60 protein-coding genes (1 of these 60 only partly in view) are annotated in these 54,409 nt (G+C 68.0%); 26 read left to right on the forward strand and 34 right to left on the reverse strand.

Annotated features, from left to right (window positions below; translation table 11 throughout):
• The 8 genes from gyrB to mutM all read right to left on the reverse strand — a co-directional run.
• Positions 1-620, reverse strand: partial view of a DNA topoisomerase (ATP-hydrolyzing) subunit B gene (gene gyrB / locus ACE3UA_RS10885; protein WP_374644978.1) — the 5' portion only. Its footprint begins 1,831 nt before the window's first position; 620 of the gene's 2,451 nt are visible here — the first part of the coding sequence; it begins with the start codon at positions 618-620; its stop codon lies off the left edge, out of view.
• Positions 621-701: 81 nt separating this feature from the next.
• Positions 702-1,322, reverse strand: coding sequence for a LysE family translocator (locus ACE3UA_RS10890; RefSeq protein ID WP_374644980.1), 621 nt, complete (start codon positions 1,320-1,322; stop codon positions 702-704).
• Between the two features lie 3 nt (positions 1,323-1,325).
• Positions 1,326-2,408 (reverse strand): DNA replication/repair protein RecF, encoded by a 1,083-nt coding sequence (gene recF / locus ACE3UA_RS10895; RefSeq protein WP_374644982.1) that lies wholly within the window; start codon positions 2,406-2,408, stop codon positions 1,326-1,328.
• Between the two features lie 35 nt (positions 2,409-2,443).
• Positions 2,444-3,562, reverse strand: coding sequence for a DNA polymerase III subunit beta (gene dnaN, locus ACE3UA_RS10900; RefSeq protein WP_287868909.1), 1,119 nt, complete (start codon positions 3,560-3,562; stop codon positions 2,444-2,446).
• 116 nt (positions 3,563-3,678) lie between these two features.
• Complete coding sequence (dnaA, locus tag ACE3UA_RS10905) at positions 3,679-5,040, reverse strand: chromosomal replication initiator protein DnaA (protein WP_374644985.1); 1,362 nt, start codon at positions 5,038-5,040, stop codon at positions 3,679-3,681.
• A gap of 537 nt (positions 5,041-5,577) precedes the next feature.
• The gene (gene rpsT, locus ACE3UA_RS10910) at positions 5,578-5,847 is read right to left on the reverse strand and encodes a 30S ribosomal protein S20 (RefSeq protein ID WP_374644987.1); all 270 of its coding nucleotides are present in this window, start codon (positions 5,845-5,847) and stop codon (positions 5,578-5,580) included.
• Positions 5,848-6,055: 208 nt separating this feature from the next.
• Positions 6,056-6,832, reverse strand: coding sequence for an enoyl-CoA hydratase (locus tag ACE3UA_RS10915; protein ID WP_374644989.1), 777 nt, complete (start codon positions 6,830-6,832; stop codon positions 6,056-6,058).
• Positions 6,833-6,891: 59 nt separating this feature from the next.
• Complete coding sequence (gene mutM, locus ACE3UA_RS10920; protein ID WP_374644991.1) at positions 6,892-7,737, reverse strand: bifunctional DNA-formamidopyrimidine glycosylase/DNA-(apurinic or apyrimidinic site) lyase; 846 nt, start codon at positions 7,735-7,737, stop codon at positions 6,892-6,894.
• A gap of 83 nt (positions 7,738-7,820) precedes the next feature.
• Here mutM and ubiE point away from each other — a divergent pair, with 83 nt between their 5' ends.
• Together ubiE and ubiB are read left to right on the forward strand one after the other, a co-directional pair.
• The gene (gene ubiE, locus ACE3UA_RS10925; RefSeq protein ID WP_374644993.1) at positions 7,821-8,567 is read left to right on the forward strand and encodes a bifunctional demethylmenaquinone methyltransferase/2-methoxy-6-polyprenyl-1,4-benzoquinol methylase UbiE; all 747 of its coding nucleotides are present in this window, start codon (positions 7,821-7,823) and stop codon (positions 8,565-8,567) included.
• Entirely contained in the window at positions 8,564-10,090 is a 1,527-nt protein-coding gene (ubiB, locus tag ACE3UA_RS10930) for a 2-polyprenylphenol 6-hydroxylase (protein WP_374644995.1), read from the forward strand. Before ubiE ends, ubiB begins: the two co-directional genes overlap by 4 nt.
• Here ubiB and ACE3UA_RS10935 read toward each other — a convergent pair whose 3' ends face one another.
• Positions 10,091-10,750, reverse strand: coding sequence for a flagellar hook capping FlgD N-terminal domain-containing protein (locus ACE3UA_RS10935; RefSeq protein ID WP_374644997.1), 660 nt, complete (start codon positions 10,748-10,750; stop codon positions 10,091-10,093).
• 8 nt (positions 10,751-10,758) lie between these two features.
• Complete coding sequence (locus ACE3UA_RS10940; protein ID WP_374644999.1) at positions 10,759-11,286, reverse strand: flagellar hook-length control protein FliK; 528 nt, start codon at positions 11,284-11,286, stop codon at positions 10,759-10,761.
• Positions 11,287-12,553: 1,267 nt separating this feature from the next.
• Here ACE3UA_RS10940 and ACE3UA_RS10945 point away from each other — a divergent pair.
• The 6 genes from ACE3UA_RS10945 to ACE3UA_RS10970 all read left to right on the forward strand — a co-directional run bounded on the left by ACE3UA_RS10945 (position 12,554) and on the right by ACE3UA_RS10970 (position 16,168).
• Positions 12,554-12,841: a rod-binding protein gene (locus ACE3UA_RS10945; protein ID WP_374645001.1), complete on the forward strand. Its 288-nt coding sequence runs from the start codon at positions 12,554-12,556 to the stop codon at positions 12,839-12,841.
• Complete coding sequence (locus ACE3UA_RS10950; RefSeq protein ID WP_374645003.1) at positions 12,828-13,139, forward strand: hypothetical protein; 312 nt, start codon at positions 12,828-12,830, stop codon at positions 13,137-13,139. The genes ACE3UA_RS10945 and ACE3UA_RS10950 overlap by 14 nt, the downstream gene beginning before the upstream one ends.
• Positions 13,140-13,333: 194 nt before the next feature.
• Positions 13,334-14,539 carry a flagellin gene (locus ACE3UA_RS10955; RefSeq protein ID WP_374645005.1) on the forward strand — a complete coding sequence of 402 codons (1,206 nt, stop codon included), beginning with the start codon at positions 13,334-13,336 and terminating at the stop codon, positions 14,537-14,539.
• A 68-nt stretch (positions 14,540-14,607) separates the two neighbouring features.
• A complete protein-coding gene (gene flaF, locus ACE3UA_RS10960) occupies positions 14,608-14,979 on the forward strand; it encodes a flagellar biosynthesis regulator FlaF (RefSeq protein WP_374645008.1) in 372 nt (123 codons plus the stop codon).
• Positions 14,976-15,380, forward strand: a complete 405-nt coding sequence (gene flbT, locus ACE3UA_RS10965; RefSeq protein WP_374645010.1) for a flagellar biosynthesis repressor FlbT — start codon at positions 14,976-14,978, stop codon at positions 15,378-15,380. The genes flaF and flbT overlap by 4 nt, the downstream gene beginning before the upstream one ends.
• A complete protein-coding gene (locus ACE3UA_RS10970; RefSeq protein ID WP_374645012.1) occupies positions 15,377-16,168 on the forward strand; it encodes a DUF1217 domain-containing protein in 792 nt (263 codons plus the stop codon). Before flbT ends, ACE3UA_RS10970 begins: the two co-directional genes overlap by 4 nt.
• 53 nt (positions 16,169-16,221) lie before the next feature.
• On the opposite strand, the gene ACE3UA_RS10975 is transcribed toward ACE3UA_RS10970, so the two are convergent.
• The gene (locus ACE3UA_RS10975; protein ID WP_374645014.1) at positions 16,222-17,532 is read right to left on the reverse strand and encodes a FliI/YscN family ATPase; all 1,311 of its coding nucleotides are present in this window, start codon (positions 17,530-17,532) and stop codon (positions 16,222-16,224) included.
• 84 nt (positions 17,533-17,616) lie between these two features.
• Between ACE3UA_RS10975 and ACE3UA_RS10980 the strand changes: the two genes are divergently transcribed.
• From ACE3UA_RS10980 to ACE3UA_RS11020, 9 genes are read left to right on the forward strand one after another with little or no spacing between them, the layout of a single operon-like run.
• The gene (locus ACE3UA_RS10980; protein WP_374645016.1) at positions 17,617-17,997 is read left to right on the forward strand and encodes a FlgB family protein; all 381 of its coding nucleotides are present in this window, start codon (positions 17,617-17,619) and stop codon (positions 17,995-17,997) included.
• An 11-nt stretch (positions 17,998-18,008) separates the two neighbouring features.
• The gene (gene flgC, locus ACE3UA_RS10985) at positions 18,009-18,392 is read left to right on the forward strand and encodes a flagellar basal body rod protein FlgC (RefSeq protein WP_374645018.1); all 384 of its coding nucleotides are present in this window, start codon (positions 18,009-18,011) and stop codon (positions 18,390-18,392) included.
• 11 nt (positions 18,393-18,403) lie between these two features.
• A complete protein-coding gene (gene fliE / locus ACE3UA_RS10990) occupies positions 18,404-18,694 on the forward strand; it encodes a flagellar hook-basal body complex protein FliE (RefSeq protein WP_374645020.1) in 291 nt (96 codons plus the stop codon).
• Positions 18,691-18,957: a flagellar biosynthetic protein FliQ gene (locus ACE3UA_RS10995; protein WP_197643130.1), complete on the forward strand. Its 267-nt coding sequence runs from the start codon at positions 18,691-18,693 to the stop codon at positions 18,955-18,957. Before fliE ends, ACE3UA_RS10995 begins: the two co-directional genes overlap by 4 nt.
• A 1-nt stretch (position 18,958) precedes the next feature.
• The gene (locus tag ACE3UA_RS11000) at positions 18,959-19,666 is read left to right on the forward strand and encodes a flagellar hook-basal body complex protein (RefSeq protein ID WP_374645022.1); all 708 of its coding nucleotides are present in this window, start codon (positions 18,959-18,961) and stop codon (positions 19,664-19,666) included.
• A gap of 9 nt (positions 19,667-19,675) precedes the next feature.
• The gene (flgG, locus tag ACE3UA_RS11005; protein ID WP_374645024.1) at positions 19,676-20,461 is read left to right on the forward strand and encodes a flagellar basal-body rod protein FlgG; all 786 of its coding nucleotides are present in this window, start codon (positions 19,676-19,678) and stop codon (positions 20,459-20,461) included.
• Positions 20,461-20,880, forward strand: a complete 420-nt coding sequence (flgA, locus tag ACE3UA_RS11010) for a flagellar basal body P-ring formation chaperone FlgA (RefSeq protein WP_374645026.1) — start codon at positions 20,461-20,463, stop codon at positions 20,878-20,880. Before flgG ends, flgA begins: the two co-directional genes overlap by 1 nt.
• Entirely contained in the window at positions 20,880-21,602 is a 723-nt protein-coding gene (gene flgH, locus ACE3UA_RS11015) for a flagellar basal body L-ring protein FlgH (protein WP_374645028.1), read from the forward strand. The genes flgA and flgH overlap by 1 nt, the downstream gene beginning before the upstream one ends.
• Positions 21,602-22,090 (forward strand): flagellar basal body-associated FliL family protein, encoded by a 489-nt coding sequence (locus ACE3UA_RS11020; RefSeq protein WP_374645100.1) that lies wholly within the window; start codon positions 21,602-21,604, stop codon positions 22,088-22,090. Before flgH ends, ACE3UA_RS11020 begins: the two co-directional genes overlap by 1 nt.
• Here ACE3UA_RS11020 and ACE3UA_RS11025 read toward each other — a convergent pair.
• From ACE3UA_RS11025 to ACE3UA_RS11040, 4 genes are all read right to left on the reverse strand, one after another.
• The gene (locus tag ACE3UA_RS11025; protein ID WP_374645030.1) at positions 22,087-22,275 is read right to left on the reverse strand and encodes a DUF3008 family protein; all 189 of its coding nucleotides are present in this window, start codon (positions 22,273-22,275) and stop codon (positions 22,087-22,089) included. The genes ACE3UA_RS11020 and ACE3UA_RS11025 overlap by 4 nt on opposite strands.
• A gap of 27 nt (positions 22,276-22,302) precedes the next feature.
• A complete protein-coding gene (locus ACE3UA_RS11030) occupies positions 22,303-23,277 on the reverse strand; it encodes a TIGR03885 family FMN-dependent LLM class oxidoreductase (protein WP_374645032.1) in 975 nt (324 codons plus the stop codon).
• On the reverse strand, positions 23,274-23,432 hold the full coding sequence (locus ACE3UA_RS11035; protein WP_374645034.1) for a hypothetical protein: 159 nt from the start codon (positions 23,430-23,432) through the stop codon (positions 23,274-23,276). The genes ACE3UA_RS11030 and ACE3UA_RS11035 overlap by 4 nt, the downstream gene beginning before the upstream one ends.
• 164 nt (positions 23,433-23,596) lie before the next feature.
• On the reverse strand, positions 23,597-24,166 hold the full coding sequence (locus ACE3UA_RS11040; protein WP_374645036.1) for a DNA-3-methyladenine glycosylase: 570 nt from the start codon (positions 24,164-24,166) through the stop codon (positions 23,597-23,599).
• Positions 24,167-24,232: 66 nt separating this feature from the next.
• On the opposite strand from ACE3UA_RS11040, the gene ACE3UA_RS11045 reads away from it, so the two are divergent.
• Positions 24,233-24,496: a hypothetical protein gene (locus tag ACE3UA_RS11045; RefSeq protein WP_374645038.1), complete on the forward strand. Its 264-nt coding sequence runs from the start codon at positions 24,233-24,235 to the stop codon at positions 24,494-24,496.
• Here ACE3UA_RS11045 and ACE3UA_RS11050 read toward each other — a convergent pair.
• Entirely contained in the window at positions 24,489-25,055 is a 567-nt protein-coding gene (locus tag ACE3UA_RS11050; RefSeq protein ID WP_374645040.1) for a hypothetical protein, read from the reverse strand. The two genes, ACE3UA_RS11045 and ACE3UA_RS11050, sit on opposite strands and share 8 nt — an antisense overlap.
• A gap of 232 nt (positions 25,056-25,287) precedes the next feature.
• Between ACE3UA_RS11050 and ACE3UA_RS11055 the strand changes: the two genes are divergently transcribed.
• Genes ACE3UA_RS11055 through ACE3UA_RS11065 form a run of 3 tightly spaced genes read left to right on the forward strand, consistent with a single transcriptional unit; the run spans position 25,288 to position 29,234 of the window.
• A complete protein-coding gene (locus ACE3UA_RS11055) occupies positions 25,288-27,408 on the forward strand; it encodes a catalase (protein WP_374645042.1) in 2,121 nt (706 codons plus the stop codon).
• 2 nt (positions 27,409-27,410) lie between these two features.
• Positions 27,411-27,674, forward strand: a complete 264-nt coding sequence (locus ACE3UA_RS11060; RefSeq protein WP_374645044.1) for a hypothetical protein — start codon at positions 27,411-27,413, stop codon at positions 27,672-27,674.
• Between the two features lie 54 nt (positions 27,675-27,728).
• Positions 27,729-29,234: an alpha-amylase family glycosyl hydrolase gene (locus tag ACE3UA_RS11065; protein WP_374645046.1), complete on the forward strand. Its 1,506-nt coding sequence runs from the start codon at positions 27,729-27,731 to the stop codon at positions 29,232-29,234.
• Here the strand turns inward: ACE3UA_RS11065 and ACE3UA_RS11070 are convergent.
• Positions 29,194-30,528 carry a sensor histidine kinase gene (locus tag ACE3UA_RS11070; RefSeq protein WP_374645048.1) on the reverse strand — a complete coding sequence of 445 codons (1,335 nt, stop codon included), beginning with the start codon at positions 30,526-30,528 and terminating at the stop codon, positions 29,194-29,196. The genes ACE3UA_RS11065 and ACE3UA_RS11070 overlap by 41 nt on opposite strands.
• A 107-nt stretch (positions 30,529-30,635) precedes the next feature.
• A complete protein-coding gene (locus tag ACE3UA_RS11075; RefSeq protein WP_374645050.1) occupies positions 30,636-31,004 on the reverse strand; it encodes a hypothetical protein in 369 nt (122 codons plus the stop codon).
• A 118-nt stretch (positions 31,005-31,122) separates the two neighbouring features.
• Between ACE3UA_RS11075 and ACE3UA_RS11080 the strand changes: the two genes are divergently transcribed.
• The gene (locus ACE3UA_RS11080; RefSeq protein WP_374645052.1) at positions 31,123-31,845 is read left to right on the forward strand and encodes a heparan-alpha-glucosaminide N-acetyltransferase; all 723 of its coding nucleotides are present in this window, start codon (positions 31,123-31,125) and stop codon (positions 31,843-31,845) included.
• A gap of 58 nt (positions 31,846-31,903) precedes the next feature.
• Entirely contained in the window at positions 31,904-34,321 is a 2,418-nt protein-coding gene (gene pheT / locus ACE3UA_RS11085; protein ID WP_374645054.1) for a phenylalanine--tRNA ligase subunit beta, read from the forward strand.
• A 34-nt stretch (positions 34,322-34,355) separates the two neighbouring features.
• Here the strand turns inward: pheT and ACE3UA_RS11090 are convergent, their stop codons facing one another.
• The 16 genes from ACE3UA_RS11090 to ACE3UA_RS11165 form a co-directional block, all read right to left on the reverse strand.
• Positions 34,356-35,993 (reverse strand): ABC transporter ATP-binding protein, encoded by a 1,638-nt coding sequence (locus tag ACE3UA_RS11090; protein WP_374645056.1) that lies wholly within the window; start codon positions 35,991-35,993, stop codon positions 34,356-34,358.
• Entirely contained in the window at positions 35,986-36,801 is an 816-nt protein-coding gene (locus ACE3UA_RS11095; RefSeq protein ID WP_374645058.1) for an ABC transporter permease, read from the reverse strand. Before ACE3UA_RS11095 ends, ACE3UA_RS11090 begins: the two co-directional genes overlap by 8 nt.
• Entirely contained in the window at positions 36,798-37,754 is a 957-nt protein-coding gene (locus ACE3UA_RS11100; RefSeq protein ID WP_374645060.1) for an ABC transporter permease, read from the reverse strand. Before ACE3UA_RS11100 ends, ACE3UA_RS11095 begins: the two co-directional genes overlap by 4 nt.
• 10 nt (positions 37,755-37,764) lie before the next feature.
• The gene (locus ACE3UA_RS11105; RefSeq protein ID WP_374645062.1) at positions 37,765-39,357 is read right to left on the reverse strand and encodes an ABC transporter substrate-binding protein; all 1,593 of its coding nucleotides are present in this window, start codon (positions 39,355-39,357) and stop codon (positions 37,765-37,767) included.
• A gap of 202 nt (positions 39,358-39,559) precedes the next feature.
• A complete protein-coding gene (locus ACE3UA_RS11110) occupies positions 39,560-41,350 on the reverse strand; it encodes a dipeptide ABC transporter ATP-binding protein (protein WP_374645064.1) in 1,791 nt (596 codons plus the stop codon).
• The gene (locus tag ACE3UA_RS11115) at positions 41,347-42,306 is read right to left on the reverse strand and encodes an acetamidase/formamidase family protein (protein ID WP_374645066.1); all 960 of its coding nucleotides are present in this window, start codon (positions 42,304-42,306) and stop codon (positions 41,347-41,349) included. Before ACE3UA_RS11115 ends, ACE3UA_RS11110 begins: the two co-directional genes overlap by 4 nt.
• Positions 42,306-43,919, reverse strand: a complete 1,614-nt coding sequence (locus tag ACE3UA_RS11120; RefSeq protein ID WP_374645068.1) for an ABC transporter substrate-binding protein — start codon at positions 43,917-43,919, stop codon at positions 42,306-42,308. Before ACE3UA_RS11120 ends, ACE3UA_RS11115 begins: the two co-directional genes overlap by 1 nt.
• Before the next feature lie 18 nt (positions 43,920-43,937).
• Positions 43,938-44,858: an ABC transporter permease gene (locus tag ACE3UA_RS11125; RefSeq protein ID WP_374645070.1), complete on the reverse strand. Its 921-nt coding sequence runs from the start codon at positions 44,856-44,858 to the stop codon at positions 43,938-43,940.
• Entirely contained in the window at positions 44,858-45,736 is an 879-nt protein-coding gene (locus tag ACE3UA_RS11130) for an ABC transporter permease (RefSeq protein ID WP_374645071.1), read from the reverse strand. Before ACE3UA_RS11130 ends, ACE3UA_RS11125 begins: the two co-directional genes overlap by 1 nt.
• On the reverse strand, positions 45,723-46,331 hold the full coding sequence (locus tag ACE3UA_RS11135; RefSeq protein WP_374645072.1) for an ANTAR domain-containing response regulator: 609 nt from the start codon (positions 46,329-46,331) through the stop codon (positions 45,723-45,725). Before ACE3UA_RS11135 ends, ACE3UA_RS11130 begins: the two co-directional genes overlap by 14 nt.
• Positions 46,328-47,410 carry a transporter substrate-binding protein gene (locus tag ACE3UA_RS11140; RefSeq protein ID WP_374645074.1) on the reverse strand — a complete coding sequence of 361 codons (1,083 nt, stop codon included), beginning with the start codon at positions 47,408-47,410 and terminating at the stop codon, positions 46,328-46,330. Before ACE3UA_RS11140 ends, ACE3UA_RS11135 begins: the two co-directional genes overlap by 4 nt.
• A 135-nt stretch (positions 47,411-47,545) precedes the next feature.
• A complete protein-coding gene (locus ACE3UA_RS11145) occupies positions 47,546-47,887 on the reverse strand; it encodes a hypothetical protein (RefSeq protein WP_374645076.1) in 342 nt (113 codons plus the stop codon).
• Positions 47,884-48,522, reverse strand: a complete 639-nt coding sequence (locus ACE3UA_RS11150) for a hypothetical protein (RefSeq protein ID WP_374645078.1) — start codon at positions 48,520-48,522, stop codon at positions 47,884-47,886. The genes ACE3UA_RS11145 and ACE3UA_RS11150 overlap by 4 nt, the downstream gene beginning before the upstream one ends.
• Positions 48,523-48,538: 16 nt before the next feature.
• Positions 48,539-49,885, reverse strand: coding sequence for a hybrid sensor histidine kinase/response regulator (locus ACE3UA_RS11155; RefSeq protein WP_374645080.1), 1,347 nt, complete (start codon positions 49,883-49,885; stop codon positions 48,539-48,541).
• A complete protein-coding gene (locus ACE3UA_RS11160) occupies positions 49,886-51,031 on the reverse strand; it encodes an FIST N-terminal domain-containing protein (protein ID WP_374645082.1) in 1,146 nt (381 codons plus the stop codon). It abuts the gene before it with no gap.
• A gap of 19 nt (positions 51,032-51,050) precedes the next feature.
• The gene (locus ACE3UA_RS11165; protein ID WP_374645084.1) at positions 51,051-51,764 is read right to left on the reverse strand and encodes a response regulator; all 714 of its coding nucleotides are present in this window, start codon (positions 51,762-51,764) and stop codon (positions 51,051-51,053) included.
• 208 nt (positions 51,765-51,972) lie between these two features.
• Here ACE3UA_RS11165 and ACE3UA_RS11170 point away from each other — a divergent pair, with 208 nt between their 5' ends.
• The 3 genes from ACE3UA_RS11170 to ACE3UA_RS11180 are packed head-to-tail and all read left to right on the forward strand — an operon-like array spanning position 51,973 to position 54,287.
• Complete coding sequence (locus ACE3UA_RS11170) at positions 51,973-52,941, forward strand: ABC transporter substrate-binding protein (RefSeq protein WP_374645086.1); 969 nt, start codon at positions 51,973-51,975, stop codon at positions 52,939-52,941.
• Between the two features lie 37 nt (positions 52,942-52,978).
• Positions 52,979-53,713, forward strand: coding sequence for an ABC transporter permease (locus ACE3UA_RS11175; protein WP_374645088.1), 735 nt, complete (start codon positions 52,979-52,981; stop codon positions 53,711-53,713).
• Positions 53,703-54,287 (forward strand): ABC transporter ATP-binding protein, encoded by a 585-nt coding sequence (locus ACE3UA_RS11180; RefSeq protein ID WP_374645090.1) that lies wholly within the window; start codon positions 53,703-53,705, stop codon positions 54,285-54,287. The genes ACE3UA_RS11175 and ACE3UA_RS11180 overlap by 11 nt, the downstream gene beginning before the upstream one ends.
• The last annotated feature ends 122 nt before the right edge of the window (positions 54,288-54,409 follow it).

A 54,409-nucleotide genomic window follows, 5' to 3' on the forward strand; every position in this document is an offset into this window, starting at 1 on the left:
CGGGTCTCCAGCGTCTTGAAGCTGTAGTCGAGGTTCGAGAAGGTCCCGTCCGGCCGGTTCTGCTTGGAACTGGCAAGGAAGCGGACCCGGGTTCCGCGCTGGCCGGGGGCGGGGCCGACCTCGTGCACATGGACCACGCATTCGCCATCCTCGAAGCGCGCGCGGTATTCGGTGTCGTTGCGCCAGACCGTCAGTTCCAGCCATTCCGACAGGGCGTTGACGACCGAGACGCCGACGCCGTGCAACCCGCCCGAGACCTTGTAGGCGTTGCCACCCTCATCCGTGTTGTTGAACTTTCCGCCGGCGTGCAGCTGGGTCATGATGACCTCGGCTGCCGAAACGCCCTCTTCGGGGTGCAGGTCGACCGGGATGCCGCGACCGTTGTCGCGCACCGAAACGCTGTCGTCGGCATGGATCTTCACCACGACTTCGGTCGCGTGACCGGCCAGCGCCTCGTCGATGCCGTTGTCCACGACCTCATAGACCATGTGGTGCAGGCCCGAGCCGTCGTCGGTATCGCCGATATACATCCCGGGCCGTTTGCGAACAGCCTCCAACCCCTTGAGAACCTTGATGGATTCGGCGCCGTATTCGGCAGCCTTCCTGGGCTGGTCAGCCATGCGTGGGAAACCCTTGTCGTTGCGCGCGATTTATAGCGTTTCAGGCCGGGAATGTCACCCCTTTGCCACAAGATTTGGTAGCTACAGGAAGGGGATCACCAGCCCGACACCGATCAGCAGGACGCCCGAGGTGACGTTCATCTTCCGCATGCTTTCAGGGCTGGACAGAAGCTGCCGCGCCCGATGGAGGAACAGCGCAAGGCCAAGGTTTCCCGCCATCGGGATCAGCGCGGAAAGCGCGATGATCGCGACGACATCGGCGATCGTCAGCGTCTCCAGCGCGAAGAAGCCCGGCAGCGCGCCCATGTAGAACAGGATCGCCTTGGGATTGCCGATCACCGCCGCGAGGCCGACCGTCAATCCGGCCCAGAGACCCGGCCGGGTCAGGCGGCTGTCGGCGGAAAGCGTGGCGGCAGGCTTGCGGATCAGCAGCACGCCCATCACAAGGAAGATCGCGGCCGCCACCCAGCGCAACAGGGCCAGCACATCGCCATAGCTGCTTTCGATCCAGGAGAGGCCCAGGATCGCCGCAAGGGGCCAGATCAGGTCACCCAGGGCCACCCCGATCGCCAGGGGCCAGGCGGCCGCGAAACCGCCAGCCAGCGCCCGCGCGGTCAGCGCCACCCAGACCGGACCCGGCACCGCCCAGAGGCCGGCCATCCCCAGGGCGTAGAGACCAAGCTGGTATAATGAAACGCTCATTCGTTAATCCTGTGTAATTTCAGAACCATCATTCGATTCGCGCACGGAAACAAGCTGGGCCCGCGCCCCCAGGTCCCCGAAAAGCGCCGGCTCGGTGCCTGTCATCAGGGCCTGCGCCTGCAGGCCGCAGATCTCGTCATACAGCGCGGCGCGGCGCCTTGGGTCCAGATGGGCCGCGACCTCGTCCAGAAGCAGGATCGGGGCGCGGCCAAGCTCTTGCGCCAGGGCGCGGGCGTTCGAGAGGATCAGGCTGATCAGGAGCGCCTTCTGCTCTCCGGTAGAGCATTGATCGACCGGGGTATTCTTCGCGCCATAGCGCGCCAGAAGATCGGCCCGGTGCGGCCCCGTCAGGGTGCGGCCGGCGGCCAGATCGCGGCGGCGGCCTTCGGCCAGGGCAACGGCCAGATCCTCGTCCTCGGGGCCGGCCAGGTTCAACTCGGCGCTGGGAAAGGCGCTGGCGGGATCGGTCGCAGAGGCGATGCGGGCCAGCGCGGCGCGGCGGTGGGCGATGATCCTGTGCCCGGCCTCGGCCATCTGGCTTTCCAGCGCGGCATACCAATGCGGATCGGTCACCTGATCCCGGATCAGCCGGTTTCGGTCGCGCATCGCCTTTTCATATGTGAGCGAATGTTCGGCATGCTCGGGGAAGAACGACAGCGTCATCCGGTCAAGGAAACGCCGCCGCCCCTCGGCCGCCTCGATCCAGAGCCGGTCCATCGCCGGAACCAGCCAGAGCACGCGCAGGATGCGGCCAAGACCTGCCTGCGTCGCAGCCTTGCCGTCGATGCGGACCTGGCGCGACTCGCCAGGCTCGGCCCAGGTCTCCAGCTCGTGCGCGGCCGAAAGGCCCTGCACGCTGGCGGCGATCTTCCAGCCCAGGGATTCCGGGCGGCGGGCCAGATCCTCGGCCGCGGCGCGGCGCAGGCCGCGACCGGGAGAGAGAAGGGAAACGGCTTCCAGGATATTGGTCTTGCCGGCACCATTCGGGCCGACAATGGCGACCGGGCGGCCGTCAAACCGCAGCCGCTGGGCGCGGTGGCTGCGGAAATGCGACAGGGCGAGGGTTTCGATCGCCAGACCGCCCAAGGCTTTTCCCTTTCGGAACAGTCAGTTGCGACGGATCACACCCGCATCGGCATGACGACGTAGACCGCCGAGGTATCATTGCCTTCGCGCATCAGGGTCGGGTCGGCCGCCGAGTTGAACAGGAAGACGGCATTCTCGCGATCGACCTGGCTGGCGATTTCCAGCAGGTATTTCGCGTTGAAGCCGATCTCCAGCCGCTCGTCGGCATAGGCGACGGCCAGTTCTTCCTCGGCCGCGCCGGAATCGGGCGAGTTCACCGAGAGCACCAGCCGGTCCTCCTCGAGGGACAGTTTCACCGCGCGCGAGCGTTCGGAGGAGACAGTGGCGACACGGTCGACCGCCTTGGCGAATTCGGAGGCGTCGACCTCCAGCCGCCGGGTGTTGCCGGTCGGAATCACGCGGGTGTAGTCGGGGAAGGTGCCGTCGATGACCTTGGAGGTCAGGGTGATGACCGGCGTCGCAAAACGAACCTTCGTTTCGGAAACCGAGACGGCGATCGTGGCCTCGTCGTCATCGAGGAGCTTGCGCAACTCGCCCACGGTCTTGCGCGGGACGATGACGCCGGGCATTCCATCGGCGCCTTCGGGCAGGGGCGCGTCGATGCGGGCCAGGCGATGGCCGTCCGTGGCGACGCAGCGCAGGACTCGGCCGGCCTCGCCCTGGGCGACATGCATGTAGACGCCGTTCAGGTAATAGCGCGTCTCCTCGGTCGAGATGGCGAATTTCGCCTTGTCGAACAGGCGCCGCAGCTCGGGCGCCTTGGCGGAGAAGTTCGAGGAATATTCGCTGGTCGCCATCACCGGGAAGTCTTCCTTCGGCAAGGTGGCCAGGCTGAAGGTGGAGCGGCCGGCGGTAATGGTCAGGCGGCCGGCGGCGGCATCCTCGGAGAGACTGACCAGCGCGCCATCGGGGAGCTTGCGGACGATCTCGTGCAGCATGACCGCCGAGACCGTGGTCGCCCCGGCGCGCTCGACCATGGCGGGGGCGCGGTCCACCACCTCGATGTCAAGGTCGGTGGCGCGGAACGAGACCTGATTGCCCTCGGCCTCGATCAGCACGTTGGCGAGGATCGGGATCGTGTTGCGGCGTTCGACCACCGATTGCGCCTGCGCCAGCGCCTTCAGGAGCGTGACGCGTTCGATGCTGAGCTTCATCATACTCTCCCTGCCGATCCCCGAAGGGACGACAAATCTACCCGGTTTCCACCGGCTCACAAGTGTTGGTTCGGACTGTGCGAAGGTTTCAGGAGGCCGTCAAGACCGCCCCCGGTTCATCCCTGCAGCAAGCGGCGCAGAAGCTGCAGGTCTTCGGCCAGCTGGCTGTCGGTGGTCATCAGCTCTTCGATCTTGCGCACGCCATGCATGATCGTGGTGTGGTCGCGGCCCCCGAAACGGCGGCCGATTTCGGGCAGGCTGCGCGGGGTCAGCTGCTTGGCCAGGTACATCGCCACCTGCCGCGGCCGGGCGATGGTACGCAGGCGCTTCGGCCCGATCATGTCGGAGAGGCGGATGTTGTAATGTTCGGCCACCTTGCGCTGGATCTCCTCGATCGAGAGCTTGCGGTCGGAGGAGCGCAGGATGTCGGCCAGGCAATCCTGGGTAAGGTCCAGCGTGATCTCGCGGCCGACCAGTGAGGCGAAGGCAAAGAGGCGGGTCAACGCACCTTCCAGCACGCGGACGTTGGTGGTGATGCGGTGGGCCAGGAATTCTAGCACGCCGTCGGCGATCACCAGGCCGCGATACTGGCTGCGGTAAAAGTCGACCTTCTGCTGCAGGATGCCAAGACGCAGTTCGTAGTCGGTGGGATGCAGGTCCACCACCAGCCCGCATTGCAGGCGCGACTTGATGCGTTCCTCGAGATCCTTGATCTCGCCGGGGGCGCGGTCGGCCGAGATGACGATCTGCTTGTTCTGGTCCACCAGGGCGTTGAAGGTGTGGAAGAATTCCTCTTGCGTGGAATCCTTGCCGGCGATGAACTGCACGTCGTCGACCATCAGCACGTCGACCGAGCGGAACAGCTCCTTGAAGTCCATGACCTGGCGTTCGCGCAGGGCCTGGACGAAGCGGTACATGAACTGTTCGGCGGACAGGTAAAGCACGCGCAGGTCGGGGCGGCGGGTTTGCAGCTCGTGCGCGATGGCATGCATCAGGTGGGTCTTGCCAAGGCCGACGCCGCCGTAAAGGAACAGCGGGTTGAAGGTGACCGGCCCGCCCTCGGCCACCCGGCGGGCGGCGGCGTGGGCAAGCTCGTTCGGTTTGCCGACGACGAAGCTGTCGAAGGTGAAACGGGGATCGAGCGGCGCACCGGGCAGTTCCTCATCCGCGACGGCGCGGCTGCGGGCCGGTTTTGCGGCAGCCGGTTTCACGGCCGCAGGGCGGGATTCGGCCGGGGCCTGGCCCACGGAAAACTCTACCCGCTCGACCTCGGCGCCGGCATTGGCCAGTTGGGTGCGGATGTGGTCGGCATAGTTGCGCTGCACCCAGTCGCCGAAGAAGATCGTCGGCACCTCGAAACGGGCAACGCCGTTCTTCAGCCCGGAAAGCTTGAGCGGTTCGATCCAGGTGACATAGTTGTTCTTCCCAACACGTTTGATCAGCTCTTCGCGGACCTGACCCCAAGTTTCGTTCGTCATCCTGTCGCCTGCCAATATCCCTGGAGCCGGCAGAATAGCCGCCGGCCGCACAGAAGCCTTCCACACACGCGAGGCACCCCGGGGCGGCCCGGCACCCCGAAGGGCGACCGACGGGCGGTCCATGCGGGGACAGGGGCGCAGGCAATCCGGCCGCCGGAACCCGGCAACCGCCCACACATGACGAAAGGCAGCAAGACTGCTACCCCAAATCATTGATCGCCAAGGAAAAACTCAGATCCTGCGGCACGGCAGCGCCCGGTCTGTGCAGCAGTCTTTCCGTCACGATCTGCGCTTGTCCCCCAGGACGAAGTGAATCGCAGGGAGACGCTAGCAAGCCCGGAGCGGGGCCTGCAACCGAACAACGCGCTTGACAGAGGTTCCCTGAAACCGAATCCGCGACCCCTTGCAAATCGGCAACGGAGCGCCGGAAATCGCGTCGAAACGGGCGTAAAAAAGCGAAAAGGCGCAGCCGATGCGGCTGCGCCCCTCTGTTCCGGATTCGGTCCGCTTCAGGCCCGCGACGTCAGGCCCGTGACTTCAGGCCTTGACGACGGCCTTCACGCGCGAGGCCAGGCGCGACATCTTGCGGGCGACGGTGTTCTTGTGCAGCACGCCCTTGGTCACGCCACGGGCCAGTTCCGGCTGGGCGGCCTTGAGCGCGGCGGCGGCGGCTTCGCCGTTGCCCGAGGCGATGGCTTCCTCGACCTTGCGCAGGAAGGTGCGGATGCGCGACCGGCGCGACTTGTTCACGGCATAACGCGCCTCGGACTGGCGGGCGCGCTTCTTGGACTGTTCGGTATTGGCCATCTGGCTTCCTTCGGGTCTTTGCGTTTCGGTTGCACGAAAGACCACAAGGCCCCGACCGGGGTCGGGAGTGATTCTTGCCTAAGCGGGCCCACGCGCATGTGGGGCTGGCCTATAGGGCAAGTCGTGGGGAAAGGAAAGGCCCGAACCGCTCGTCGAGCACTTCGTGCACTCCTCGCCGGTCGCTGCCGACGGGTGCGAGGAGGAGGGCCTATCGGTCGCGGAACTGCGGCTGGCGCTTTTCCAGGAAGGCGGCCATGCCCTCCTTCTGGTCCTCGGTCGCGAAGAGGGCGTGGAACATGCGGCGCTCGAACAGCATCCCCTCGGACAGGCTGCCTTCCTGGGCGCGGTTCACGCATTCCTTGACCACCATGGCGGTGAGCATGGACTTCTCTACGATCTTCTGCGCGGCCTTCATCGTCTCTTCGATCAGCGATTTCGCCGGGACGACGCGGGAAACGAGGCCGCAGCGTTCCGCCTCGGCCGCATCCATGAAACGGCCGGTCAGATGCATGTCCATCGACTTGGACTTGCCCACGGCGCGCGTCAGGCGCTGGGTTCCGCCCAGGCCGGCGACGATGCCCAGGTTGATCTCGGGTTGGCCGAACTTGGCGCTGTCGGCGGCGATGATGAAATCGGCCAGCATCGCCAGCTCGCAGCCGCCGCCAAGGCAATAGCCCGCGACGGCCGCGATGATCGGCTTGCGGGTGCGGGCGATGGTGGCGGCCTCGGGGCCGAAGAGATCGTCGAAGAAGACGTCGATGAAGCTTTTCTCGGCCATCTCGCGCACGTCGGCCCCGGCGGCAAAGGCCTTGTCCGAGCCGGTGATGACGATGCAGCGCACGCGTTCGTTCTGTTCCGCCGCCGTGACCGCCGCCGCCAGTTCGCGCATCAGGGCCGAGTTCAGCGCGTTCATCGCGTCGGGACGGTTGAGCCGGATCAGGGCGACATAATCCTCGATCTCGACGATCAGCGTTTCATAGGCCACGGCGGCCTCCCCTCTTGGCAGACGCGGAGACTCCTAGCACCAAAAGCCGGGATAGCAAGTCACCTCTGGCAGGCGGGGCACCAGAAGGAGGAGCGGCCGGACTGGATGGTGCGGGTGATCACGGCAGAACAACCGGGGGTTTCGCAGGGCTGTCCTTCACGATCATAGACCTGGAAATGCTTGGAAAAATAGCCAAGCTCGCCATTCGCCTGCCGGAAGTCGCGCAAGCTGGAGCCCCCGGCCTCGATCGCCTCGGCCAGGACCTCGCGGATCAGGGGGACGAGGGCCTGCGCCTGCGCTTCCGCGAGGTCACCGGCAAGCCGCAACGGGCTGATCCGCGCGCGGTAGAGCGTTTCGGCGACATAGATGTTGCCCAGGCCCGCGACGATGCGCTGGTCCAGCAGCGCGGATTTGATCGGGGTCCTGCGGCCCTTCAGGCGGCTGGCGAGATAGGGCCCGTTGAAATCGTTACCGAAAGGTTCCGGCCCCAGCCCCTCCAGCAGCGGATGCGCGCCGCCCGTGGGCATCAGGTCCATCGCGCCGAAGCGGCGGGCGTCGTTGAAGGTGATCCGCGCCCCGCCCGCCATGTGCAGCACGACATGGTCATGTTTCTGCGGCGCCGGGTGGTCGCGGTAATGGACCCCCACCTGCGCGCCCGAGATCAGCATCCGGCCCGACATGCCCAGATGCACCAGCAGCGTCTCGTCCGAGTCGAGATCGGCAAGGATATACTTCGACCGCCGCCGCAGCGCCGTCACCCTGCGGCCGGTCAGCCGCTCGGCCATCCGCTCGGGCAAGGGCCAGCGCAGGTCGGGGCGGTTGACCTCGGCCCTTGCGATCAGGCCGCCCTCCAGCACCGGAAGGAGGCCCCGGCGGACGGTTTCGACCTCGGGCAGTTCGGGCATCCTGACCTCTTGGACAGTTCGGCGCATTGCGGGCGCGGGTTCGCGGACTATAAGGGGGCGAGACACAAGGACCGCAAGCCCCGATGCAGGACGAAAAGACAACCCATTTCGGCTTTCAGGACGTGCCCGAGGCCGAGAAGGCCGGGATGGTGCATGGCGTCTTTTCCCGGGTGGCCAGCAAATACGACGTGATGAACGACCTGATGTCGGTGGGGATCCACCGCATCTGGAAGGACGCGATGATGGACTGGCTGGCACCGCGGCCGGGCCAGCGGCTGCTGGACGTGGCGGGGGGGACGGGCGACGTGGCCTTCCGCTTCCTCAAGCGCGCGCCGGGCGCGTCGGCGGTGGTCTGCGACATGACCGAGCCGATGCTGATCGAGGGCCGCAAGCGCGCCGAGGCCGAGCAGATGGCGCAAAGCCTGGACTGGGTGGTGGGCGATGCCATGGCTCTCCCCTTCCCGGACCGGAGTTTCGACGTCTACACGATCTCGTTCGGGATCCGGAACGTGACCCGCATCCCCGATGCGCTGCGCGAGGCCTATCGCGTGCTGCGGCCGGGCGGGCGGCTGATGGTGCTGGAATTCAGCCATATTCCGAACGACTTGCTGCAAAAGGCCTATGATCTTTATTCCTTCAACGTGATCCCGGTGATGGGCCAGATCGTCGCCGGCGACCGGGACTCCTACCAGTATCTCGTCGAGTCGATCCGCAAGTTCCCCGATCAGGAGAGCTTTGCCAGCATGATCCGCGAGGCGGGGTTCGGGCAGGTGAAATACCGCAACCTCTCGCTCGGCATCGCCGCGCTGCATTCCGGCTGGAAGCTGTGAAGGGGCCGCACAACATCATCCGCCTGATCCGCACCGGCGCCACGCTGGAGCGGACGGGGGCCATGGACGTGGTGCTGGAGGCCTTTCGCGCCCCGCCGCACCTGCGCTTTGCCGCCCGGATGCTGGGCTGGCCGTTCAAATGGCTGGGGCTGAAGGGCGACCCGGCCCTGCCGCCAGCGACCCGTGCGCTGACCGCGCTGGGGCCGGCCTATATCAAGTTCGGCCAGGTCCTCTCCACCCGCCCAGACATCGTGGGCGAGGAACTGGCGCAGCAGTTGAAATACCTGCAGGACAAGCTGCCGCCCTTCCCGACCGAAATCGCCAAGCAGATGATCGAGGCCGAGCTGGAGCTGCCGGTCTCGGAAATCTTCGGCGAATTCTCCGAACCCGTCGCCGCCGCCTCGATTGCCCAGGTCCACCGCGCACGGCTGGCGGATACCGGCGAGGAAGTCGCGGTCAAGGTCCTGCGCCCCGGCATCGAGCGCGCCTTCCGCAAGGACATCGACGCCTTCTACCTTGCCGCCCGCTGGATCGAGCGGCTCGCCCCCTTCTCGCGCCGTTTGCGTCCGCTGGATGTGATCGCCCATTTCGAGGGGGTGGTGATGGGCGAGCTGGACCTGCGGCTGGAATCCTCCTCGGCCGCCGAGTTTGCCGCCAACACCGAGAAGGACGAAGGCTTCCGGGTGCCGCAGCCGCACTGGTTCCTGTCCTCGCGCAATGTGATGACGCTGGGCTGGGCCGAAGGAATCGGGCTGAACGACAACGATCTGATCGACGCGGCGGGACTTGACCGCCGGGTCATCGCCGCGCGGGTGTTGCAGCTGTTCCTGAACCACGCGCTGCGCGACGGATTCTTCCATGCCGACATGCATCAGGGCAACCTGAAGGTCGCGGCGAATGGCGACATCATCGCCTATGATTTCGGGATCATGGGCCGGATCGACGAATATACCCGCCGGGTCTATGCCGAGATCCTGATGGGCTTCATCCGCAAGGACTATCGTCGCGTCGCCGAGGTGCATTTCGAGGCCGGCTACGTCCCCGCCGACCGCGACATCGACGAATTCGCCCGCGCCCTGCGCGCGGTGGGAGAGCCGATCTTCGGCATGGACGCAAGCCGGATCAGCATGGCGCGGCTTCTGTCCTATCTCTTTGAAGTCACGGAGCGATTCGGCATGGCGACCCGGACCGAGCTGATCCTTCTCCAGCGCACCATGGTGGTGGTCGAGGGTGTCGCCCGTTCGCTCGATCCCCGGATCAACATCTGGGAGGTCGCCCATCCGATCGTCGAACGCTACATCGCGGAAAGCATCGGCCCCAAGGCGATGCTGCGCGACATGGTCAAGGCAGCGCGTGTGCTGGCGCGCTTCGGACCCCGGCTTCCGGCCCTGATCGAGGCACAGCTGATCCGCTCGGGCAATCCGCCGATGCCGGTCGTGGTGGAGCGGCGCGTGCCGCCGCTGGCCTGGCTTCTGGTCGGGGCGGCCTTCGCGTCCGGGTTCGGCCTCAGCGCGCTGTTCTGATCAGCTTGCTTCCCGCAACGCGGTGACCCGGGTCGCCGGAACCTCGACCCCACCCTGCAGCACCAGGCTGGTGCCACCAGACCCGCCGCGCGCCTCGACCACACGGGCATAGTGCTCGACCGCTCGGCTATCCACCACCTCGCCGTCGATCAGGCTTTCCTGGGTGATCGTGTAGCGCCCCGGCGGCAGGGGAGAGCCATCGGCCCCCGCGCCAAGCCATTGATAGGGCTGGGCGCTGACCGGAATCTCCTCACGCGCGACCAGGGTGCCGCTTTCGTTGCGGATCGCCAGCGTCACGCTGGTCGCCCCGGCGACCGGATTGGGCGAGAGGGTGACCGGCGCGCCAGCATAAACCACGGCCGCATCCGAGCGCGCCTCCTTGCCGATCCAGGTGGCCATGTCCGCCATTCCCATCTGGGCAAAGCGCGATTGCATGTCCTGCAAGAGCTGGTTGGTCCGCACCTGCTGCTCCACCCCCGAGAAGGTGGCGAGCTGCACGGCATAGTCGGCCGAATCGATCGGGTTCATCGGATCCTGATTCTGCATCTGCACGGTCAGCATCTTCAGGAAGGTGTTGAAATCCGAACTGAGCTTGCCCGTCCCCGCCGCCTGGGCGGGAGTGGCAGAGCGGGGCGGGGTGGAAACGGAGGTTACATCCATCATGGGTCTCACAGGCGAAGGTCAAGGGCGGCCCCGGTCAGGCTGCGGGGTGTGGGCAGGGGGGAAAGCAGGGCGGTCTCTGGCGGGGCGGGCTCGTCGGGGGGCCGGTCGGAGTGCCCTGGGGTCCCGCCGCCCTGGTCGAAGCCGATGTCCACCCCGGTGTAACCTGCGCTGCGGATCGCCTCGGCCAGCTGCTCGCCGTGGCGGCGAAAGAGGTCCAGCGTTTCGGGCCGGTCGAAGCTGAGCATGACCACCATCCGCTCATGATCGCGCGAATCGGGGCGCAGGCGCAGACGCACGGTCCCCAACTCCTCGGGCGAGAGGGTGATCTCGGTCGTGCCGTCCTGATGCCGCGCCAGCCCCTGCAGGACGGGGGCGGCAATCGGCGGCGGAGCGGGGGCGAGTGCGAGGGGCGCCCCCGGGGCAGCGGCCGGATTGCCGGGCGCCTGGCCCAGGCCGGCCATCCCTTCCACCTCGCCTTGTTCCAGCGTGGCGATCTCCAGCCAGGCGGGAACCATCCGGAGCCAGGCCGGCACGGCCACAAGCTCCACTGCACGCGCCCCGGGGTCCGGGGGGGGATCGATGCGGGGCTGCGGAGCGGGAGTGTCCTCGATCGGTGGGAAAGCGCGGTCTTCGAGGGGTGCATGATCCTCCGGAATGGCCTCGGCCAGCGGGACCGGGGGAGGATGCGGCGTGTCGGGCTGGGCGACTGGAGCGGGCGGCGCGGCCGGTGCCGTGGTGGCGACCGGATCCTGCTCCGCCAGAAGAGACTCTGGCCCCTCCGTTCGGGGAAGATCGGGGCGGAGCGGGTTTTCGGTGAGTGGGGGCGGCGGAAACGCAGCGGTGAAAGGCGGCAGCTCCCGCATCGGCGGGACGGCTGCCATGTCAACCGGCGCCTCCGGCAGGACCGCCTGCGCCCGGTCGGAGGCAGGCAGGGCCGCGCGCAGGGCGGGGGTGGCCCTGGCGTCCGGGACAGGGGGCGTCCCGGCTGCCGGAACTGCGGCAGCGGCCGAAGGCGGCGGGTCGTCCCGCATCGGCGGGTAGACTGTCGGGCCGCCCGGCATATCCGCCGACACCGTTCGCGCCCGATCGGGATCGGACATCTCCTCCCGCGCCATGCCTACATTTTGCCGCACATCGGGAACCGCGGTGACAGGGCCGGGCGGCGGCGGCGAATCCTGTCCCCCGGCGGACGATGGAGATGGCGCCGGACGCCGGGGCCGGTCCGGTGCAGGAGCCTGGGCCCGCCCTTCATCCTCCCAGCCGGGCCTTGCAGGCAGGTCCTGTGCGGCAAGGACGGCAATCCGGGACGGGGGCGTATCGGCCTCGGCCCTGTCCGGGACCTCTGGCGCTGCCGGCGCCATCGGCTCCACGGTTTCGGTCGGCTCGAACGCCGCGACAGGAGGGGACTCGAGGATCCCGGCCGGAGGGACCCGGGTCTCGTCCCGCAGGGATTCGCCTTCCGCCAAGACCGGGGCGGCGGGTCCTGGCATCGGGGACCAGTAGAGGGGAACGCCGGTGGCCGGGATCTCCTCATCAAGATCGAAGGCGGAGCGAGTCACCTCTCGCGCACCTTCGCCTTCGGCCAGCACGGCCGCGAATCCCGCACCCTCGACCAGGGCGATGGGGGCAGGGCCGAGAGCGGGCGCCATTCCTTTGGCGGTGGGGACAACTGCATGGACTGCTTGCATGGCTACCTCACGACTTCTGTCGCTTTCGCCCCGTTATCCCGGCCATAGGTTACCCATTCTTTACCCGCCTCCCGCATGGTTCGGAAAATTCAACCTATCTCGCGAGGTCATCATGCTCTCTTCCCCGGCCGCCCTGCCCCGGCCCCCCGATCCGCCTTCCGCACGTCACCAGGCGCTTCACGCCAAGGCCCGGGAGCTTGAGACCGCATTCCTTGCGGAAATGCTGGCCCATACCGGCCTTGGCGAGAGTGAAGGCGAGTTCGGCGGCAGCCCCGGCGAGACGCAGTTCGCCTCGTTTCTGCGGCAGGAACAGGCGCGGCTCATGGTCGAAAAGGGGGGAATCGGGCTGGCGGCGATGATCTTCCAGTCGATGGTGGAGGCCGAGAATGGCGCGGCTTGAGGAACTGCTCGACCAGGCAGCCGAGGCCCTGCTGCGCGGTGACCTTGCCGCGCTGCCGGCCCTGACGGAGGCGATCGGCGCCAAGACCGGATCGCTTGCGGAAGATGCGCCGGATGCCGGGCGGCTGCGCGAGAAGGCCGACCGCAATGCACGCCTTGCCCAGGCCGCGGCGCGGGGCGTCCGGGCCGCGCGCGGGCGGCTGTCCGAGATCGCCTCGGGCCCGATCCTCACGACCTATGACGCGCTGGGGCGGCGGGCATCGGTCCCCCCGCCCCAGGCGGCGGCGAAACGTCTCTGAGTTGGTTCAAATGCCCGGAATTCGGCGCGACGGCATTAGGGGTTGGTTAGGCTATCGGCGGCTTGATGGGTCCTGCGTCCCATGACGGGGCGGCGCTTGCCGGGGCTCCGGCGGCATCGGACAGAACGCCCGTCCCGCCACCCCGGTGGCTTTCCAAGGCCGTGAAACCTGCGGCCAGTTGTAAGGAACCGAAGATGACGTCGATCCTGACGAACACCAGCGCGATGGTCGCCCTGCAGACGATGAAGGGCATCAGCGCCAACCTCAACAAGACCCAGGCCGACATCGCGACCGGCAAGTCGGTGGCCACCGCCAAGGACAATGCCGCCGTCTGGGCGATCTCGAAGGTGATGGAATCGGATGTCCAGGGCTTCAAGGGCATTGCCGACAGCCTCTCCGTCGGCTCGGCCACGCTGACCGTCGCCCGCAACGCCTCGGAAACCGTGACCAAGCTTCTGACCGAGATGAAGGGCAAGATCGTCGCCGCCCAGGCGGAAAACGTCGACCGGACCAAGATCCAGACCGATATCGACGCGCTGACGAAGCAGATCGAATCGACCGTCGGCGCGGCGCAGTTCAACGGGCTGAACCTGGTCAACGGCTCGCAGACCGCGGTCAACGTGCTCTCCTCGCTGGATCGCAGCCAGACCGGCGTGACCTCGTCCAACATCACCGTCGATGCGCAGAACCTGTCGACCGATGCCGGCGCTGCGCTGACGGCAGGGGGCGGCACCCTCTCGGCGGCGAGCATCGTCACCGGCACGCCGGTCACGCTGGACGGCTTCGCCTTCCAGGGCGGGGCCGGGGCGCTTGCCGCGAACGATTCCACCGCCGATCCGGCCGACCTGACCGGCCTCGTCGCGGGCGATGCGGTCACGCTGAAGGTCGGAACGGTCGAGGGCCGCTATGTCGTGCAGAAGGGAGATACCGCCGATGCCCTGGTGGCGGGGCTGAAATCCTCGCTGACCACGAACGGCCTGTCGGACACCGACTTCACCCTGACCCTGAACGCCGGCGAGCTGGAGGTGGCGAACAACACCAACCAGGCGGCCGCGATCTCGGCCACCGCCACGCGGGGCACCGGCGGGCTGTCCGGATTGAACAGCATCAACGTGGTGACCCAGCCCGCGACCGCGCTCAACGCGATCGAGGGGATGCTGCAGACCTCGATCAACGCGGCCGCCTCCTTCGGCTCGTCGCAGAAGCGCATCGACATCCAGAGCGAGTTCGTCGGCAACCTGACCGACTCGCTCAAGACCGGGATCGGCGTCATGGTCGATACCGACATGGAGGAAGCCTCGGCCCGGTTGCAGGCGCTTCAGGTGCAGCAGCAGCTCGCCACCCAGGCGCTGTCGATCGCCAACCAGCAGCCGCAGGGCCTCCTGTCTCTGTTCCGCTAAGCGTCCGGGCCGCGGGGTGACCCCCCGCGGCCCATCTCACCCCGCAGCTTCGCACAGACGGAAGCCCCATGTCCTATCAAGCCCCCATCGCCTATGCCCGGCGCGAGATGCCGGCCCGCTCGCCCCGCTCGGTCGAATACGACCTTCTGGCGCAGATCACCCGTCGGCTCCGGTCCGCCTGGACCAGCCGGGCCGAGGATTTCCCCGGCCTGGTCCGCGCGCTGGCCGACAACCAGCAGCTCTGGTCCACCCTGGCCTCGGACGTCGCCCTTCCCGGCAACACCCTGCCCGCCGTGCTGCGCGCCCGACTGTTCTACCTTTACGAATTCACCGTCCAGCACAGCCGCGCCGTGCTGGAAAACCGCGCCAGTGTCGAGGTCCTGGCCGACATCAACACCGCCGTCATGCGCGGCCTGCGGGGCGAAGGCGGTGCGACATGACCGGCCTTGTCCTGAAGCTTGGCCCGCATGAACGGGTCCTGATCAACGGTGCCGTGGTCGAGAATGGCGAAAAGCGGTCGCGGCTCGCGATCATGACGCCCAATGCCAACATCCTGCGCATGCGCGACGCGATCCACCCCGGGCAGGCGAATACCCCCGTCCGCCGCGTCTGCTATATCGCGCAACTGGTCCTGTCGGGCGATGCCGAGGCGGGCGAGGCACGCCAGCAGCTCTTGCGCGGGATCGAGCAGCTGAGCCAGGTCCTGACCGATCCCGACAGTCGCCTGCAGTTGACGATGGCCAGCCGCGCGGTGCTGGAGGACCAGCATTACCAGGCGCTCAAGGCGCTTCGCAGCCTTCTGCCGCGCGAAGAACGGCTGTTCGCGGCAGGCCGGGCATGAGCTTCCAGCCGGTCCTGCCGCTTGCCGGCTATGCCGGCTGGAGCTTTCTCAAACGCACGATGGCACGCCAGCAGGTGGCGCAGCAGGCCTCGCCCGTGCAGCAGCGGGACGAGGCCTATTTCCGCGAAAAGATCGGCAAGGTGACGACGGCCGAGCAGCTGGTCAGCGACAAGCGGCTGTTGCGGATCTCGCTGACGGCCTTCGGGCTGGAAGCCGACCTGAACAGCAAGGCCTTCATCCGCAAGCTGCTCGAGGGCGGGACGCTGAAGGAGGGGAGCCTGGCCAACAAGCTCGCCGACAAGCAATACCAGAAGTTCGCGGCCGCCTTCGGCTTTGGCGACTATTCCGTGCCGCGGACCGCCGTATCCACTTTCCCGGAGGAGATCCTGGCGCAGTTCCGCGCCCGGAGTTTTGAGACTGCCGTCGGACAGCAGAACGACAGCTACCGGCTGGCGCTGAACGCGGAACGCGAAATCCCGGCGCTGGCGGCGCGCAAGACCAGCGAAACGGCAAAATGGTATGCCGTTCTCGGCAACGCGCCGCTGCGCGAGGTGGTGCAGACCGCGTTTGGCCTGCCGAAAAGCTTCTCCGCGATCGATCTCGACCAGCAGGTCGCGGTCCTGCGCGACAAGACCCGCGCGGCCTTCGGGTCGTCCGACATCAGCCAGTTCGGCGATCCGGCAAAGATGGAGGCGCTGGTGCGCCGCTTCATGTTCCAGTCCCAGGCGCAGGAGCAGGGGGCGGGCATTTCGCCGGCCGCCATCGCCCTGACGTTGCTGCGACGGTAGGCAAGCAGGATTTTGCCCGCGGTCCGGCAGGCGACATCCGCCCGACCCGTCGGCTATTCCGACAGGCAGGCGCGCAGCCGCTCGAAACTGCCGTCGATCCCATTGGCGGGGGCGGGTTCGGCCAGAAAGGCGTCGAGCCGGGGCCAGACCTGGATCGCCCGGTCGATCACCGGGTCGGTTCCGGAGGCGTAGAGCCCGGCCTGGATCATCAGCTCGGCCCGGTCATAGGCCCCCAGCAACCGCCGCGCCTCGGCGATCAGGGCGTTTTCCTCTGCATCGGCGGCGTCAGGCAACGAGCGGCTGACCGAGCGCAGAAGGTCGATCGCCGGAAAGCGGCCCCGCTCGGCGATCCGGCGGTCCATCACCACATGACCGTCCAGCACCCCGCGCAGGATGTCGGCCACCGGCTCCTCCATGTCCGACCCGGCCACGAGGACCGAGAAGACCGCCGTGATGTCGCCCGCCCCCTCGGGTCCCGGGCCGGCCCGTTCGGCCAGACCCATGATCGCCTGGTTCAACGAGGGCGGAAAGCCGCGCAGCGATGCCTCCTCGCCGCCCGCCAGCGCGACCTCGCGGTGCGCCTCGGCGAAACGGGTGATCGAATCGACCAGGAGGAGCACATGCAGCCCCTGGTCGCGAAAATGCTCGGCCACCGCCATCGCGGTCAGCGCGCAGGACCGCCGCATCAGCGCCGACTGGTCCGAGGTCGCCGTGACCACCACGCTGCGCGCCATCCCCTCGGCACCAAGGACGCGCTCGGTGAACTCGCGCAACTCGCGCCCGCGTTCGCCGACCAGCGCGATCACGACCACGTCCGCCTCCACCCCCCGCGCGAACCGGGCCAGAAGCGAGGACTTGCCGACCCCGGACCCGGCGAATAGCCCGATCCGCTGGCCGCGCACCAGCGGCAGCAGCGTGTCGAACACCGCCGTCCCGGTGCCAAGCCGCGCGCCCAGCCTGCGACGCGAGGCGGCGGGCGGCGCGGGGGTGCGCAAGGCGCGCGGGCGCGGGCCGCGCAACAGCGGCTTTCCGTCCAGCGGCTGGCCGGCGGGATCGACGATCCGGCCGATCCAGCTGTCGTCCGGCGCGATCTCGGCCCGCCCCAGTAGCTCCACCCGGTCGCCGATCGCCATGCCGTCGCCCGAGGTGTCGGGCAGGACCGAGCAGCGCCCCGGCGCAAGACGCAGGACCTCGCCCCCGGCGGCGCCGTCGCGGCTGTGGATCAGCACCCGGTCGCCGATCGCCGCCGACTCAAGGCCCCCGACCTCGGCCAGCCCGCGCCGCGTCTCGATCACCCGGCCGACGCGCCGCACCGTGGCGACCCCGGCGATTTCCGCCAGCAGGCCATCGAATATTCCGGTCACGGGATTCTCCCTTTGTTCGCTCTCAACCGTTTCTAAAGGAATCACTCTTAAGCCTTGGTGAAACAACTCGAGGGAGAAGCCCCGATGTTCGAGAAACTGGAACTCACCCGGATGGCGCAGGCGCTGGCGGCGCATTCAGGCGCCAGGATGGCGGTGATCGCGCGCAACGTGGCCCATGCGGATTCGCCGGGCTACAAGGCGCAGGACCTGCCTTCCTTCGCCAGGGTCTTTGCGGACGGGGGCCAGATGCGCGCCACCCGGCCGGGCCATCTGGCCGCAAGCCCGGAAGGCGCCGCACTGGTGCCGGAACGGGCTCCGGGCCGCGAATCGCCCAATGGCAACACCGTTTCGCTGGAGGGCGAAATGGTGAAGTCGGTCGAGGCGCGGCAGGACCATGAAATGGCGCTGGCGATCTACCGGGCGACTTCGGACGTCCTGCGCGCCAGCCTTGGCCGGGCACGGTAAGGGGGCAAGGGATGGGCAACGACCTGATCAGCTCGCTTTCCTTCGCGGCCGCCGGGATGGAGACGCAGGCGATGCGGCTGCGGCATGTCTCGGAGAACATCGCCAATGCCGACACCCCCGGCTACCACCGCAAGGTGATGACCTTCGCCGAGGCGATGGAGACGGGCCTGGTGGAACCCGGCAAGGTCCGCCTGGACCAGAGTGATCTTGCGAAGATCTACGACCCCGGCCACCCGCTGGCGGATGAGACAGGTCACTACGACGGCTCGAATGTCGATCTGGTGATCGAGATCGCTGACGCGCGCGAAGCGCAGCGCAGCTACGAGGCGAACCTCAGGATGTTCGACCAGACCCGCCAGATGACGCAAAGCCTGTTCGACCTGCTGCGCAGATAAGGAGATCCAGAATGGATATGAATACCTCAGTCGTTTCCAAGGCTTACGCGAGCGCCCGCACTGCTGCCGCCCCCCTGCCGAAGGCGGGAGAGGCGGAGCAGGGCCTCGCGAAGCTTGCCGGGAATTTCGTCGGCGCCCTGCAGGAGCATGAGGCGACCGCCCGTGCCGCGATGACCGGCGACGCCGATCCGCATGCGCTGGTCCAGGCGCTCGCCTCGTCGCAGATGGCGGTCGAGACGGTGGCCACGGTGCGCGACCGGGTGGTCGAAGCCTATCAGGAGATCCTGAGGATGCCGGTATGACCGAGACCCAGATCTTCGATCTCCTGCGTCAGGGTCTCTGGGTCGCCGTGCTGATCTCGGCCCCGCTGCTCACGGTCGCGCTGGTGGCGGGGGTGGTGGTCGGCCTCTTCCAGGCGCTGACCTCGATTCAGGAGATGACGCTGACCTTCGTGCCCAAGGCCGGGCTGATGCTGGTGGTCTTCTGGGTCTCGATGAGTTTCATGACCACGACGCTGGTCGCCTTCTTCACCGACACGATCGTGCCTCGGATCGCGGGGGGCTGAGATGGACGCCGCACTTTACACCACGCTGAACCGCCAGTCCGGCCTGATGCGCGAAATGGGGGTGGTGGCGAACAACATCGCCAACAGCTCGACCACCGGCTTCCGGCGCGAGGGGGTGGTCTTCTCGGAATATGTCGCGGCGCTGGACCGCGATCCGTCGCTGTCGATGGCCCATGCCAGCGGCCGGCACGTCGACCTGTCGCAGGCGACGCTGGCGCAGACCGGCGGGACCTTCGATTTCGCCATCCAGGGCGAGGGCTTCTTTCTGGTCGAGACACCGCAGGGCGAACGGTTGACACGCGCGGGCAGCTTCACCCCCTCGGCCGAGGGCGAACTGGTGACACCGGACGGTTTTCGCCTGCTGGATGCGGGTGGCGCGCCGATCTTCGTGCCGCCGGATGCCAAGGTGGCGGTGGCCCGCGACGGAACGATCTCGGCCAATGGCGAGCCGTTGGCGCAGCTCGGTCTCTGGCGGCCGAGCGACCCGCTGGCGCTGCGCCACCAGTCGGGCACGCTCTTCGACGGTGGCGCGCTGGAGCCGGTGGAGGACGGGCAGGTCCTGCAGGGGATGCTGGAGGACAGCAACGTCCAGCCGGTCTCGGAGATCGCCCGCATGATCGAGGTCCAGCGCGCCTATGAGCTGGGCCAGAAATTCCTGGATGCCGAGGACGAACGTGTCCGGGGCGTGATCCAGGCGCTTGGACGATAGGGAGCGGCCATGAAAGCCTTGCAGATCGCAGCGACCGGCATGTCGGCCCAGCAGATGCGGGTCGATGTGGTGTCGAACAATCTCGCGAACATGTCGACGACGGGCTACAACCCCCGCCGCGCCGATTTCGCCGATCTTCACTACCAGCAACTGGCACGGCCGGGCAGCGTCTCGGCCTCGGATGGCTCGATGCTCCCGACGGGGGTGCAGGTCGGGCTCGGGGTGCGGCCGGCCGCGGTCTCGGTCGTCCTGGGCCAGGGGCCGCTGGAACAGACCAACGGCGATCTGGACGTGGCGATCGACGGCAACGGCTATATCGAGGTGCAGATGCCCTCGGGCGTGGCGGGCTATACCCGCGATGGGGCGCTGAAACGCTCGGCGGACGGGTTGATCGTCACCTCGGACGGCTTCCCGGTCGCGCCGGGGATCACCATTCCCTCGGACGCGACCGGCCTGACGATCAGCCCCACCGGCGAGGTCTGGGCCGATTTCACCGACCGGGTGGAACCGGAGCTTCTGGGCCAGCTGACGCTTTCGACCTTCCCGAACGAGAAGGGGCTGGAGGCGATCGGCTCGAACCTGTTCCTGGAAAGCCCGGCCTCGGGCGCGCCGCTCTCGGCGGTGCCGGGGGAGGAGGGGATCGGCACCTTGCGGCAGGGTTACCTTGAAGGCAGTTCGGTCGATGCGGTGCGCGAGGTGACCGAGCTGATCAAGGCCCAGCGCGGCTATGAGCTGAACGCCAAGGTCATCACCGCCGCCGACCAGATGCTTGGCGCGACGACGCAGGTGCGATGATGCGCAGCCTCGTCGCCCTTCTGCTTTTTACCGCCCCGGCGCTGGCCGAGAGCCTGGTCGCGACGCGGACGATCCGGGCGCAAAGCGTGATCGCGGCCGAGGATGTTGCCCTGGTCGAGGCCGCCCTGCCCGGCGCTCTGGCCGATCCGGGGCTGGCGGTCGGGCTTGAAGCGCGGGTTGCGATCCATGCCGGACGGCCGGTCCGGGCGAAGGATCTGGCCGCACCCGCGCTGGTGGAGCGCAACCAACTGGTAAGGCTGTTCTTTCTCTCCGGCGGGCTGGCGATCGCGACCGAGGGCCGGGCGCTTGCCCGCGGGGCCGAGGGCGAGGTGATCCGCGCGCTGAACCTTGCCTCCCGTACCACCGTCAGTGGCCGCGTGGGGCCGGACGGAGCAGTTTATGTAGGATGGACCGAATGATGACGCGACTTGTCCTGATCTGCGCCCTGGCCCTTGCGGCCTGCGGCAAGCTTGGCCAGGTGGGCCGGGCTCCGGAGTTCTCGCCGCTGGAGGGCAGCGCGCAGCATTACGCGATGTATTCCGCCCAGCTGCCCGAGGATGTGGCCGCCGCGACGCCTTCGGATGATTCCTCGCTCTGGGCCGCCGGAACGGGGTCACTCTTCGGCGACCGGCGCGCGGCGCGGCGGGGTGACATCCTGACCGTGGTGATCGAGATCGACGACAGCGCCTCGATCTCGAATTCCACCGGGCGCAACCGCAACGGCAGCGTCAAGGCGGGCCTGCCGGAGTTCTTCGGCATCCCGCAACGCCTGGACGACCGCCTGCCCGATGGCGCGAGCATGGCCGAAGCAGTGGAAACCCGGTCCTCCTCGACCTTCAAGGGCTCGGGCAATGTGGCGCGGACCGAACAGCTGACCCTGCGCGTCGCGGCGACGGTGGTCGAGGAACTGCCGAATGGCGTGCTGCGCATCGAGGGCCAGCAGGAGGTGCGGGTGAACTTCGAGATGCGCGAGTTGATCGTGACCGGCTATGTCCGGCCGGCCGACATCTCGCGGCAGAACGAGATCACCTATGACAAGATCGCGGGCGCACGCATCGCCTATGGCGGGCGTGGACAGATCACCGACGTGCAACAGCCGACCTATGGCCAGCAGGCCGCCGATATCCTGCTTCCGTTCTGATCATGCGCAAGATTCTCCCGATCATCCTTGCCCTGCTGGGCCTTGGCGGCGGCGCCGGTGCGGGCTTCTTTCTGCGCCCGGCCCCGGATCCGGGCGACCAGCCCCCCGCGGCCGAACACGAGGCCGAGCCCGCCGGAGAGGAGGGCGCCGGGCATGTCGAGAACGGCCCGGAATATGTGAAGATGAACAACCAGTTCGTCGTTCCCGTGGTCGAAAAGGGCCGGGTGGCCGCGATGGTGGTGCTGTCGCTTTCGGTGGAGGTCGAGGCGGGCAATACCGAAGCGGTCTACCAGCGCGAGCCGAAGTTGCGCGACGCTTTCCTGCAGGTGCTGTTCGACCATGCCAATGTCGGTGGGTTCAGCGGCTCTTTCACCGATGGCACCAACCTTCTGACCCTGCGCACCGGGCTGAAGGAGGCGGGCGGCCTGATCCTGGGACCGGCGATCCGCGACGTGCTGATCACCGACATCGCCCGGCAGGACAGCTAATCCTTGTCCTTCTTCTCGGGCAGGCCCTTGCGGCGGGTGGAGGCGAGATCCTCAAGCTCTTTCTCGGTCATGCTTTCGACCATCTGGCGCGAGGCGCCGCGCAGGTCGCCCTTGTCGGTCTCGCCGCGCTTGGCAGACAGGGCGGCCCCGGCGGCCTTCTGCTGCGACTTGGATTTTGCGGGCATCTGCGGCTCCTTTCCGTGCGGGCAGGGTCAACCGGCAGTTCCCCTGGAATGTTCCCCGAGCCCCGGCAGGACGGCGGAACCGAAAGCCTCGATGAAGGCGCGCTGGTTGCGGGTAACGCAGTGCAGATGGACCGTATCGGCCAGGGCGCAAAGCGCCGCGATCCTTGCGGCATGCCAGCCCAGATCCGGGGATACGTCGATCCGCCGACACAGCGTCTCGGGCGTCACCAGGTCCGCGATCAGGTCGAAATCGGCGGGGCGGCGCAGGTCCCAGGCGACTTCGCCGCCCGCGATGGCAGGGGCCCATTGGTCCATCGCCCCGGCAAGAACATCGGCCTCGGTACGGTCCCAGGCCAGGGCATGCTGGACATGCACGGGCTTGCCTTCGCCTCCGCCGGCGCGGAACGCCTCGATCACCCGCGAGAGAAGCGCCGGGTCGCCCCCCACGGTCAAAAGCCCGTCCGCCCAGCCCGCGACCTCGGCCGCCGTGTCGGGCGATACCGCCGCGCCGAACAGCGGAACCGGAACCCCTGGGCGCGAATAGAGCCGCGCCTCGACCAGGGTGATCCTGCCGCGATGGGTGACGGTCTCGCCGCCAAGGAGAGCCCGGATGACCGCCACGCACTCCCGCAACCTGGCGTTGCGCTCGGCCTTGTCGGGCCAGTACTGGCCCAGGATCGCCTCGTTGATCGCCTCGCCGCTGCCAAGGGCCAGCCAGAAGCGGCCGGGGAACATCTCGCCCAGGGTCGCGGCCGCCTGCGCGACAATCGCCGGGTGATAGCGCCAGCCGGGGGCGGAGATCAGGCCGATGGGAAAGCGCGTCGCCTGCAGGGCCGCGCCGATCCAGGACCAGGCGAAACCGGACTGGCCCTGCCGCTCGCTCCAGGGATGGAAATGGTCCGAGGACTTCGCGGTCGCAAAGCCCGCGGATTCGGCCAGGCGGACCAGGTCCAGAAGCTCTCCCGGCGCGAATTGCTCGTGCGAGGCGTGATAGCCGATCATTCCCGGTCCTGGTCGGGATCGGACACCTGCCTTGCGGGGTTCACCTGATCGAATTCCTCGGGCCGATGAGGCGAGCCTTCCTGGTCGTCTGCCGCATTGCTCCGGTGCTTCGGCGGGGTGCGCTTGGCGGCGGCGGGTTTCGGTTCGTTGGGCATCGGACCTCTCCTGGGGCGGGCCGCATCAACCGCTGCGGCGAGGGAAGGTTCCCGGCGACGACGGCTGGAACATTGCCGATCCGGGCGGGTTCAGCCGGGCAGAAACCGCGAGAGCGCCATGAACAGCATCATCTACCTTGTCGGCCTGGTGGTCGTCGTCCTGGTCATCCTGTCCGTCCTCGGCCTGCGCTGAGCGCGGGGAACGGCCGGCTGATCCCGGCGGCCCCGGCAAGGCCGAAGCGCCAGGGCAGGTCGGTGGCGCGGCTGATGCCGATGCGGGGGCCTTCGAGAAACGGCAGCGGGCAGGCCGCGGGCAGAAGCGTGAAACCGTCCGCACCGAACCTCTTGCCGCTGTCCCGCAGATCCAGCCCCAATGCCTGCCCCAGCCGCCCCGGCCCCGAGGCCAGCCTGGGACTGTCCGGCGGCAGGTCGCGCCGCCGCGCCATCTCCTCGACCCCGACCTCGGGGCAAAGCGCGCGCAGGAGCACCGCCTCGCCGGGCCGGCCGACGACGTTCAGGCAAAGGTGGCAGCCGTAGGAAAGATAGACATAGACCGTGCCCGGCGGACCGAACATGGCCGCATTGCGCAAGGTCGGGCCGCGGAAGCTGTGCGAGGCGGGATCGTCGCGGCCATAGGCCTCGGTCTCCAGGACCGTCCCGCCGGTGCCGCGCACGACCAGCCTTGCGCCAAGAAGGGCACGGGCAAGCGTCACGACATCCTGGTCAAAGTCCATCTCGCCCCCGACGGGAACTGCGGCCACCCGGCCGGGTTTGCCTTGCACATGCCCCGGAGAACCGCCATGGACAACCCCGACCCGCGCCCGTCCGTCGCCCTGGAGGGCCGGATGCTGGCCCACCGCCGCCTGCTGGTGCTGCTGCTGCAATCCCTGCCCGCCCCCCGACAGGCAGAACTGGCCGAATGGCTGGCCGACCGCTCGATTCCCCGCGACGGGCAGGAGGATCCCGGTGCGGTGCCATCCGAGGCCGGGGCCATCGACCTGGCGCTGACCGATGAGTTCCGTCTTCTGGCCGAGATGCTGTCGCAGTCACAGCCGCCTAGTTGAACAGATGATGCGCCCGCGCCTCCAGCGCCCGCGCCATCAACTGATGCAGCCAGCCCGCCAGCGTGGTGCCGGAAAGGTCCATCTCCTCCTCCAGCGCCAGCTTGAGGGTCGCCTCGACCAGGCGGTCGGCGGCCAGTGAATCGGGGACCAGAAGCCGGGCCGAGACGCGAAGACGGGGCAGGACCTGATCCACGGTGGCCTCCTGCCCGTCGAGTTCGGCCCGGGCAAGGTCGACAGCCTCGTCAGGTGAACAGGGCTTTCCCAGCCGCGCCACATCGGCGAAGCGGGCCGGGATCTCGGCCATGTCGCGGCCGGAGTAGAACACGAAGGGAATCCGCGCCCGCTGAAGCCTGTCGGCAAGGCGAAAGACCTGCTCGCCGCGCAGATTTACGTCCAGGACCGCCAGATCGGCGCCAAAGGCATGGCATTCCGCCGCCTCGAGCGTCGCATAGGGGCCAAGGATGCTGGCCTCGGCACTGCGGAAGTGGTCCGCCAGCATCCCGGCGATGAGGTAGTCGTCTTCAACGGTCAGAATGCGTTTGCCGGCGAGCTGCTGCATATGGCCCGTTCCTTCCTGCCTCTGGCCAGAGTCGCTGACCACCACAGATCCGGACAGCCCGAAATCTGATCAGGACTATGGGGTCCGCCTTGCTCTCCCGCAAGGCGAGTGACGGACATGACGCTTTGCCTGGGGTTCCTGGGCGGGATCCGGCCGATCGGGGCGGGAAAGGCTCCGGGAACAACCTGGCGGCCGCGCGGTTGCCTTCCGGTCACAGCCGAAGGAGCCCGCCATGGCCAGCCGCCCCTCTGTCCCGAAATCCCCATCCCCTGCATCGGAGCCCGCCCGGCTGCATGACCTTGCCCTTCGCCGGGGATCGGGCGGCGAATACCACCAGACCGCGGAAGGCGGCGCCCCCACGATGACCACGGCCCAGGGCGGGCCGGTCGCGGATGACCAGAACACGCTGAAGGTCGGCCAGCGCGGACCGCTTCTGATGGAGGACTTCCAGTTCCGCGAGAAGCTGTTCCACTTCGACCACGAGCGCATCCCCGAACGTGTCGTCCATGCCCGCGGCTATGGCGCGCACGGTTATTTCGAGACCTATGACTCGCTGGCGCAATATACCCGCGCCGACATCTTCCAGCGCGCGGGCGAGATCACCCCGGCCTTCGTGCGTTTTTCCACCGTGGCCGGCTCGAAAGGCTCGATGGACCTGGCGCGGGATGTGCGGGGGTTCGCGGTCAAGCTTTACACGCAAGAGGGCAACTGGGACCTTGTCGGCAACAACATCCCGGTGTTCTTCATCCAGGACGCGATCAAGTTTCCCGATGTGATCCATTCGGTGAAACCCGAACCCGATCGCGCCTTTCCCCAGGCCCAGTCGGCGCATGACACGTTCTGGGACTTCATCTCGCTGACGCCGGAAAGCATGCACATGGTGATGTGGGTGATGTCCGACCGCGCCATTCCCCGGTCGTTCCGGTTCATGGAGGGGTTTGGCGTCCACACCTTCCGGCTGGTCAACGCGCAGGACCAGTCCACCTTCGTCAAGTTCCACTGGAAGCCGAAGCAGGGGATGCAGTCGGTCCTGTGGAACGAGGCGGTCAAGATCAACGGCGCGGACCCGGACTTCCACCGCCGCGACCTTTGGGGCGCCATCCAGGCCGGCGATTTCCCGGAATGGGAGTTGCGGCTGCAACTCTTCGACCAGGACTTCGCCGATGGGCTGGATTTCGACGTGCTGGACCCCACCAAGATCATCCCCGAGGAGATCCTGCCCCCCGTCCCCGTCGGCCGCCTGGTGCTGGACCGGATGCCCGACAACTTCTTCGCCGAGACCGAGCAGGTCGCCTTCATGACCCAGAACGTGCCGCCGGGGATCGATTTCTCGGACGATCCCCTGCTGCAGGGGCGAAACTTCTCGTATCTCGACACGCAGCTGAAGCGGCTGGGCAGCCCGAACTTTGCCCAGCTGCCGATCAACGCGCCGAAATGCCCGTTCGCGAATTTCCAGCAGGACGGGCATATGGCGATGCGCAATCCGACGGGACGGGCGATCTATCAGCCGAACTCGTTCGGGATCGGCCCGCGCGAGGACCCCGTGCGCGGCTTCCGCAGCTATGCGGCGCAGGAGGTGGGGCCGAAGTCACGCCTGCGGCCGGAGAGTTTCGCGGACCACTACAGCCAGGCGCGGCTGTTCTTCCACAGCCAGACCGCGGTCGAGCAGCGCCATATCGTCAACGCCCTGGCCTTCGAGCTGGGCCGGTGCGAGGTGCCTGCAATCCGGTTGCGCATGCTGGCGCATCTGCGCAGCATCGACGAGACGCTGGCCGTGGCGGTCGGTGACGGTCTGGGCGTTCCCGAACTGCCGGAAGCGGCGACCCCGGCGGTGCCGGTGCGCGATCTGCCACCCTCGCCCGCGCTGTCGATCCTTCAGAACGCGCGCGGAACCTTCGCCGGGCGCAAGCTGGGCGTGCTGCTTGCGGGCGGCTTTGACGCGGCACTTCTGGCCGAGCTGAACGCCGCGATGACCGCGGAAGGCGCGATGGTCGAACTGGTCGCCCCCACGGTCGGCGGTGCGCTTTCGGCTGACGGCACGCAAGTCGCGGCGCATTACGCGGTGGCGGCCGGGGCCTCGGTCCTGTTCGACGCGGTATGTCTTCTGATGTCGCGCAGCGGGGCCGAAGCCCTGTGCCGCGAGGTGGCCGCCGTCGATTTCGTCAAGGACGCCTTCGTACATTGCAAGTTCATCGGCTTTTCCGAAGGCGCGGTCCCGCTGCTCTCTGCCGCCGGGGTGTTGCCGGACGCCGATGAGGGGATGGTCGAACTGGCCTCCGGCGCGGCGGAGGGCTTCGTCGATTCCTGCCGCCGCCTGCGCCTGTGGTCGCGCGAGCTTGGCTCGGGCGCCTGAAGGTGGCGCAAGTTCCGGCACATCGGGCTGCGCAATCGCCGGACCTGCCCGCCGCCCCGTTCTGGGGCGCGCGGCGCTCCGCTCCGGGCGAGTGGAGCCTTGCGCTCTGGGCACCGTCGGTCAGCGCGATCCGGCTGGAACTGGAGGGGCTGGACTTGCCGATGGTCCGGGGGCGGGACGGTGTGCATCGCTGTATCGCCCGCGCCTCGGAAGGCGGGCTCTACCGCTTTCGCGCCGGGGATTTCCGCTTTGCCGATCCGGCCTAGCTGCAGCAGGAGGGCGGGGTCGAAGGCCATTCGGTCCTGCGTGATCTTGCGCCCATGGCCCGGCGCGCCCAGCGCGCGGCCCCCGGCCCCTTTGCCCGCCAGGTGATCGCCGAGATCCATGTCGGCAGCTTCACCCGCGAGGGCAGCTTTGCCGCCGCCGCCCGCGCGCCCGAGTTGCGCCGGATGGCCGCGCTGGGCATCACCGCGATCGAGCTGATGCCGGTGGGCCAGTTCCCCGGCACGCGCGGCTGGGGCTATGACAGCGTGCTGCCCTATGCCCCGCAGGACCGCTATGGCCCGCCCGAGGATCTGGCCGCCCTGGTGGATGCCGCGCATCGGCTGGGCCTGCTGGTCTATCTGGACGTGGTGCTGAACCACTTCGGTCCGCAGGGAAATGCGTTGGCCCGGATCTGCCCGGAATTCTTCCTTGCCGAGGAGAATGATTGGGGTCCCCGGATCGACTATTCCCGTCCCGCCGTCCGGGCCTTCTTCATCGACTGCGCCCGGCACTGGTTGCGGCACTACCACTTCGACGGGCTGCGCATCGACGCCATCCAGGAGATGAAGGACGACAGCGCCCCGCCGATCGAGACCGAACTGGCGCTTGTCCTGCGGCGCGAGTTTCCCGAGATGCATCTGCTGGCCGAGGACAGCCGGAACTGCACCGCGCCCTATGATCCGGCAAACCGGCTGTATGACGCGGCCTGGGACGACGACTATCACCATGCGCTGCATGTCCATCTGACCGGGGAAGGCTTCGGCTATTACCGCGAGTTCACCCCGCAGCCCTTGCGGGACCTGTCGGTGGCGCTGCGCGACGGGCAGGCGCTGCAGGGCCAGACCCGCCCCGATGGCAGCACCGCCAAGGGCGAGCCCTCCGCCCATCTGCCGCCATCCTGCTTCATCAATTTCAACCTCAACCACGACCATGCCGGCAACCGCCCCAGGGGCGAGCGGCTGGTGTCGCTGGTCGGGGTGGAGCGGGCGCAGGTGGCCCATGCGCTTCTCCTGACCGCGCCCTATGTGCCGCTGCTGTTCATGGGCGAGGAATGCGGCGCGCAAAGCGCCTTTCCCTGGTTCGCCGACTATGCGGGCCAGGTGGCGGCGGACATGGCAGAGGAACGGCGCAAGCAGTTCCGCGAGTTGCCGGGCGGCGGGCAGGACATGCTCGACCCGTTCGATCCGGCGACCGCGACGCTGGCGCATCCCTATGCCGGACCCGCCCCCGGCCAGGAGTCATGGCTGGACCTCACACGGCGGATGCTGGAGTTGCGGCGCCAGGTGCTGCTGCCGATCTATCGCGCTGGCCGGGCCCAGCCCGCGACGGTGGTGATCACCGGCCCGGGGGCATTGGTCGCCGACTGGCATTTCCGCACCGGCACGGTGCGGGCGGCGCTGTCCTTCCAGCCGACAAGCGCCTCGGCCCCGGACCAGACCGCGCCCGAGGGCAGGACCGCCCTGCCCCTTGCCGCCGTGGGCGAGGCCGCAGCGCCCTGGTTCCGGCTCTGGCTCTCGCGGCCTAAAGCTCCTGCTCCTGCACCGAGGCCATCGGCGCAGTAACCTCGCAGGTCACGCCATCCTCGGCATGGACAAGCTGGACCCTGCCCTGCAACTCGGCTGCAAGGACGTCCTGGATCACCACGGTGCCGAAACCCTTCCGCTTGGGCGGGGCCACGGCTGGCCCGCCTTCCTCGCGCCAGCGAAGCACGAATTCGGCCGGCGGCCCCGGCGTCACCGCCCAGCGGATCCGCACGCAGCCGGACTTGACCGAAAGGGCGCCGTATTTCACCGCATTGGTCGCCAGCTCGTGCAACCCCAGCGCCAGCGCCACCGCCGCGCGCGAGGATACCCGGACCGGCGGTCCCTCGAAGCGGAACTGCGACTGCGGGAACGGGGCCAGGACCGAGGCGACAACCGCCTGCAACTCCACCCCCTCGTGGGCATCGCGGGTGATCAGGTCCTGCGCCCGGCCCAGGGCGAGGATCCGCTTCTCGAAGGTGACATAGGCCTCGGTCCGCTCGCTCCCCATGGTCTGCCGCGCGATGGCCTGCACGGTCGACAGGACATTCTTCACCCGGTGCTTCATCTCGCCGATCAGGACCTTTTGCAGCCGCTCCAGATCGTGACTGGCCGAACTGTCGCGCGCGATGACGGCCGCCCCCGTGATCTGCCCCGCCCGATCCCGGATCGGCGAGACCGCCAGCGAGACATGCAGCCGCTTGCCATCCGTGCGCAGCCACAGCGTCTGGCGGGTGGCGACCCGCTTGCCGTGCAGGATCAGGTCGAAGGTGGCCCGATCCTCGTCGGGATGCGGGGAAAGGAGCGTGACCGGATGACCCAGCACCTCCTCGGCGGCATGGCCGAACAGCCTCCGCGCGCCGCCGTTCCAGCTGGTGATCCGCAGGTGCCGGTCCACCGACAGGACCGCATCCTCGGCGCCGGCGATGATCGCGGCAGCGCAAGCGGCGTCCTGAGGTTCGGAGGAGGGGATCAGCAGGATCAGCACCCCCCGCGCCTGCCCTGCCTCATCCAGCACCGGCCAAATCGCGGCATCCGGCGCCGCATCGGATGGCAAGACCAGCAACCGCGCGGCGGGATGGCCCAGGACATCCTGCACGGCCTCACGCAGCACCTCCGGCAGGTCGCCTGCCTGCCACCCTGTCAGCCGGGCCCAGGCCGCGTTGTTCAGGATCAGGCCATCAGGGCCGGTGACCAGACCCATCGGGACGCCGGTCGCCTGAACGAGGGAGGACGCCTGGAGCAGGCAGAGGGGCAATCCCTCCATCCGGCCCGACATGTCGTTCGGCCGATCCATCCCCTGCATCTGCCGGACATCCGGTTCCCCGTCGCTCACCCCATGCCCCCGGAATTCCTCCAGTCTGGGCGGCCGCAGGCACGCCCATCTCCACGGCAACGCGCAGGTCACGGATTTGTTCCGCCGGCTTCGGAACCCGGCGAAGATCAGTCTTTCCGGGCTTTTCCTGCGCGGTTCAGCGCCTCTTGCAGCTGGCGGCTCAGGTCGCGCAACCTGTCGCTGACCGGCTGGGTACGGATCTCCTCGATCATTGCTTCCAGCGCGGCCGAAAACTCGTCGTCCAGAAGGGCTTGGTGCCCTCCGCCTTCATTCGCCTGCTTCATTTCCGCCGCCCGGGACCCGGTCCAAACACCACTTTCGTCGTGACTATACGCCGAAGTGGCGAAATGGCTTACGGCAAATTTGCCGCAGCCCTTCGGCCCGGCGTGCCGATGCCAGACGGCGACCGGGTAAGCGAGCGCAGGCTTCGCCGCTTCGGGAGACGGGGCGGCGCCGGTCGCCGAAGGGCTGGTCACCGGACCCGGGACCGACCTCTTCCATCCTTGCGCAGACCGACACCCCGGAAGGGGTTCGCGCGAGGAGAGCCGCCGGAGAGCTTGCGGCCCGAGGCGATCCGCGCCACTCTGGCCGGCGATGACCCTTGCCGCGCCCAGCCCACGCCTGATCCCGCTTGACCTTGCGCGGACGCTGGCGATCCTCTGCATGGTCGCCTTTCACTTTACCTTCGACCTTGCCCTATTCGGCTATATCGCCCCCGACACGATGGGCCGCCCCTTCTGGTACTATTTCGCCCGGATGATCGCGGGAAGCTTCCTGTTCCTCTCGGGCGTCAGCCTCTGGCTGGCGCATGGCCGCGGCATCCGCTGGCCCGCCTTCTGGACCCGCTTCGCCAGGATCGCGGGGGGCGCGCTTCTGGTAAGCATCGCCAGCATCTGGCTTGTGCCCGGCGGAACGATCCTGTTCGGCATCCTGCACGCCATCGCCGCCGCCAGCCTGCTTGGCCTGATCGCGCTGCGTCTGCCCTGGCCCGTGACGCTGGCCCTCGCCGCGCTGATCCTTGCCGCCGCCTGGGGGCCGCGTTTTGCGGCCTTCGATCCCTTGTGGCTGGTCTGGACCGGCCTGGCCGAGAGCCGCCCGATGATGGGCGACTATGTGCCGCTGATCCCCTGGGCCGCACCGGCACTGGCTGGCGTCGCCCTTGCCAGGGCCGTCCGCCTTGACCTCTGGCGCGGCACCATTCCCACCCGGCTGAGCCGCGCCCTGTCCTTTCCCGGCCGCCACAGCCTGGTGATCTATCTGATCCACCAGCCGATCCTGTTCGGCCTGTTCAGCCTCTACTCTATGGCCACGTCCTGACGCTTTCCCTTCCCGTCGCTTTCCGGTAATCCCGACCCGAAGTTTGGGAGCCGATCCGATGAAGTTCACCCTGTCCTGGCTGAAAGATCACCTTGAAACCGAGGCCGGCGTCGATGCGCTGGCCGAGGCGCTGACCGACCTGGGGCTGGAGGTCGAGGGCATCGAGGACCCCGCCGCGGCACTGGGACCGTTCCGCATCTGCCGGGTGATCGAGGCCGTGCAGCACCCCAACGCCGACCGCCTGCGTGTCTGCCGGGTGGAGACCTGGCCCGAAGGCCCCGGCGGCCGGACCGAGGAAGTCCAGGTCGTCTGCGGCGCGCCCAATGCCAGGACCGGCCTCGTCGGCGTCTTTGCCCCCCCCGGCACGCATGTTCCGGGCACCGGCGTGGACCTGAAGCCCGGCAACATCCGCGGCGTGGATTCGAACGGGATGCTCTGCTCGGAACGCGAGCTGATGCTGTCGGACAACCATGACGGGATCATCGAACTGCCCGCCGACGCGCCCATGGGCATGCGCTATATCGACTGGAAGGGCGTCAACGACCCGGTGGTCGAGATCAAGGTCACCCCCAACCGCCCCGATGCGCTGGGGATCCACGGGATCGCGCGCGATCTGGCCGCGCGGGGGCTGGGCAAGCTGAAGCCCGTCACCGTGACGCCGGTCGAGGGCAAATTCCCCACCCCCATCGCCGTCCACATCGACGCAGGCTTGAAGGCCAAGGGCTGCCCCCATTTCGCCGGCCGCCTGATTCGGGGCGTCAGGAACGGCCCCTCGCCCGACTGGATGCAGGCCCGGCTGAAGGCCATCGGGCTGCGCCCGATCTCGGCGCTGGTGGACATCACCAACTACTTCACCTTCGGGCTGAACCGCCCGCTGCATGTCTTCGATGCGGCCAAGGTCAAGGGCGACCTCCATATCCGTCCCGCGCGGGAAGGGGAAACCCTGCTGGCGCTGGACGGCAAGACCTATGCGCTGGCCCCGGGCCAAATGGTCATCGCCGACGACCACGGCCCGGAGTCGCTGGCCGGGATCATGGGCGGCGAGGCTTCGGGCTGCACGCCGGAAACGACGGATGTGTTCCTGGAAAGCGCCTGGTGGGACCCGATCACCATCGCCGCGACGGGGCGGGCGCTGAAGATCAACTCGGACGCGCGCTACCGCTTCGAGCGTGGGGTGGACCCGGCCTTCACCCTGCCGGGGCTGGAACTGGCGACGCAGATGATTCTCGACCTCTGCGGCGGCGAGGCCGGGACCGTGGTGCAGGACGGCGCCCCGATCGACCCGACCCGCAGCTACCGGCTGGACCCGGCGCGGGTGGTGAGCCTGGTGGGGATGGAGATCCCCGAGGCCAGCCAGCGCACCACGCTGGAGGCCCTTGGCTTCAAGCTTGACGGGAACGCTGTTACCCCGCCGAGCTGGCGCCCCGACATCCTGGGCGATGCCGATCTGGTCGAGGAAGTGGCCCGGATCGCGAGCCTGACGAAACTGCAGGGCGCGCCGATGGCCCGGACGCAGCCAGGTGTGCCGCGTCCGATCCTGACGCCGCTCCAGGTGCGCGAACGGACCGCCCGCCGCACCATCGCCGCGCTCGGCTACAACGAATGCGTGACCTACAGCTTCATCGACGCCAGGGCGGCGGCGCTGTTCGGCGGCGGCACGGATGCGGTGCGGGTGGAAAACCCGATCTCCTCCGAGATGACGCATCTGCGCCCCGACCTCCTGCCCGGCCTCCTTGCGGCGGCGGCGCGGAACCAGGCGCGCGGCTTCATGGACCTGGCCCTGTTCGAGGTCGGCCCCGCCTTTCATGGCGGCGAGCCGGGCGAGCAGCATTTGCAGGCTGCGGGCCTTCTGGTCGGCGCGGCGGCGGGACGCGATCCGCACGGTAGCCGCCGGGCGATCGACGTCTTCGACGCCAAGGCCGATGCCGAGGCCGTCCTCGCCGCCCTCGGCGCGCCGGCCCGGGTGCAGATCAGCCGAAAGGTCGCGCAATGGTGGCACCCCGGCCGCTCCGGCGTGATCGGGCTGGGGCCGACCGTGATGGCGACCTTCGGCGAGATTCACCCGCGCGTATGCCAAGCGATGGAGGTGAAGGGCCCCGCCGTGGCTTTCACCATTCTGGTCGCCAACATCCCCGCGCCCAAGGTCAAGACTCCGACCCGGCCGGCGCTGGCGATCAGCGACCTGCAGGCGGTGGAACGTGACTTCGCCTTTGTCGTCGATGCCCGCGTCGAGGCCCTGACCGCCGTCAACGCCGCGCAGGGCGCGGACAAGGCGCTGATCGAATCGGTCCGCGTCTTCGACCAGTTCACCGGCGAGAAGGCCGAGGTGCAGATGGGTGCGGGCAAGAAGTCCATCGCCTTGACGGTCCGGCTGCAACCGCAGGACAAGACCCTGACCGAGGCCGAGATCGAGGCGGTTTCCGCGAAGATCATCGAGAAGGTGACGAAGGCCACAGGCGGCAGCCTGCGCGCCTGACCGGCAGGCGGGCGGCAGATGCCGCCTGCCGCCTTCAGTTCCCGGCGCTGGCCATCCTGCGGTGGGCGATGACCCGCTCCAGCCAGCCCAGTTCCATCTCGGGGACGGAGGAGAGCAGCAGGTCGGTGTAGTCGTCGAAGGGCGGGGCCAGCACGTCGCCCTTCTGGCCGTAGCGCACCACCGCGCCCTTGAACATCACGGCGATCTTGTCCGAGATCGCCCGCACCGTCGCAAGGTCATGGGTGATGAAGAGATAGGCGACCTGGGATTCGGCCTGCAGGTTCAGGAGAAGCTTCAGGATCCCGTCCGCCACCAGCGGATCCAGCGCCGAGGTCACCTCGTCGCAGATGATCAGCTTCGGCTTGGCCGCCAGCGCGCGGGCGATGCAGACGCGCTGCTTCTGGCCGCCGGAAAGTTCGGCCGGATAGCGGGCGGCAAAGCCCTTGCCCATCTCGATCTGGTCCAGAAGCTCTTGCACCCGTCGGTCGCGCTCGGCCCCCTTCAGGCCGAAATACAGTTCCAGCGGGCGGCCGATGATCGTGCCGACGGTCTGCCGCGGGTTCATCGCGGTGTCGGCCATCTGGTAGATCATCTGGATCTCGCGCAGGTCATCCCGCGACCGGCCCGCCATCTCGTTCGACAGCACCCGCCCGGCAAAGGTGATCCGGCCCGACCTTGGCGGCAAAAGGCCGGTGATCGCCCGCGCGAGGGTGGACTTGCCCGAGCCGGACTCGCCCACCACCGCCAGGGTCTGCCCGGCCGGCAGGTCGAGCGAGACATTCTTCAGCACGTCGAAATTCGTGCCGCGATAGCGGGCGGTGACGTTCTGGACCGACAGCACCGGGGGGGCGGGCGGCTTTTCGGCATGTTCCAGCGACCGGACCGAGACCAGCGCGCGGGTATAGTCCTCACGCGGGGCATTGATCACCTGGTCGGTGGTGCCAAGCTCGACCATCCGGCCGTGGCGCAGGACCATGATGTCGTCCGCCACCTGCGCCACCACGGCAAGGTCATGAGTGATATAGAGCGCGGCCACCTGCGTGTCGCGGATCGCCTCCTTGATCGCGGCCAGCACGTCGATCTGGGTGGTCACGTCCAGCGCCGTGGTGGGTTCGTCGAAGATCACCAGGTCGGGCTTCGGGCACAGCGCCATCGCCGTCATCACCCGCTGCAACTGCCCGCCCGAGACCTGGTGCGGATAGCGGCGGCCGATGGTTTCCGGCGAGGGCAGGCCCAGCTTGCGGAACAATGCGACCGCCCGCGCCTCGGCCTCGGCCCGGCCCATCAGCCCATGCGAGAGCGAGGTTTCGATCACCTGCTCCATCAGCCGCTTCGCCGGGTTGAACGAGGCGGCGGCGGATTGCGAGACATAGGTGACTTCCCTTCCCCGCAGGGCGCGGAGGGCGGCAGGCGGGGCGGTGCGGATGTCGCGGCCGTTCAGCCGGATCGTGCCGCCGGTCAGCCGCACCCCTCCCCGTCCATAGGACATGGCGGAAAGGCCGATGGTGGACTTGCCGGCCCCGGATTCGCCGATCAGGCCCAGCACCCGGCCGCGTTGCAGCTGCAGGTCGACGCCATGGACCAGCGTCACCTCCTTCGGCGGCTCGCCGGGCGGGTAGGCGGTGGCCTCGATCACGAGGCCCTTGATGTCGAGCAGGAGATCGTCAGCCACCGCGGCCCCCTTTCAGGCTGGAGGTGCGGGTCAGGATCCAGTCCGCGACCAGGTTGACGCTGATCGCCAGCGCGGCGATGGCCCCGGCCGGCAGAAGCGCGGCCGATTTGCCGTAGATCAGCCCGTCCTTGTTCTCCTTCACCATGCCGCCCCAGTCGGCCAGCGGCGGCTGCACGCCAAGGCCGAGGAAGGACAGGGTCGAGATGAAGAGGACCGCGAAGATGAAGCGCAGGCCGAACTCGGCCACCAGGGGCGACAGGGCGTTGGGCAGGATCTCGCGGAAGATCACCCAGCCGCCCTTTTCGCCGCGCAGCCTGGCGGCCTCGACATATTCCATCACCGCGATATCGGCGGCAACGGCGCGCGAGAGGCGGAAGACGCGGGTCGAATCCAGGACGCCGATCACCAGGATCAGCACGGTCAGGTTCAGCGGCAGGACCGAGAGCAGCACCAGCGCCACGATCAGCGCCGGGATCGCCATCACCAGATCGACCGCCCGCGACAGAAGCTGGTCGATCCAGCCGCCCTTCACCGCCGCGAGAAAACCGAGGAAGGCCCCCAGCGAGAAGGCCAGCACCGAGGAGGCCAGCGCCACGAAGATGGTGATCTGCGCGCCGTAGATCAGCCGCGAAAGGATGTCGCGGCCGATGGTGTCGGTGCCCAGCCAGAACTGCGCCGAGGGCCCCTCCCAGACCCCGCCCACCGGCGCGTCGATCGGGTAGGGCGCGATGAGATGGGCAAAGACCGCGATGAGCAGGAAGCCGCCGGTCAGCGCCAGCCCGATCAGGGCAGAGATCGGTATCCTCATTTCGGGTGCCTCAGGCGGGGGTTGGCAAGGATGCCGATGATGTCGGCCGCCATGTTCAGGAAGATGTAGACGGCGGCGAAGATCAGCCCGACCGCCTGCACCACCGGCAGGTCGCGCTTGGTCACATGGTCCACCAGATATTGCCCAAGGGCGTTGTATCCGAAGACCACCTCGACCACGACGACACCCACCACCAGATAGGCCAGGTTCAGCATCACCACCGAGACCACCGGCGCGACGGCATTGGGAAAGGCGTGGCGCCAGACGACGGCCATGGGTGTCAGCCCCTTCAGCTCGGCCGTCTCGATATAGGCGGATTGCATGACGTTCAGGATCGCCGCCCGGGTCATCCGCATCATGTGGGCCAGCACCACCAGCACCAGCACGATGACCGGCAGCGAGACGGCGTGCAGCTTGGCCCAGAAGCCCATGCCGGGAAAGACCATGGCGACCGGCTGGAACACCGGGATCAGCTGCGTCAGCAGGTAGATCACGAAATAGGCCGCGACGAATTCGGGCAGCGAGACGGTGGAAAGCGTGATGCCCGAGATCACCTTGTCCGGCCATCTTCCGGCATAGCGCGCCGCGATCAGGCCCAGGATGATCGCCAGCGGCACCGCAATGGCGGCGGCGCAGCCGGCAAGGAACAGCGTGTTGCCCAGCCTCTGGCCGATGGATTGCGCGATGTCGGCGCCATTGGTCAGCGCCTTGCCCAGGTCGCCGGTCAGGATGCCGCCCAGCCAGGCGAAATAGCGGGTCAGGGGCGGCTCGTTCAGGCCCAGTTTCTCGCGCAGGTTGGCAAGCGCCTGCGGCGTGGCCGACTGGCCAAGGATCGCCTGCGCGGTATCGCCCGGCAGGGCCTCAACGCCCAGGAAGATCACGGCCGAGACGGCCAGAAGCAGAAGGAGGCCCAGCGCGACGCGCTGGACCAGAAGTCTGACGATCAGATGCACCGGCGGAGCCTCAGGCGAGCCAGCACTTCGACGGGGCGCGATAGTTCATCATCTCGGCGTTGGGATCGTCGATCCAGCCGCCGACCGCATCGCTGACTCCGGCGACGAACTCGTTGAACATCGGCAGGATCAGGCCGCCCTCGTCGCGGACGATATGGGCCATCTCGGAATACATGCCCTTGCGCTTGTCCTTGTCCAGCTCGGCCCGGGCCGCCATCAGAAGCTCGTCGAACTTGGCGTTCTTGAACTTGGTGTCGTTCCATTCCGCCGTCGACAGATAGGCGGTGGAATACATCTGGTCCTGGGTCGGGCGACCGCCCCAATAGCTGGCGCAGAAGGGTTCGACGTTCCAGACGTTGCTCCAGTAGCCGTCGTCCGGCTCGAGTTGCACCTGCAGCGGGATGCCCGCGGCATTGGCCGAGGCGGCAAACAGGTTGGCCGCATCCACCGCGCCGGGGAAGGCGCCGGGCGCGGTGCGCAGGATGATCGGGCTGCCGTCATGGCCGGACTTGTCGTAGTATTCCTTGGCCTTGGCGGCATCGTATTCGCGCTGCTCGATGCTGTCGTCGAACAGCGGATAGGCGGCGTTGATCGGGAAGTCGTTCCCGCGCGAGCCGAGGCCGCCCAGGATCTTGTCCACCATCTCCTGCCGGTTGATGCCGTATTTCAGCGCCATGCGCAGGTCGTTGTTGTCGAAGGGCGCCTTGTCGACATGCATGATGAAGACATAGTGCCCCCGGCCCACGGCACGGCGCACCTGCACCCCCGGCACGCCCTTCAGAAGCTCCACGATCTTCGGATCGACCCGGTTGATCATGTGGACCTGCCCCGCCTGGAGGGCCGCGGTGCGGGCGGTGCTGTCGTTGATCGACAGGATCTCGATCTCGTCGGCATGGCCGGTGTTCGGATCGAAGTAGTTGGGATTCTTCTTGTAGGCGTAGCGGACGCCCGGCTCGAAGGATTCCAGCACATAGGGGCCCGCGCCGATCCCGGCGTTCGGATCGTCATAGCCGCCGCCGGGCTGGATGATCAGATGGTAGTCGGTCAACAGGTAGGGAAGGTCGGCCGAAGGGAATTCCAGCGTCACCTCAAGCTTGTCGCCTTCGGCCTTCATCTCGGAGATGCCCTTGACGATGCCCAACGCGCCGGATTGCGCGTTCTCGTCGGTGTGGCGCTTGTAGGTCGCCATCACGTCCTCGGCCGTCACGGTCTTGCCGTTCGAGAAGGTCACGCCATTGCGGATCTTGAAGGTCCAGACCTTGGAATCGGGCGAGGAGGTGACCTCCTCGGCGATCCGCATCTCGACGTGGCCGTCCGGGGTCATGTCGACCAGTTGCTCGCCCCATTGCGCGTTGCCGACCTGCGGCACGACCGAGGCGGCCAGCGCCGGGTCCAGCGTGTTGGTGCTTTCGCCGCCGGCCAGGCCGGCGCGGAGCGTCCCGCCCTTCTTCGGCTCCGCATGGGCGGCCTTGGTGAAAAGCGCGCCGGCAAGCCCCGCCGAAAGGCCGAGCGCCGTCGAGCGGCCGATGAATTCACGCCGCGTCATCCGACCGCGCCGCACGGTCGCGATCAGGTGGTCAAGCTGCTGGCTTGCATCGTTCATCTGTGTCTCCCTGCTTGCAGACCCGGAGTTTCCCCGGGGGATTCTTGTTATGAGGTGGAAGGCCACTAGACTGCGAAGCCCTCCACAGAGCAAGCTTTTCGCACCGCCGGGGCCGCATTTCCTGTCGGGAGACGCCGCCAGAACCATGGAATTGCGGTGCAAGCCCGATCCTGCGGCCGGAATTGCGGATCGGCTGGGCGGGCTAGTCCTCGACCGCCACCATATGCCCCGCGCCCCGGTCGACCAGACGGACCAGGGCCGGGCCGGAGCCCGCGGGATGGACCGGACTTGGCACGTCGCCCGTCAGGCGCAGGCCTGGCGCGCGGCGGTGGCCGGGGTCGGGGACCGGGACCGCCTGGATCAGGCGGCGGGTGTAGGAATGTTGTGGATTGCCGAAGATCTGGGCGCGGGTGCCCATTTCGACGATCTGGCCCAGATACATCACCGCCACCCGGTCCGAGATGTTCTCGACCACGGCCATGTCGTGGCTGATGAACAGGAAGGCGATGCCGAATTCCTTTTGCAGCGCGCGCAAGAGGTCCAGCACGCGGGCCTGGACGCTGACATCCAGCGCGCTGACGCTTTCGTCGGCGATGATCAGGTCCGGTTGCAGCGCAAGGGCGCGGGCGATGCAGATGCGCTGGCGCTGCCCGCCCGAGAATTCGTGCGGATAGCGCGCCAGCTGGTCGGCCGTAAGCCCGACGCGCTGCATCAGGTCGGCCGCCCGGGCGCGACGGCCGTCGGCGTCGCCGATGCCGTGGATCACAAGCGGCTCGGCGATCTGGTCGCCCACGGTCATGCGCGGATCAAGCGCGGCCATCGGATCCTGGAACACCATCTGGATCCGGCGGCGCAGTTGTTTCATCCCGCCGGGGTCCATGGTGGAAAGCGTCTCGCCCGCCACCTCGATCCGGCCCTGATGCGGCACGAGGCCCACCATGGCCTTTGCGATCGTGGATTTGCCGCAGCCGGATTCGCCCACCAGGGCAAAGGTCTCGCCCCGGCGGATGTCGAAGCTGACCTGCTCGACCGCATGGACATGATGCGTGGTGCGGCCCAGAAGCCCGCCCTTCAGGGGAAAGCGCACCACCACCTCGGAGAGCCGCGCCACCGGGGCATCCGCCACGGGCGGCCGGCCCGCACCCTGTCCCATGCGCGGCACGGCGGCCAGGAGGTCGCGAGTGTAGTCGGCCTGCGGCGCCGCAAAGAGGCGCTGGACCGGGGCCTCCTCCACCATGGAGCCGTTGCGCATCACGATCACGCGGTCGGCCATCTCGGCCACGACGCCCATGTCATGCGTGATCAGGATGATGGCCATGCCGGTGTCGCGCTGAAGATCGCGCAAGAGGTCCAGCACCTCGCGCTGCACGGTCACGTCCAGCGCGGTGGTGGGTTCGTCGGCGATCAGCACCTCGGGGCGCAGGGCCAGGGCCATGGCGATCATCACGCGCTGGCGCATGCCGCCGGACAGTTCATGCGGATATTGGCCCATCCGTCGTTCCGGCTGCGAGAGACGGACGGCGCGCAGGGCCGCCAGCGCGCGAGAGCGCGCCTCGGCGCGGCCGACCTGCGCATGGGCGCGGATCGCCTCGGCCAGCTGGGTGCCGATGGTCATGACCGGATTCAGGCTGGTCATCGGCTCCTGGAAGATCATCGCCACCCGCCGGCCCCGGATACCGCGCATCCGGGCCTCGGGCAGCGCGGTCAGTTCGGTGTCGTGCAGGCGGATGCTGCCGCCGGTCACCCGCACGGCCGGGGGCGGCAGCAGCCCCATGATCGCCAGCGAGGTGATGGACTTGCCCGAGCCGCTTTCGCCGGCGATGCACAGCGTCTCGCCCCGGCGCAGGGTGAAGGACAGGTCCCGCACCAGCGGGCGCAGTCCCGCCTCGGTGCGGACCGAGACGCAGAGGCCCCGCACCGACAGCACAGACGCCTCGTCCGGGGCCAGCGCGGCCCCGGAGCGGCTTTGCACGATCCCTGCCGCAGGCGTCATTCGAAGACGCAGCGCGGGAAGTAGAAGCTGACCACCCAGTTCGGCATGTCGACGATCTCCGAGATGCGAAGATCGCCGCAGACCGAGCAGAGCATGTAGGCGTCCACCGCCGACAGCCCCCTCTGCGCGCAAAGGAGGTCGACCATGTTCGCCACCGCATCCCGCGCGCCGGACATGAGGTCGGGTCCGATCCCGGTCGTCACCTCGTAGCCCTTGGCGTCAAGATGCCGCGTGACCGGGCCAGGGGTGGTAAAGCGCGGGGTCTTCAGGTTCGCGCCCTTCACCAGGTCCAGCGTCAGCACCACGTCCATCGGGCTTTCGATGGCGGTGCCGCAGACCTCGCCATCGCCCTGCGCGGCGTGGGTGTCGCCCACGCTGAACAGCGCGCCCTCGACCTCGACGGGCAGATAGAGCGTCGTGCCGGCGGCGAGATCGCGGATGTCGAGGTTGCCGCCCATGCGCCGGGGAGGGACCACCGAGTGGTGGCCGGCCTCGGCCGGGGCGTTGCCGATGGTGCCCGCGAAGGGTTTCAGCGGCACCCGGGCCTCCTTGCCCCAAAGCGCGTGGGCAAGGCTGGCCGGGTCGTAGGACCAGACGTTCAGCGCCGGGTCGGGGAACTGGTCGGCGAGAAGGCCGAAGCCGGGGATATTCGCGGTCCAGCCGAAGCCGCGCCCGTCGAAGGCCTGCGGGGTGAAGCTTTCGATCGTCACCTTCAGCGCATCGCCGGGCCTGGCGCCTTCGACGAAGATCGGGCCGGAGACCGGGTTGATCCGGCCGAAATCCAGCGCCTGCACATCGGCGAGGCTGGACGACGGGCCAAGCTGGCCCGCCGAGGAATCATGACAGTGGAACAGGATCGTCGATCCCGGTTCGGCCCGCAGCGCCGGGGGCAGGGAATTGTCCCAGCCGAAATGGTGCTGCGCGCCGTGGATGGTATAGTCGCAGGCCTTGCACATTATTCTTTGACCCAGACGTAGTCGTAGTTGACCGGGATCGAGACCGGATCGACGTAAAGCTCATCCGCGCCGCCCATCCGCTCGGAGCGCATGGTGTAGCGTTCCTCGTTGAACACCGGCGCCCAGGGTGCGTCTTCCATCACCCCCATGTAGACGCCGGACCACAGCTTCAGGCGGTCCTCCGCCTTGGCCGGATCGAACATGCTGTCGGCCTCGACCGCCTTGGCGTCCAGCGCCTCGTTGCAGTATTTCGACCAGTTCCAGCCGCCCTCGCCCGCGCCGGCGCAGCTGAGGATCGGGCCGTAGAAGTTCGACGGATCGGGGAAGTCGGCGATCCAGGCCATGCCGCCGGACCAGATCATCGGCGCGGTGCCCGCGCCGCCGGCCTCGATCACGTTGGCCTGTGCAAGGCTCTGGATGCTGGCCTTGATGCCGATGGCGGCAAGGTCCTGCTGGATCGCCTGAGCGATGCGCGGGTTCGGGTCGGTGTTCATCACGAACAGCTCGGTCTCGAAGCCATCGGGATAGCCCGCCTCGGCCAGAAGCTTCTTCGCGCCTTCCACGTCATGGGGATAACCGGCGTAGTCCTTGGTGTAGCCCGGCATCGAGGGCGGCAGCGGCTGGTTCGCCGGCACGGCGCGGCCGTTGATGATCTGGACCACGCGGTCCTTGTTGATCGCCATGTTGACGGCCTTGCGCACCTCGACCTTGTCGAAGGGCGCCTGGGTCACGTTCATCGTGACATAGCCGGTGTGCAGTTGCCCGCCCTGAACCACGCGCTCGGCCTGCGCGGGGTCGGCCATCACCTCCTGGAACTTGGCCGGAGGGATGCCGTCGCCGGGAATGTCCACCTCGCCGTTCTGCAACCGCAGCAGCGCCACGACCGGCTCTTGCCCGACCTCGACGGTGAAGCTGTCCAGATAGGGCACGCCCGCGATCCAGTAGTCGGGGTTCTTCTCGAACACCAGCCGCTGGCCCAGCGTCCATTCCGTGAGCTTGAAGGCCCCGGTGCCCACCGGCTTCTTGCCGAAGTCGGCGCCCTCGGCCTCGACCACCTCTTTCGGCACGACGAAGGAGAAGTTCAGCGCCATGACATGCAGGAAGGTCGCGTCCGGGCGGGTCAGCGTGATCTTCACCGTCTGCGGATCGACGACCTCGACCCCCGAAAGCCCGCCGTCGCCCGCGTTCTCGAACCCGGCGATCGAGGCGAAGAAACCCGCGCCCGGCGACTGGGTGGCGGGGTTCGTCACCCGGTCCAGAGAGTATTTCACGTCCTCGGCCGTCATCTCGCGGCCGTTGTGGAACTTGACGCCGGGGCGCAGCTTGAAGGTGTAGACCAGGCCGTCGGGCGAGATTTCGTAGCTTTCCGCCAGGCCCGGCCGCAGCGTGGTGGTGCCGGGGACATAGTCCATCAGCCCGTCGAACAGCGACTTGATCATCGACCAGTTCTGCCAGTCATAGCCGATGGCCGGGTCCAGCGTGGCCACGTCGTCCTTGTAGGTCAGGACGATCGAGCCGCCCGCCTTGGCATCCGGGTCCGGCGTGTAGTCCTGCGCCGCGGCGGGCAGCGCCAGTGACAGGATCAGGGCGGTGGAAGCAAGCAGGTGTTTCATTCCGTTTCTCCTCTGTTGTCATTTCAGCTTGATGCGGGGGTCGATCAGCGGGGCGACCAGATCGGCCAGCAGGTTGCCCAGCACGATGGCAAAGGCCGAGACCAGCGTGACGCCCATGATGATCGGGATGTCGACGCGCTGGATCGCCTGCCAGGCCAGCTGGCCGATGCCGGGCCAGCCGAACACGCTTTCCACCACGACGATGCCGCCCATGAAGATGCCGATGTCGATGCCGATCATGGCGATGATCGGCAGGATCGCGTTGGGCAGGGCATGGCCCAGCACCACGCGGGCGCGGCCCAGCCCCTTGGCGCGGGCGGTGCGGACATAGTCGGCGCGCAGGACCTCGATCATCGAGGAGCGCATCATCCGGGAATACCAGCCCGACCCCAGGATCCCCAGGGTCAGCGCCGGCAGCACCAGATGGGCAAAGCTGCCGTAGCCGCCGATCGGGAACCAGCCCAGCTTGACCGCGAAGACGTAAAGCAGCAGCAGGCCCACCACGAATTGCGGGGCCGAGACGGTGACGAAGCTGGTCATCATCAGCGTCTGGTCCAGCATCGTGCCGCGCTTCAGCGCCGCGACGATGCCCAGCGTCAGGCCCAGCACGAGCTCGGCCGCGATGGCCCCCAGCATCAGAAGCAGCGTCGCCGGCAGGCGCGAGGCGATCAGCTCGGCCACCTCGGTCTTCTGCAGGTAGCTGCGGCCCAGGTCGCCCTGCACCAGCCCGGCAAGGTAGCGGCCGTACTGGATCAGGAACGGCCGGTCGAGGCCCAGCTCGCGGCGGATGTTCTCGACCGTCTCGGCGGTGGCCGAGCGCCCCGCGATCTGGCGCACCGGGTCGGCGGGCAGGACGTAGAGCAGGACGAAGGTGATGAAGCTTACCCCCAGCAGGATCAGCGCGGACACCAGCAGGCGGCGGATCAGATAGGCGGCCATCAGTCGCGTCCCCGCTGCGTCGGATCCAGCACGTCGCGCAGGGCGTCGCCCACCAGGTTGAAGGCCAGCGCCAAGAGGATGATCGCCGCGCCGGGAATGAACACCAGCCAGGGCGCGGTCTGGAACCAGGTCTGGTTCTCGAAGATGATGTTGCCCCAGCTTGGCGTCGGCGGCTGCACGCCAACGCCAAGGAAGGACAGCGTCGCCTCCAGCAGCACGGTGGTCGAGATGCCCAGCGTGCCCCAGACGATGATTGTCGGCACCAGATGCGGCAGGATGTGGCGGAAGAGGATGCGCCCGGTGCCCGCGCCCAGCGTGCGCTCGGCCGCGATGAAGTCGCGCGTGGCCAGCGACGAGGTCTCGGTATAGATCACCCGCGCGGCCTGCACCCAGTTCACCAGCGCGATGACCATCGCGACGATCCAGAGCGAGGGCTGGAAGATCGCGGCCAGGCAGATCGCCAGCAACAGCGCCGGAAAGGCCATCATCAGGTCGGTGAAGCGCATCAGCGCGGCCCCGATCCAGCCGCGAAAATAGCCCGCGGTGATGCCGACCAGCGTGCCGATGACCAGCGCCAGCCCGTTCGCCACCACGCCGATCACCAGCGAGGTCTGCGCGCCGTAAAGGATGCGGGTGAACAGGTCGCGGCCCAGAAGGTCGGTGCCGAAGATGAAGCGCGCATCGGGCGGCAGCGGCGCGCCTTCCAGCGTCAGCCCGTCGAACAGCTGCTCGTCCGGGGCATAGGGCGCGATCCAGGGTGCAAGCGCCGCGCCCGCCACCACCAGCGCGATCAGCGCCAGCCCCAGAAGCGCCAGCTTGCGCCGCATCAGCCGCCGCAGGGCCGAGGGCGGGGCAAGGGAGCCGTCAGCCACGGTCATCGCCGGCCTCCTCTCGGCTGGCGGTCAGCATGGCCACCACGCGGGCGGCGGCATCCTCGAAGCTGACGCGCCAGGCCATCGCCATCTGGCGCAGCTGGGCATAGGCCGCCGCATCGCCGCGCGCGCCCCGTGCCGCCAGAAGGGTCACCGCCCGCACGACCGTCTGCCGCTCGTCCAGCCGCCGGCGCAGGTCCGAGATTTCCACGGTCAGCGCCCGCTGCGCGTCGAAGGCATCCCGCGCGATCAGCAGCGCCGAATAGGCGCCGTTGTCGCCAACCGGCTTCAGCAGTTGCGCATGGGCCCCGGCCCGCAGCGCCCATTCGATCCGCCCCGGAGCCTCGGAACCGATCAGGGCCACCATCGGCATCGGGCTTTGCCCCGGCGCCCAGGGAAACTGCTCGTCATGGCCCATGTCCGCGTCGAAGAAGACGAAATCCGCCGCCAGCGCCACGGGACCAAGCTCGGGCCAGGCCTCGGAGACCTGCAGGCCGATGGCGCGCAACTGGCGCTCCAGCGCCTGAACCGTGGGGTGCGGGCGGTGCAGGATCACCGCCGTCGCGCCGCCAAGGTTCTGGATGCGGATCGCGCGCCTCATGACACCACCCGCAGCTGCGGCGGGGCGGAGGGCGTGCGGTCCCGCGCCAGATAGGGGTCGCCGGGCAGCGCGGGCAGCGTCTTGACCGGCCGGAAGATCCCGCCCTCGACCCGGGCGATCACCACCGGCAGGGCGGTGTGATGCGTGGTGCGGTCGATCATGCCGGGACCGGGCGCCCGATCCAGCAGCGCGGGCAGGGCCAGGGCCTCGGCCCCCGGCCGCCCGTTCAGGAGACGCGCCAGTTCCATCACCGCCGCATGGGCCGCCGCCTCGGGCGAGGAGCCGAAGCCCCCCGCCGCCATGCCACGGAAATAGGGCCCGGCCGAGACCAGGCCCTCGGCCGCCGGGCCGATGGCAGGCAGCTCGGCCTCGGTCAGGTTGCACGACAGGATCGGGCAGCGCGAGGGCGCGAAATGCGGCTCGGTGCCCGCCAGCCGGTGCATCCGGGCAAGGAATTCATAAGAGGACGGCCCGACCAGATTGTTCAGGATGAAGGCGGGGCGCGTGGCCCTGATCTCGTCCAGGATCCGCCCCACCTCGGTCGATCCCAGCGGCAGGCAACGCTCTCCCACCACCTCGCCCCCGGTGGCGGTGATCCGCTCGCGGGCAAGGCGGTTCATCTCCCAGCCCCAGATGTAGTTGGACCCGGTCAGATAGGCCCGCGCGCCATGGGCGGGCAGCGCCCAGTCCAGCAACGGCAAGAGGTGCTGGTTGGGGCAGGCATGGGTATAGACCACATGGTCCGAGGCCTCGAACCCCTCGTAGGGCAGGGCATACCACAGGGTTCCGCCCAGCTTCTCCAGCACCGGGATCACCTCCTTGCGGCTGGAGGAGGTGACGCACCCCAGGATGTGCCGCGCGCCGGTGTTGCGCAGGAGATCCTCGCAGAGCGGGGCATATCGGTCGAGGTCGCCGCCAGGATCCCGTTCGACGGGCAGGAAGGCCAGGTCGAACAAGGGGTCGGCATTGACCTGGGCGATCGCCGCCGCCGCACCGGACCGGCAGGCTTCGGCAAACAGCGAATAGCCCCCCGACCGCGAGTAGAGCAAACCCAGTTCGATCGGTCGCTTGCCGGTCACGTTGCCCCCAGAATGCCAAAAAGCCCCGGCGCCGACGTTAGGTCAGCTTCCAGGGCCCGATTGCCGCGCGGTTTTTCACCAGATTTCCCGCAGTCTACAGGGGACGGCCAACCAGTCAAGATGCCTGCAAGGCCGTCAGAAGCAGAGGATCTCGGCCTCGGCCTCGGCGCGGCGCAGGTCGGCGACAAAGCCGTTTGCCGGTGCGGTGTCGCGGAAAAGCGTCGACCTCTCGCCCGAGGTCTGCCGCATCGCCAGCACCGTCTCGGCGGACACATAGCCGTCATAGGGCAGGATCGTGGCGATCACGTCGATCGCGCAGGAGCAGCGGCGCAGCGCATCCGGCGTCTGTCCGTTCACCGCCATGCAGCCGAAGACATAATCCGCCCGCGCCTCGGTCGGGTAATCGTTCACCGGCAGGGTCTGGGCTTCGGCCGGCACAAGAAAAAGCAGGGGCAAGGCGTGCAGAATGCGGGTCATTTGCCATCCTTTCCGTCATCCATCAGCGTGATGGTTTCGTGATAGCCGGTGGCGGCACCGGGGGTGTCGGCGCTCAGGCTCAGGAAATGTCCGGGAACCGAGTCCGAGATCACGAAGCGCAGGCTCAGCCCGGCGAAGTCGCCCATCCGCCCGCGGTTCGGGTCGGCCTCGAACGGATGCAGGGTCACGACCCTGGCCGCGACCGTGCCTGCGCCAAGCGGCTGGCTGACCTCGTCCAGATCGCCACCCGCGCGCAGGGCGTCCTTGATGCGGTTGCGGATGTAGAACGGGCTGCCGCCGGTCAGCGTGGCCATGCTGCGCGAGACGGATTCCAGAAAGACCAGCAGCACCGGATTGCCGCCCCCGGCCGGAAACTCCGGCAGCTTGCGGCTGCGGCCATCCGCGACCATGGTCAGCACAAGGCCCTCCGGACCGCCCCTCGCCAGCACCATGCTCCCCTCCGCCACCGGCAGGAACTCCGGGGCGGCGGGCCCGTTGCGGACATGGGCATAGTGAATCTCCTGTCCGGCCGGCAGCGCCGAGAAGATCCCTTCGGCAAAGAGGCTGTCGGTCACGGGATCGGCTCTGGCTGGCCCCGCAAGCACGAGCAGCAGCGCCGCAAGCAGTCTGGTCATGGGAAATCCCCCGGTCTCATGTCTGCTCTCCCACCAGACGCAGGAGCGCATCGCGCAGGTCCTCGGGACGGATCGGCTTTTCCAGCACGCGGACGCCGTGCCGCGCGCAACTGCGCACGACCGAGGCCGTGCGATGCGCCGTCACCACGATGGCCGGAATCTCCGTGCCGCTCAGCTTGCGCAAAAGGGTGATGGTCCGCAGGCCGGTGTCGCTGCCGCGCAGATGGTAGTCCGCCAGGATCAGGTCGGGCGGCTGGTCCGGCCGTGTCGCGGCGTCGCGCGCCGCGGCCGTGCCCTCGACCACCTGCGTCCGCATCCCCCAGCTGTCGCGCAGGATCACGGCATAGCCGTGGCGCATGGCGGCGTTGTCCTCGACGATCAGGGCGTGCTTGCCGCGCAGCCGGTCGCGGTCGGCCGGCGGCCTGGCCGAGGAGCGGCGGGGCGGGGCGTTGCGGGCCACGATCTCCAGCCCGATGCGGAACACCGATCCGCGTCCGGGCTCGCTGTCCAGCGCGATCGGATGATCCAGCTTGGCGCAGGCGCGCTTGACGATGGAGAGGCCAAGGCCCATGCCGGGCTCGCCGCGCCGGTCATGCTCCAGCCGGTGGAACTCGGCGAAGATCTGGTCGCGGTCCTCGGCCGGGATGCCGATGCCGGTGTCATGCACCTCCAGCCAGGCCCGCGCCCCGCGGCGGCGCGCGCCGACCAGGACGCTGCCGGTTTCGGTATACTTGATCGCGTTCGACACCAGGTTCTGCGCGATCCGGCGCAGGAAAACCGGGTCGCTGTCCACCGCCAGCGAACTGCGGACGAAGCGCAGCCGCAGCCTGCGGGCGGCGGCCGGGGCCTCGAACTCGCCGCGCAGGCGGTCGAACAGCGCGTTCAGGTTGACGGGCTTGCGGTTGAACTCGATCCGCTGTGAGTCGAGCCGCGAGATGTCGAGGACGGCGCGGATCAGTTCCTCGACGGATTCGAAGGCATTGCCCAGCCGTTTCACCAGGTCGGCCTCCGCGCCGCCCAGCTCCATCGTGGCCAAGGTGGACAGGAACAGCCGCGCGGCGCTGAGCGGTTGCAAGAGGTCATGGCTGGCCGCGCGCAGGAAGCGGGTCTTGGAACGGTTCGCCTCCTCGGCCGCCATTCGTGCCGCGGCAAGTTCGTGGTTCTTCTGGCTGAGGTCCGCAAGCGCGCGTTCCAGGTCGCGGTTGCGGGCGGCGACCTCCTTTTCCAGCGCCAGCGCCGCCTGGAACAGCGACCAGGCCGAACCGCGGGTCTTGTCGTAGTGGTCCAGCCTCTCGATCAATGCGGCGTTGATGCGGCCCAGCTTCTCGATCCGGCGTTCCAGGTCGTCGCCGTCGCGCAGCATCTAGCGGCCCTCGGGATCGAGGAAGGCGAGGCCGACGAAGGTCTGGTTCATGTGCATGCCGCCATGCTGCTCGCCATAGGTGTTGAAGCCAGCCATGTTGTAGCGATTGAAGATGTCCTTGATCACGCCGCCCAGCCCGGCATGTTCCATCGCCAGCCGGCGCAGGATGCAATCGAACGACAGGATAAGCGACGGCGTGGCCGGAAGGTTCCGCAGCATTGCCTCGAACCCCTCGGTCAGGTCCTCGGCCAGGCCAAGCGACATCACCGCGCCGGTGTCGATCGAGGACATCAGGAGAAGGCGGCCGTCCTCGGTCTGCTGGCGGATCGCGCGGACGAAATAGCGGCCGCCCATGTTCACCAGCAACGGATGGCGGGCAAAGACCAGGGGGGAAAGCTCGCCGACCGGGACGCCGACGATGCGGGCATATTCCTCGGCCGCGGGTTCGGCGTTGATTTCCAGAAGCGAGCGTTCCGCCGGATTGGCGCGGGTGACGATCATCCGAGTGTCGGTGGCGCGGAAATGGTCGAAGATCAGGTCGCGCACTTCCAGATCGGTCTCGATCAGGCAGAAGATCGCGACATCACGCAGCACGGCCTGATCGGCGATCACGAAGGTCTGCGAGAAATCCAGATCGTCCCCGGCCGAGCCGCCCATCACCATGACATGCGGCAGGGCCGCATCCAGCGTGGCGACCAGCACCTCCTCCTGCTGCGCGGACCCGTCCACCAGCAGGATCCCGAACAGCCTGCGGCCGGGATCGGGCCGGAACCGCTGCACCAGATCGCGCAGCCCGGTCATCCAGCGCGAGACCGGCAGCCGGGACAACTCGTCCAGCACCAGCACCTCGGAGCGGAAGCTCCGCGCCGGAAAGCCGATGGCGACAGCGGTGCCGTTCGAGTAACCCTCGCCCGACAGTTCCCCCGCCGAGGAACAGCCGACGATCCGGCAGGCGGCGGGCAGGCCCTTGCGCAGTTCGGCCGCCAGCACCGGCAGCGTGGCGCTGGGCGAGGCGAAGATCAGCACCAGTTCAGGCTCGACCGGCGCGAGGCTGGCCAGAAGGCTGGCGGTGGCCGAGGCCACGTCACCCATGTGGATCGTAGCCTTGACCGGGGTGGCGACATGCGCAGCGGCGGATTTGCTCACCTCCCCGCCCCCTTTCCGGTCAGTCGCAGTCGAACAGCTTGATCGACTTGGCCAGCAGCACGATCTGCGTCCGCCGCCGTGCCCCGATCTTGCTCATGATCGCGGCGATATGCGTCTTCACCGTCGCCTCCGAGATGTTCAGTTCGTAGGAGATTTCCTTGTTCGCCTTGCCAAGGCAGATCTGGCGCAGGGTCCGGGCCTGCTGATGCGTCAGCGAGGCGAAGCGGTGCGCGATCTCCTCCATGTCCGGGCGCGCGCCCTGTGGCGGGTGATCGTCCGGGTCATAGCCGTCGGGCGTCACCTTCTCGCCCGACCAGACCCGGCGCAGCGCGGCGCACATCGCCTCGCGCCCCAGCGACTTGCTGATATAGCCCTGCGCCCCGGCCGCCATGACCGCGCTGATCATCGCCGGATCCTCGTTGGCCGAGATCACCGCGATGGGGATGCCCGCGGCCACGCGCCCCAGCGTCACCATCACCTCGGATCCCTTGGCGTCGGGCAGGTTCAGGTCCAGCAGGATCGCATCCGGCGGCTTGCCGTATTTCAGGCGCTGGATCGCCGCCGCAAGGTTGCGCTCGCAGATCGTCTGGCGCAGGCCGAAGGCGACGCGCAGCGTCACCGTCAAGGCCTCGCACATCAAGGGATGGTCGTCGACGATCAGAAGGTCGTCGACCCTCATCATGACGCCGGTCGCCGCCGGACCCGGAGGTCCGGTCACAGTCTGGTGCCGCATGTTCTCCTCCCGTCCGCGTCTGGTCATGCCTCGCGGTTGCAGAACGAACGCCCTGGCAGCGCCCCGGGTTCCTCGTGCCCCGGTTGACCCTCCTGATGTTTCCGCTTCCGAGAATGACAGAGTTTTTCCCGCAGGTATCTCCTACTTTGGGTTGATTTACTCGTCCTGCCCAGCGTGGCATGGTTGACGAAATCCGGGGAGGGGGAAGATGCTAGACCGCTTCTGTCTGGGCGCTTTCGCGCTTGTTGCCGCGCTGTCCGCAACGCCCGCCGTCCTTGCCGAGGAGTTGACGATCGGCAGTCTCGCCTCGGGCACGGTGCGCTGGGAGCTGGACACGATCCAGCACTACGGCCTGGACAAGGCCGAGGGATTCGAGCTGAAGATCGTCGAACTGGCCGGCAATCCGGCCACCCAGGTCGCGCTGGCCGGGGGCGAGGTCGATGCGATCGTGTCCGACTGGCTGTGGGTCGCGCAGCAGCGGGCCGAAGGCAAGGCCTATGTCTTCATCCCCTTCTCCACCGCCGTCGGCGCGCTTCTGGTGCCCGCGGACAGCCCGGCGCAAGGCCTGGCGGACCTGAAGGGCAAGAAGATCGGCATCGCGGGCGGCCCGGTGGACAAGAGCTGGCTGATCCTGCGCGCCTATGCAAGGCAGGAAACCGGCGAGGATCTGGCAGCCGTCACCGAACAGGTATTCGGCGCCCCGCCGATGATCTACGAGGCGGGGCTGTCGGGCGAGGTGGACGGGGCGATCAACTTCTGGAACTTCCTGGCCAAGATGAAGGTTCACGGCATGCGCGAGCTGATCAGCGTGGCCGATGCCGCCAAGGCCCTGGGGCTGGACCCGGCGACGCCACTTCTGGGCTATGTGCTGGACGAAAAGCTGGTGCAGGAGAAGCCGGAACTCGCGGCCGCGCTGAAACGTGCGTCGCGGGCGGCGAAAAATCTGCTTCTGACGGATGAGGCGGCGTGGGAGCGGCTGCGCCCGATCATGAATGCCGAGGATGACGCCGAATACGCCGCCCTGCGCGACGGCTGGCGCCAGGGCGTTCCCGCCGACGCCCCGGTGGACGAGGCGAACGCCGCCAAGGTCTTTGCCCTGATGGTCGAACTTGGCGGCGAGGAGCTTCTGGGCAAGGTCACGGCATTGCCGGAAGGTGTATTCTACAAAGGTGACTGACCCCGGACCAACCAGGCGCCGCTCCGGAATCCTGCCGGTGATCCTTTCGCTGGCGGCCTTCCTGGGCCTGTGGGCCATCGCGGCGGCCCTTGTGGCCGAGCCCGTCACCATGCCCGGCCCGCTGCGGGTCTGGGCCGTGCTGGTCGAGGAGACCGCCTCGGGCCGCCTGCTTGCGAACACCGGCGTCACGCTTCTGCGCGTGATCGCCGCCTTCGTGGTGGCAATGGGCATCGGCGTCGCGCTGGGACTGATCCTTGGACGCAGCGGTCGCACCGACCGCTGGCTGAACCCCTGGCTGGTGATCCTGGTCAACATGCCCGCGCTGGTCGTCACGGTGCTGTGCTACATCTGGATCGGGCTGAACGAGGTCGCTGCCGTCGCCGCCGTGGTGATCAACAAGGTGCCGCTTGTCACCGTCATGGTGCGGGAAGGCGCCCGCGCCCTGCGTCCCGACCTTGACGACATGGCGCGCATCTTCCGCATGCCGCCGGGCGCGCGGCTGCGCCATGTGGTCCTGCCGCAGATGGCCCCCTATATCGCCGGGGCCGCGCGGGCCGGCCTGTCGCTGATCTGGAAGATCGTGCTGGTGGTCGAATTCCTGGGCCGGTCCAGCGGGGTGGGTTTCCAGATCCACCTGAATTTCTCGATGTTCCGCGTGGCGCATATCCTTGCCTATGCCTTTGCCTTCATCCTGGTCATGCTGGTGATCGAATATCTCCTCCTGCGCCCGCTGGAACGGCACGCAAGCCGGTGGAGGCAGGATGGAGATTGACATCCGCGCCAAGTCCTTCGCCGGGCGCCCCGTGCTTGGCCCGATCCGCCTGACGCTTGGGCAGGGGCAGCGGGTGGCGATCCTTGGCCCGTCGGGGATCGGCAAGACCACCTTCCTGCGCATCGTCGCCGGGCTGGACGGGGATTTCGCGGGCACGGTTTCGGAAACCGGCGTGACGACCGTCGTCTTCCAGGAGCCGACGCTGCTGCCCTGGCGCACGGCGCTGGAGAACATCACCCTGCCCACCGGGGCAAGCGCCGATGTCGCGCGGGGGCTGATGGCCGAGGTCGGGCTTGCCGGCAAAGACGCGCTCTATCCCCGCCAGCTTTCGCTGGGCCAGCAACGGCGTCTGGCGCTGGCGCGGGCCTTCGCGCCCAACCCGACCACGCTTCTGATGGACGAACCCTTTGCCTCATTGGATGCCGAGACCGCCGGGCGGATGCTGGACCTGACGGCTGCGCTGCTGGACCGGGCGCAGGTCTCGCTGATCTTCGTCACCCACGACCCGGCCGAGGCCGCGCATCTGAAGGCGCAGGTTCTGACCCTGTCGGGCAGTCCGGCCACCCTGTCCTAGGGTCAGGACCCATTGATCTTCCACTTTCGGCGTGATTCAGGCTCCGCAAGGAGACTGACCTATGACCAACCTTTTTTGGCTGACGGACGTGCAGATGGCACGGCTGCAGCCCTTCTTTCCCA

Source organism: Tabrizicola sp. (genome assembly GCF_041919135.1).
In the GTDB taxonomy this organism is placed as follows: domain Bacteria; phylum Pseudomonadota; class Alphaproteobacteria; order Rhodobacterales; family Rhodobacteraceae; genus Tabrizicola.

Bases quoted from the DNA above. Each gene is read 5' to 3' on its own strand.
- ACE3UA_RS10890 (WP_374644980.1), bottom strand. From the start codon at position 1,322: ATGAGCGTTTCATTATACCAGCTTGGTCTCTACGCCCTGGGGATGGCC.
- dnaN (WP_287868909.1), bottom strand. From the start codon at position 3,562: ATGAAGCTCAGCATCGAACGCGTCACGCTCCTGAAGGCGCTGGCGCAG.
- dnaA (WP_374644985.1), bottom strand. From the start codon at position 5,040: ATGACGAACGAAACTTGGGGTCAGGTCCGCGAAGAGCTGATCAAACGT.
- rpsT (WP_374644987.1), bottom strand. From the start codon at position 5,847: ATGGCCAATACCGAACAGTCCAAGAAGCGCGCCCGCCAGTCCGAGGCG.
- mutM (WP_374644991.1), bottom strand. From the start codon at position 7,737: ATGCCCGAACTGCCCGAGGTCGAAACCGTCCGCCGGGGCCTCCTTCCG.
- ubiE (WP_374644993.1), top strand. From the start codon at position 7,821: ATGCAGGACGAAAAGACAACCCATTTCGGCTTTCAGGACGTGCCCGAG.
- ACE3UA_RS10935 (WP_374644997.1), bottom strand. From the start codon at position 10,750: ATGGATGTAACCTCCGTTTCCACCCCGCCCCGCTCTGCCACTCCCGCC.
- ACE3UA_RS10945 (WP_374645001.1), top strand. From the start codon at position 12,554: ATGCTCTCTTCCCCGGCCGCCCTGCCCCGGCCCCCCGATCCGCCTTCC.
- ACE3UA_RS10950 (WP_374645003.1), top strand. From the start codon at position 12,828: ATGGCGCGGCTTGAGGAACTGCTCGACCAGGCAGCCGAGGCCCTGCTG.
- ACE3UA_RS10955 (WP_374645005.1), top strand. From the start codon at position 13,334: ATGACGTCGATCCTGACGAACACCAGCGCGATGGTCGCCCTGCAGACG.
- flaF (WP_374645008.1), top strand. From the start codon at position 14,608: ATGTCCTATCAAGCCCCCATCGCCTATGCCCGGCGCGAGATGCCGGCC.
- flbT (WP_374645010.1), top strand. From the start codon at position 14,976: ATGACCGGCCTTGTCCTGAAGCTTGGCCCGCATGAACGGGTCCTGATC.
- ACE3UA_RS10970 (WP_374645012.1), top strand. From the start codon at position 15,377: ATGAGCTTCCAGCCGGTCCTGCCGCTTGCCGGCTATGCCGGCTGGAGC.
- ACE3UA_RS10980 (WP_374645016.1), top strand. From the start codon at position 17,617: ATGTTCGAGAAACTGGAACTCACCCGGATGGCGCAGGCGCTGGCGGCG.
- flgC (WP_374645018.1), top strand. From the start codon at position 18,009: ATGGGCAACGACCTGATCAGCTCGCTTTCCTTCGCGGCCGCCGGGATG.
- fliE (WP_374645020.1), top strand. From the start codon at position 18,404: ATGGATATGAATACCTCAGTCGTTTCCAAGGCTTACGCGAGCGCCCGC.
- ACE3UA_RS10995 (WP_197643130.1), top strand. From the start codon at position 18,691: ATGACCGAGACCCAGATCTTCGATCTCCTGCGTCAGGGTCTCTGGGTC.
- ACE3UA_RS11000 (WP_374645022.1), top strand. From the start codon at position 18,959: ATGGACGCCGCACTTTACACCACGCTGAACCGCCAGTCCGGCCTGATG.
- flgG (WP_374645024.1), top strand. From the start codon at position 19,676: ATGAAAGCCTTGCAGATCGCAGCGACCGGCATGTCGGCCCAGCAGATG.
- flgA (WP_374645026.1), top strand. From the start codon at position 20,461: ATGCGCAGCCTCGTCGCCCTTCTGCTTTTTACCGCCCCGGCGCTGGCC.
- flgH (WP_374645028.1), top strand. From the start codon at position 20,880: ATGACGCGACTTGTCCTGATCTGCGCCCTGGCCCTTGCGGCCTGCGGC.
- ACE3UA_RS11025 (WP_374645030.1), bottom strand. From the start codon at position 22,275: ATGCCCGCAAAATCCAAGTCGCAGCAGAAGGCCGCCGGGGCCGCCCTG.
- ACE3UA_RS11030 (WP_374645032.1), bottom strand. From the start codon at position 23,277: ATGATCGGCTATCACGCCTCGCACGAGCAATTCGCGCCGGGAGAGCTT.
- ACE3UA_RS11035 (WP_374645034.1), bottom strand. From the start codon at position 23,432: ATGCCCAACGAACCGAAACCCGCCGCCGCCAAGCGCACCCCGCCGAAG.
- ACE3UA_RS11040 (WP_374645036.1), bottom strand. From the start codon at position 24,166: ATGGACTTTGACCAGGATGTCGTGACGCTTGCCCGTGCCCTTCTTGGC.
- ACE3UA_RS11045 (WP_374645038.1), top strand. From the start codon at position 24,233: ATGGACAACCCCGACCCGCGCCCGTCCGTCGCCCTGGAGGGCCGGATG.
- ACE3UA_RS11050 (WP_374645040.1), bottom strand. From the start codon at position 25,055: ATGCAGCAGCTCGCCGGCAAACGCATTCTGACCGTTGAAGACGACTAC.
- ACE3UA_RS11055 (WP_374645042.1), top strand. From the start codon at position 25,288: ATGGCCAGCCGCCCCTCTGTCCCGAAATCCCCATCCCCTGCATCGGAG.
- ACE3UA_RS11065 (WP_374645046.1), top strand. From the start codon at position 27,729: ATGGCCCGGCGCGCCCAGCGCGCGGCCCCCGGCCCCTTTGCCCGCCAG.
- ACE3UA_RS11080 (WP_374645052.1), top strand. From the start codon at position 31,123: ATGACCCTTGCCGCGCCCAGCCCACGCCTGATCCCGCTTGACCTTGCG.
- pheT (WP_374645054.1), top strand. From the start codon at position 31,904: ATGAAGTTCACCCTGTCCTGGCTGAAAGATCACCTTGAAACCGAGGCC.
- ACE3UA_RS11095 (WP_374645058.1), bottom strand. From the start codon at position 36,801: ATGAGGATACCGATCTCTGCCCTGATCGGGCTGGCGCTGACCGGCGGC.
- ACE3UA_RS11105 (WP_374645062.1), bottom strand. From the start codon at position 39,357: ATGAACGATGCAAGCCAGCAGCTTGACCACCTGATCGCGACCGTGCGG.
- ACE3UA_RS11110 (WP_374645064.1), bottom strand. From the start codon at position 41,350: ATGACGCCTGCGGCAGGGATCGTGCAAAGCCGCTCCGGGGCCGCGCTG.
- ACE3UA_RS11115 (WP_374645066.1), bottom strand. From the start codon at position 42,306: ATGTGCAAGGCCTGCGACTATACCATCCACGGCGCGCAGCACCATTTC.
- ACE3UA_RS11120 (WP_374645068.1), bottom strand. From the start codon at position 43,919: ATGAAACACCTGCTTGCTTCCACCGCCCTGATCCTGTCACTGGCGCTG.
- ACE3UA_RS11125 (WP_374645070.1), bottom strand. From the start codon at position 44,858: ATGGCCGCCTATCTGATCCGCCGCCTGCTGGTGTCCGCGCTGATCCTG.
- ACE3UA_RS11130 (WP_374645071.1), bottom strand. From the start codon at position 45,736: ATGACCGTGGCTGACGGCTCCCTTGCCCCGCCCTCGGCCCTGCGGCGG.
- ACE3UA_RS11135 (WP_374645072.1), bottom strand. From the start codon at position 46,331: ATGAGGCGCGCGATCCGCATCCAGAACCTTGGCGGCGCGACGGCGGTG.
- ACE3UA_RS11145 (WP_374645076.1), bottom strand. From the start codon at position 47,887: ATGACCCGCATTCTGCACGCCTTGCCCCTGCTTTTTCTTGTGCCGGCC.
- ACE3UA_RS11150 (WP_374645078.1), bottom strand. From the start codon at position 48,522: ATGACCAGACTGCTTGCGGCGCTGCTGCTCGTGCTTGCGGGGCCAGCC.
- ACE3UA_RS11155 (WP_374645080.1), bottom strand. From the start codon at position 49,885: ATGCTGCGCGACGGCGACGACCTGGAACGCCGGATCGAGAAGCTGGGC.
- ACE3UA_RS11165 (WP_374645084.1), bottom strand. From the start codon at position 51,764: ATGCGGCACCAGACTGTGACCGGACCTCCGGGTCCGGCGGCGACCGGC.
- ACE3UA_RS11170 (WP_374645086.1), top strand. From the start codon at position 51,973: ATGCTAGACCGCTTCTGTCTGGGCGCTTTCGCGCTTGTTGCCGCGCTG.
- ACE3UA_RS11180 (WP_374645090.1), top strand. From the start codon at position 53,703: ATGGAGATTGACATCCGCGCCAAGTCCTTCGCCGGGCGCCCCGTGCTT.